Source organism: Pseudomonas sp. FG29 (assembly GCF_057809355.1).
On sequence record NZ_JBMDJU010000005.1, the window covers coordinates 169,900 to 226,346 of the forward strand.

A 56,447-nucleotide genomic window follows, 5' to 3' on the forward strand; every position below is an offset into this window, starting at 1 on the left:
GCCGAAGAAGATCGAGCCTTCGACGCGCAGCACCTCGTCGTCGCCGTCCTGCCACAGGCGCACGCGCGGCTGCGAGGTGCGCTTGAGGTAGAAGAACAGCGAGGCCAGCACGCCGGCATAGATCGCCGTCTGCAACTCCAGCACCAGGGTGGCGGTGAAGGTCAGCAGCATCACCACGAACTCGGCGTGGCTGACCCGGCGCAGCGCGCGGATCGCCGGCAGGTCCACCAGCCCCCAGCAGATCAGCAAGATGCCGGCGGCCATCACCGGCAGCGGGATATGCGCCAGCAACGCTGCACCGAACAGGGCGAACAGGGCCACCAGCAGTGCCGAGAACATCCCGGCCAGCGGCGTACGCGCGCCGGCCTGCAGGTTCAGCGCCGAGCGGGTGAAGGAGCCGGCCGACAGCGAGCCGGAAAACCACGGGCCGATGATGTTGGACAGGCCCTGGGCGCGCACTTCCTGATTGGCGTCGAGGAACTGGTGCGACTTCACCGCCAGGGCGCGGGCGATGGACAGGCTGGTGACCAGCCCGAGCATGCCGCAGGCCACCGCTGCGGGCAGCAGGCGCAGCACGTCGTCGAGGTCGAAATGCAGTGCGGTCAGTTGCGGCAGGTTGCCGGCAAAAGGCGCCACCAGGGCGATCTGCTCGGCATAACGCGCCGGCAGCAGCCAGGCCAGCAGGCTGCCGCCGACCAGGCCGATCAGCAGCGCCGGTGCCTTCGGCCAGAGCCGGCGCACGGCCAGGCTCAGCAGCAGAGTGAAGGCGGCAAGTGCCAGGCTCGGCCAGTGTGTCTCTGGCAGGTGACGACCGATCTGCAACAGGCTGCTCAGCGCCGTTGCCTGGCTCGGCACCTCGACGCCGAGCAGGTTGGGCACCTGGCCGATGGCGATGACCAGCGCCGCACCGAGGGTGAAACCGAGCACCACCGACTGCGAGACGAAGTTCACCAGGGCGCCGAAGCGCAGCAGGCCGAGCAGCCACTGGAACAGCCCGGCGAGGAAGGTCAGCAGCAGCACCAGGGCGATGAACTCCTCGCTGCCGACCTTGGCCATGGGGCTGACGCTGGTGAACAGAACGATGGAGATGGCTGCCGTCGGCCCACAGATCAGGTGCCAGGACGAACCCCACAGGCAGGCGATGATCACCGGCACGATGGCCGCGTACAGGCCGTATTCGGCCGGCAATCCGGCGATCAGCGCGTAAGCCAGCGACTGTGGCAGGGCCAGGATGGCGCCGGTCAGACCCACCAGCAGGTCGTTGCCGAGGGTGCCGCGACGTACGCCGGGTAGCCAGCGCAGGAAAGGCAACAGCGTCTGAAGGTCGGGTAGCGGCATCGTTGGCGGGTTGATTTTGTCCAGGAGCGTGAAGTGTAAACGACATGGCCAGGCCGCCGCTGGCGCAGTGCCTGCGGTCATCACTGGCCACACCTGGTAGGAGCGGCTTCAGCCGCGAAAGATTCAGCTCATAGGGCGTACCGGAACGCTGGTCACTCGTAGGGCGGACTCAGGAGCGAAGCGAACAGTCCGCCATTCGCAACACCCAGGCCCACGCCAGCGGCGTACTGCTGCGCGAGTACGCCCTACTCGCTGACCCTGAACTCCGGCCCGTGCGTGTTCTACCGGATGGGCACCGTCACAGCCGCGCCTTCACCGCCGCCAGGCCGTCGCCGCCATCACGGGTGGTCACGCCCTGCAACCAGCCATCGAGCACCTGTGGGTTGGCCTTGAGCCAGGCCTTGATCGCCGCGTCGTTGCTGGCCTGCTTGCTCAGCACCTGATCCATGATGCTGTTCTCCATGTCCTGGGTGAACCGCAGGTTGCTCAGCAGCTTGCCGACGTTCGGGCACTGCGCGGCATAGCCCTTGCGCGCCAGGGTGTTGACCTGGCCGCTGGCGCCGAAATACTTCTCGCCGCCCTTGAGGTACTTCATGTCGTACTGCACGTTCATCGGGTGCGGCGTCCAGCCGAGGAACACCACGAACTGATCGCGCTTCACCGCACGGCCGACCTGCACCAGCATCGCCTGCTCGCTGGACTCCACCAGTTTCCAGTCACCCAGGCCGAACTCGTCGGCGGCGATCATCTGCTTGATCGACTCGTTGGCCGGCGAGCCGGAGGCGATGCCGTAGAGCTTCTTGCCGAACTGGTCGGCGTGCTTGTCGAGGTCGGCGAAGGTCTTCACCCCGGCTTCATAGGCATAGGTCGGCACGGCCAGGGTGTACTCGGTGCCTTCGAGGTTCTGCGTGACCTTGTCCACTTCGCCGCTGGCGACGAACTTGTCGTAGTTGCTCTGCTGCGCCGGCATCCAGTTGCCGAGGAACACGTCGACCTGGCCCTTCTGCAGCCCGGCGAAGATGATCGGCACGGCCAGGGTCTGGCTCTGCGCCTCGTAGCCCAGGCCATCGAGCAGGAAGCTGGCGATGCCGTTGGTCACGGCGATATCGCTCCAGCCCGGATCACCCAGCTTGACCGTGCCACAGGCTGCGTCCTCGGCCCAGACATTGCCGGCGCTGACGAGCGCGGTGGTGAGTAACAGCACACTGAATCGGTTCATGGCGTCTCTCCTTTTTCTTCTGTTTTAGGGCGGCAGCTTCAAGGCTCAGGCTCGTGGCGCGGAGCAAAGTTTCACCCGACTGCCGGAAAGCGCGCGCGGCGTTCCAGGTCATCCAGGTCGATATGGTTACGCATGTATTGCTGGCTGGCGTCGACCCAGGGTTGGTGATCCCAGCTGGTCAGCTTGCCCTGGCTCAGTGCTTCGGCCACCAGGCGCCGGCGGCGCTGGCTGGCCAGGGTGGCGGCGTGGATCGCCGGGATGTCCCAGCGCTCGCGGGCCTCGGCGAGGAAGCCGGCGAGGATGCCCTTGTGCTCGCTGGATTCGGCCAGGTTGTGCAGCTCCTGCGGGTCGCTGTCGAGGTTGAACAGCAGCAGCGGATCCTGCTCGGAGTAGACGAACTTCCACGGGCCGCGACGAATCATCATCAGCGGGCCGACGGTGCCTTCGGCCATGTATTCGCCGAGCACTTCGTCATGCCCGCCCTCACCCTTGAGGTGCGGCAGCAGCGAGTGGCCTTCCAGCTCCAGGCCGGCATCAACCTGGCCACCGGCAAGCTCCACCAGCGTCGGCAAGAGGTCGAGGGTCGAAACCGACTGGCTGACCCGGTGCGCGGCGAAGCGCTTCGGCGCATGCACCAGCAGCGGTACGCGGGCGGCCATCTCGAACCAGTGCATCTTGTACCAGAGGCCACGCTCACCCAGCATGTCGCCGTGGTCGCCGGAGAAGACGATCAGGGTGTCCTCGGCCAGGCCGCACTCTTCCAGCGTCCTAAGCAGCTTGCCGATGTTGTCGTCGATGTAGCTGCAGGCGCCGAAGTAGGCGCGGCGGGCGTCGCGGACCTTGTCCTCGGGCAGCGGCTTGTCCCACAGGTCGATGACCTTGAGCAGGCGCTGCGCGTGCGGATCCTGTTCGGCCTGGTCGATGTGCTGGCGCGGCATGGGGATGTCCACGCCTTCGTAGCGATCCCAGTATTCGCGCGGGATGGTGTAGGGGTCGTGCGGGTGGGTCATCGACACGGTCAGGCAGAACGGCTGTTCGGGCGTCAGGCGCACGTGGTCGTAGAGATACTGGCGCGCCTTGAACACCACATCCTCGTCGAAATCCAGCTGGTTGCTGCGTACGCAGGGGCCGGCCTGCAGCACCGAGGACATGTTGTGGTACCAACTGGCGCGCACGTCCGGCTCGTCCCAGTTCACCGCCCAACCGTAGTCGGCCGGGTAGATGTCGCTGGTCAGACGCTCCTCGTAGCCGTGCAACTGATCCGGGCCGCAGAAGTGCATCTTGCCCGACAGCGCTGTGCGGTAGCCGAGGCGGCGCAGGTAATGGGCGTAGGTGGGCACGTCGGCGGGAAACTCTGCGGCGTTGTCATAGGCGCCGATCTTCGACGGCAGCCGGCCGCTGACCAGGGTGAAGCGCGACGGCGCGCACAGCGGGCTGTTGCAGTAGGCCGAGTCGAACACCACGGCCTGCTCGGCCAGCTTCATCAGGTGGGGCATCTGCACCGGCGAGGCGGCATCGTGCAGCGGCAGGATCGGCGCGGCCATCTGGTCGGCCATGATGAAGAGGATGTTCGGACGCTTCATGGTGGCGGCTATTCCATACTGTGGGTTTATGCGACAGTGCGGGCACCATGATTCCGGTAGAACGGCAGCAGGGTAAACCCGGCTGTGACACATGCCTCGGATAAGCAGAGCTTATGTTTAAAGCCATCGATGGGCTGTCGCTCGACGCGCTGCGGGTGTTCGAGTCGGCGGCGCGCCAGCTCAGTTTCACTGCAGCCGCCAGCGAGCTGGGCAGCAGCCAGCCTGCGATCAGCCAGCAGATCAAGCGTCTGGAGCAGCAACTGGCGACGCGCCTGTTCGACCGGGTCTATCGCGGCATCGTGCTGACCGAGGCCGGAGAGCTGTTGCTGACCCATGTGCAGGAGGGGCTGGCGGCGCTTGATGCCGGCCTGGTGGCGGTCACGGCGCGGCAGCAACATGAAGTGCTGCAGGTGGCTACCGACTTCGCCTTTGCCGCCTATTGGCTGATGCCGCGTCTGCAGCGCTTCAACCGCCTGTACCCGGAACTGGACGTCAGTCTGATCACCAGTGAGCGCGATACAGCCACGCTGCCCAGTGAGATCGATGTGGCGATCCATTTCGGTGATGGCCGTTTCAAGCACGGCGAAGCGCATCTGCTGTTTCGCGAGGAGGTGTTCCCGGTGTGCAGCCCGCGCCTGCTCGGCGAGCGTCAGTTGCCACTGCCGACCAGGGTGCTGACCGAGTTGCCGCTGTTGCACCTGCGCCCGGAACACCGTTCGCGCTGGTTCGACTGGGAGGGGCTGTTCCGCGCCCTCGGCATTGCCAGCCTGCCGACACCCGGCGCGCTGCGCTTCGACAACTACACCCTGCTGATCCAGGCCGCGATTGCCGGGCAAGGCGTGGCCATCGGCTGGCGCCATCTGGTGGATGAACTTCTCGCGCAGGGGCTGCTCTGTCGTCTGGGTGATGCCGAAGCGCACTCGGCGCTGGGCTATTACCTGGTGCTGCCCGAGCGCAAACGCCGGCAGCGCCTGAGCGCACGTTTCGTCGACTGGCTGCAGGCCGAGCTGGATTCGTCGGCAGCGAGCGTTTGATCGGGCCATACTGCAAGAGCGAGCGCTGAGTCCCTATACTGAGCGCCGCCGCACACCGCCATCGCGCGAAACGTGCTTGCGGCCCCTCCACTCCAACCGGTGAGCTGAACCGTGAAACTCCGTCATTCGATTTTGGGCCTGCTGCTCTGTGGCAGCCTTGTAGTTTCGAACCTCCAGGCCGCTCCGGCCCAACCCAAGCAGGAATTGGCCGCCGGTAGCGCGCTGCTGATCGACCTGAATACCGGCAAGGAGCTGTATTCCAGCAACCCCGACCTGCGTCTGCCGATTGCCTCGGTGACCAAGCTGATGACGGCCATGGTCACCCTCGACGCCAAGCTGCCGCTGGATGAAGTGCTGCCGGTCAACATCCGCGACACCAAGGAAATGCAGGGCGTGTTCTCCCGCGTGCGTGTCGGCAGTGAGCTGAGCCGCCGCGACATGCTGCACCTGGCGCTGATGTCCTCGGAAAACCGCGCCGCCGCCAGCCTCGCCCACCACTATCCGGGCGGCCAGGCGGCCTTCATCAAGGCGATGAACGCCAAGGCCAAGGCACTGGGCATGACCCACAGCCGCTTCGTCGAGCCTACCGGCCTGTCCGAGGAGAACGTGTCCACTGCTCGCGACCTGGCGCTGATGGTCAAGGCTGCCCGTCAGTACCCGCTGATCCACGAGTTCACCACCGACTCGGAAACCACCATGGCCTTCCGCAAGCCCAACTACACCCTGGGCTTTCGCAACACCAATGCTCTGGTGCGCAAGGCCGACTGGAACATCTACCTGAGCAAGACCGGCTTCACCAACGCTGCCGGCCGCTGCCTGGTGATGGCCACCACCATGGCCAATCGCCCGGTGGCGTTCGTCGTGCTCGGTGCGTTCGGCAAGTACACCCACATGGCCGACGCCAACCGCCTCAAGCGCTGGCTGGAAACCGGCAAGGTGTCGCCCGTGCCGGCTGCCGCGCTCAGCTACAAGCAGCAGAAACTGGCGGAGTGGAGCCTGCAGGCCAAGCAGTGATCTGGCATTGATGCGAAAAGGGGCTACTCGATGAGTCGCCCCTTTTTCGTTGTACCTCTGCCGCGTAGCCCGGATGCAATCCGGGAAAACAGATGCACCGTTCCCGGATTGCATTCGGTCACGTCAATTCGGATTGCCCAGGTGCTCGCTGAGAAAATCGAGAAAGCAGGTGATGCGCGAGGCCAGCGCAGTGTTGCGGTAGTACACCGCATGCACCGGCTGACGCACCTCGACGCGCTGCTCGGCCAGCACCTCTAGCAGCGCACCGCTGGTGCGGGCGGCATCGGTCATGAAATCCGACAGGCACACCAGCCCCTCGCCAGCCAGCGCCAGGGTCAGCAGCGTATCGCCACTGGAAGCGCGCAGACTCGGGGTGATGCGCCAGCGCTCGCCCAGGGCGTGGCGCAGCGGCCACTCGTTGAGACCGTCGGGCTCGGTGAAGCCGAGCAGACTATGCCCGGCCAGATCCTCGGTGCGCGCCGGGGTGCCGTGCCGACGCAGGTAATCGGGGCTGGCCAGCACGCGCCGGCGGCTATGGCACAGCGGTCGGGCATGCAGGCTGGAGTCCGGCAGGTGGCCGATGCGGATGGCCAGGTCGGTGCGCCGCTCCAGCAGATCGATGATGCGGTCGTCGCTGTTCAGCTCCAGTTCGATCTGTGGATAACGCGCGCGAAACTCGCCGATCAGCGGCACGATCACGTGCAACATGAAGGGCGAGGCGGTGTTGATGCGCAAACGCCCGGCCGGCGCCTGGCGGCGCAGGGCCATCTGCTCCTCGGCTTCCTCGACGCTAGCCAGAATGCGCCGTGCCTGGGCCAGGAACAGCTCGCCCTCCTCGGTCAGCTCCAGGCGCCGGGTGGTGCGGCGCAGCAGGGTGACGGCGAGCTTCTCTTCCAGGCGACTCAGCGCCCGGCTCACCCCCGAGGCCGTTTGTTCGAGCCGTTCGGCGGCGGCGCTGATCGAGCCGCTGTCGACCACGCTGACGAACGCGAGCATTTCTTCCAGGCTGGTCTTCATCGTTGCGTTTGAGTCACGGACGCTAGCGGATTTGTTGGCGTTTCGCGCAAGAGTCTGCCGATCAGGCCGCCTCCCGGCAACTCGCTCAGCGTCCTCCGGCGATGTCGAGCAGCGCGCCGGTGGTGTAGCTGGCCTTGTCATCGAGCAGCCAGACGATCGCCTCGGCGACCTCTTCGGCACGGCCAGCGCGGCCTAGTGGAGTCGCCTTGCCTAGACGCTCGGCGCGATCCGGCTGGCCGCCGCTGGCGTGGATTTCGGTATCGATCAGCCCCGGGCGCACGGCGTTGACCCGTACGCCCTCGCCGCCCAGCTCCTTGGCCAGGCCGCGCGTCAGCACGTCCATGGCGCCCTTGGCCCCGGCATAGTCGACGTACTCGAAAGGTGAACCGAGGCTGGCGGCCACCGACGACACCAGTACCATCGAGCCACCTTCGCCGCCCCGGCTGCGCGCCATGCGCCGGGCACCCTCGCGGGCGGTCAGATAGCTGCCCAGCACGTTGACCTCGAACATCCGCCGTAGGCGCTCGCCGCTCATGTTCAGCAATGGCATGGGCGGGGCGACGATGCCCGCATTGACCACCAGGCCGTGCAGCGGGCCGAACGTGTCCATGGCCTCGAACAGGCGCAGGACATCGGCCTCATCGGCCACGTCACCCTGCAGCGCGACGGCCTCGCCGCCTGCAGCAAGAATCTGCGCAACGACCTCATCGGCGGCGGCGCGGTCGCTGCGGTAGTTGATGCCCACCGTCCAGCCCTGAGCGGCGGCCAACAGGGCTGTAGCACGGCCGATGCCGCGACTGGCACCGGTTATCAGCAGGTTCTTGCTCATGAGGCGGTCTCCTGTTCGTTGTGGTCATCATGCGTAGGGTGGACGACGCGTCACCCGTCCACCACCTGGCGAGCCCGAAGGTGGACAAAAAGAGCGTTGTCCACCCTACGGCAGGGGCTCGTTATGAACCAGTGGGCAGTACGGGTGGCCGCCAGCGGACTCGGCGGTTACCATGCGCGCCCTTCTAGCGATCCGCACCTGCTCATGAAACCTGCAAGCTTGCGCGCCGACCTGCTGGCCGGCCTGACCTCGTCCTTCGCCCTGGTGCCCGAGTGCATCGCCTTCGCCCTGGTGGCCCAGGTCAACCCACTGATGGGCCTGTACGGCGCCTTCATCATCTGCACCCTTACGGCCCTGTTCGGTGGCAGGCCGGGGATGATCTCCGGTGCTGCCGGTTCGATGGCGGTGGTGATCGTCGCCCTGGTGGTGCAGCACGGTGTGCAGTACCTGCTGGCCACGGTGCTGCTCGGCGGCCTGATCATGCTCGCGTTCGGCCTGCTGCGCCTGGGCAAGCTGATCCGCATGGTGCCGCATTCGGTGATGCTGGGCTTCGTCAACGGCCTGGCCATCATCATCGCCCTGGCCCAGCTCGAGCACTTCCAGCATGACGGCCACTGGCTGCAGGGCCAGGCGTTGTACCTGATGCTCGGCCTGGTAGCGCTGACCATGGTCGTCGTCTACCTGCTGCCGCGCCTGACCCGCGCCGTACCGCCGGCACTGGTGGCGATCCTCGGCATCGGTGCGCTGGTCTATTTGCTCGATCTGCCGACCCACACTCTTGGCGACATGGCACAGATCGCTGGCGGTTTGCCGAGCCTGATGCTGCCGGACATTCCCTGGAACCTGGAAACCCTCGCCATCATCGCCCCCTACGCCATCCTGATGGCCCTGGTCGGCCTGCTGGAAACCCTGCTGACGCTGAATCTCACTGACGAGATCACCGCCACCCGTGGCCACCCGGATCGCGAGTGCGTGGCGCTGGGCGTGGCCAACATGACCTCCGGCCTGTTCGGCGGCATGGGCGGCTGCGCGATGATCGGCCAGACCGTGATCAACCTCAGCTCCGGCGGGCGCGGGCGGCTGTCCGGTGTGGTCGCCGGGGTGATGATCCTGCTCTTCGTACTGTTCCTCTCGCCGCTGATCGAGCGCATCCCACTGGCGGCGCTGGTGGGTGTGATGTTCGTGGTGGCGCAGCAGACCTTTGCCTGGGGCTCGCTGCGCGTGGCCGGCAAGGTGCCGGCCAATGACGTGCTGGTAATCGTTGCGGTGACCGCCATCACCGTGGCCACCGACCTGGCCACCGCTGTGCTCTGCGGTATCGTCATCGCCGCGCTCAACTTCGCCTGGCAGCATGCCCGCGAACTGTACGCCGACAGCGATATGCAGGCCGACGGCAGCAAGCTGTACCGCGCCCACGGCACGCTGTTCTTCGCCTCCTGCACCACCTTCCTGGCGCAGTTCGAGCCGGCGGACGACCCGCAGCAGGTGACCCTGGACTGCCGCCACCTGAGCTTCGTCGACTACTCGGCCATTGCCGCGCTGAAGACCTTGCGCGAGCGTTACGAGCGCGCCGGCAAGCACCTGCGCGTGGTGCATTTGTCCGAGCGTTGCAAGCAACTGCTCAAGCGGGCTGGGTCAGAACACTGATCGCGTAGGAACAATGCGAAACCCATCAAGCAATTCCCGGGTTTCGCTACGCTCAACCCAGGCTACAAAGCCATGAAAAAAGCCGCTGACGGATCGCTCCGCCAGCGGCTTTTTCGTATCCCAGATAGGGTGTCAGCGCCGCGCGCCGCGTACCCCTTCGGCCAGCTCGCGGCACAGGCCGAGCACGCCGTCGATGGCTTGCTGCGGGCTTTGTGCCTCGGCGATCTTGTCGATCAGTGCCGAGCCGACCACTGCGCCTTCGGCACGCTTGGCCACTTCGGCGGCGTGCTCCGGGGTGCGGATGCCGAAGCCGATGCACAGCGGCAGATCGGTGTGGCGACGCAGACGTGCTACGGCTTCCTCGACGTGATCCATGGTCGCCGCGCCGGCACCGGTGACGCCGGCTACAGACACGTAGTAGACGAAGCCGGAGCTGCCGGCCAACACGGTGGGCAGGCGGTCATCGTCGGTGGTCGGCGTGGTCAGGCGGATGAAGTCGATGCCTGCGCTCTGCGCCGGTTCGCACAGCTCGTCGTTGTGCTCCGGCGGCAGGTCGACCACGATCAGGCCGTCAACGCCGGCCTCCTTGGCGTCACTGATGAAGCGCTCGACGCCATAGACGAAGATCGGGTTGTAGTAGCCCATCAGCACCAGCGGCGTGCTCTGGTTGCCTTGGCGAAATTCGCGAACCATCTGCAGCGTCTGCTGCATGCCCTGCTTGCCAGCCAGCGCGCGGATGTTGGCGAGCTGGATGGCAGGGCCGTCGGCCATCGGGTCGGTGAAGGGCATGCCCAGCTCGATCACGTCGGCGCCAGCGTCCGGCAGGCCCTTGAGGATGCTCAGCGAGGTGGCGTAGTCGGGATCGCCGGCGGTGATGAAGGTCACCAGCGCGGCGCGGTTTTCCGCTTTCAGTTCGGCGAAACGGTTCTGCAGGCGGCTCATGCGTGTTTCTCCTGTTCGCCCATGTGGTGCATCACGGTTTGCATGTCCTTGTCGCCACGACCGGACAGGTTGATCACCATCAGGTGATCCTTGGGCAGCTTCGGCGCGCGTTTGAAGGCTTCGGCCAGCGCGTGGGCGCTTTCCAGTGCCGGGATGATGCCTTCCAGGCGGCAGCACTGGTGGAAGGCGGTGAGCGCTTCGTCATCGCTGATCGGCACGTATTCGACGCGCTTGATCTCGTGCAACCAGGCGTGTTCCGGGCCGACGCCGGGGTAGTCGAGGCCGGCGGAAATCGAGTGGGCATCGGTGATCTGGCCGTCTTCGTCCTGCAGCAGGAAGGTGCGGTTGCCGTGCAGCACGCCCGGCGCGCCACCGGCCATGCTCGCCGCATGCTTGCCGGTATCGACGCCGTGACCGGCGGCCTCGACGCCAACGATCTGCACGCCTTCATCATCGAGGAAGGGGTGGAACAGGCCGATGGCGTTGGAGCCACCGCCGATGCAGGCCACCAGCGAGTCGGGCAGGCGCCCTTCCTTCTCGAGGATCTGCTCGCGCACTTCGTTGCCGATCACCGACTGGAAGTCGCGCACCATGGCCGGGTACGGATGCGGGCCGGCGGCGGTGCCGATCAGGTAGAAGGTGTTGTGGACGTTGGTCACCCAGTCGCGCAGCGCTTCGTTCATGGCGTCCTTGAGGGTGCCGGTGCCGGCGGTGACCGGGATCACCTCGGCGCCGAGCAGCTTCATGCGGAAGACGTTGGCCTGCTGGCGCTCGATGTCGGTGGTGCCCATGTACACCACGCACTGCATACCGAAGCGCGCGGCCACGGTGGCGGTGGCCACGCCATGCATGCCGGCGCCGGTCTCGGCGATGATGCGTTGCTTGCCCATGCGCTTGGCCAGCAGGATCTGGCCGATGCAGTTGTTGATCTTGTGCGCGCCGGTGTGGTTCAGGTCTTCGCGCTTGAGGTAGATCTTCGCCCCGCCGAAGTGCTCGCTCAGGCGCTCGGCGTAGTACAGCGGGCTGGCGCGGCCGATGTAATCGCGCTGGAAGTAGGCCAGTTCTTCGAGGAAGGCCGGATCAGTCTTGGCTTTCTCGTATTCGGCAGCCAGCGAGTTGATCAGCGGCATCAGGGTTTCGGCGACGAACTGACCACCGAAGCGGCCAAACAGGCCGCGGGCGTCGGGGCCGGTGCGAAATGAGGTCATGGCGTGCTCCTTGTCGACAGCACTGGGCTGGCAGGGCGAGTGAGTGATGGGGCTCATTCTATCCCCATGAGGCGCGGCGAAAAGCGATTTGATTGAGCTGACCTGTCAGAAAATCTCACGGGTCATGTCTGTGCGCCACGCCTCATTTCCAGACTCGCCGCTGGGCGGTAGAGAACTCGGTCGCGCCTGATCAGTCCCAGCAGCTACGGCCAGGGAGAAAGCGAATGCACAAGGTATTGGTGGTGGGCGGCATGGTGGTGGCGTGTCTGGGTACGGCCCAGGCGCAAACACTGGATTTGCATGGCATCGGCGTATCGCGCGATGTGCCGTGCAAGGGGCTCGACGTGATCGTCACCGGCAATGGCAACCGGTTCCGCCTCACCGGTGACTGCGGCCAGGTCGAGGTCAATGGCTCCGAGCAGCAGGTAAGTTTCGGCAAGGCTGCCGGCCTGGTGGTGACTGGCGTGAAGAACCGCATCGAGGGCGAGCGTGTCACCGGCCTCGAAGTCAGTGGCAGCGAGCACCAGATTGAAACCGAGGTGTGCGGCGACGACCAGCAACCGGCGCAGATCGCCATTTACGGTGATAGCAACGTGCTCAAGCTCGCTCTCGATGGCCCGACGCAGATCGAGGTCAACGGCCTCAACCAGCAACTGACCTGGCGTGGCGACGAGCCTGAGATCGAGACCACCGGCGTCGAACACCACATCCAGCAGGACTGATCGGCACGGCAGGTTGGCGCTCGGCGGTGAACGTGGTTAGATGCCCCTGACTCGTCAGGAAAAATCACCTCTCCCATGAGCCGCGACCTGCCCCCACTCAATGCCCTGCGCGCCTTCGAGGCGGCCGCCCGCCTGCAAAGCGTCAGCCGCGCCGCCGAGGAGCTGCACGTCACGCATGGTGCGGTCAGCCGGCAGATTCGTGTACTCGAAGAGCAACTCGGCCTCGGCCTGTTCGACAAGGACGGCCGTGGCGTCAAGCTCACCGCCGCCGGCGTACGGCTGCGCGATGCCACTTCGGAAGCCTTCGAGCGCCTGCGCGATACCTGCGCCACGCTGCGCCGTGAAACCGAAGAGCGCCCCTTCGTGCTCGGCTGCTCGGGTAGCCTGCTGGCGCGCTGGTTTATCCCACGTCTGGATCGCCTGCAGCGCGAGCTGCCGGAGCTGCGCCTGCAACTCTCGGCCAGCCAGGGTGAGCTGGATCCGCGCAGCGCCGAGGTGGATGCCACCCTGCTGTTCGCCGAGCCGCCGTGGCCGGCCGATATGCAGGTATTCGAGCTGGCGCCCGAACGCATCGGCCCGGTGCTCAGCCCGCGCTATGTCAATCACGCGCAGCTGAGCGCCGTCAGTGCCGACGCGCTGTATGCCGAGCCGCTGCTGCACACCACCTCGCGCCCGCAGGCCTGGCCGCAGTGGGCGCAGGCCCAGGGGCTGGCAGCCGAGCGGCTGCAGCAAGGCCAGGGTTTCGAGCATCTCTACTATCTGCTGGAGGCCGCCGCGGCTGGGCTGGGTGTGGCCATCGCGCCGCAGACGCTGGTCGCCGACGACCTGCGCGCCGGGCGCCTGGTCGCGCCCTGGGGCTTCGTCGCAACCAGCGGCTGCCTGGCGCTGTGGACGCGTCGCACCGACCCGCGCAGCGAGCGCCTGGCGCACTGGTTACGCAAAGAGCTGGCAGAGCACGACGACGCCTGATCAGGTCGTCTACGCCGCAAAGCGCGACGTTACCAGCGAGGTGGCGCACGAAGCCGATTGCTAGCATCGCCGGACTTTCCTTTTGTTCAGCAGCCTGGCCGGTTCAGACGAGGCATCGATGTCCAACCCTTGCAGCAATTTCATCCCCTATACGCTGGAAGTGACCGGCAAGGGCATCCACGAAGTCGAGCAGGCGCGGGCGGCGATACCGGCCGGCACACCGATCAACATTGCCTTTCTGGGCAACGAAGATCACGCCCAGCGCATCCAGGCGGCGAAGGTCATCCGGGCCTGTGGCGCCGAGCCGGTGCCGATCATTTCCTCGCGCCGGCTGCGCTCCGAGGCTGATCGTGACGAGCTGATCGGCGCTCTGGTGGCCCAGGCGGCGCCGCAACGCTTCATGTTCGTCGGTGGTGATCCGGCCACGCCGGCCGGGCCTTATCAGGATTCCCTGGCGTTGCTGGCCAGTGGCGTGCTGGAGCGCCATGGCATCGAGCAGGTGGTGATCACCGGCTACCCGGAGGGGCACCCGAAGATCGACAGGAACGAACTGATGCGCGCGCTGAAGTGGAAGCTGGACTTTCTCCGTGAAGCCGGCTGCGCCGTGGAGATCACCACGCAGTTCGGCTTCGATGCCGAGGCGGTGGTGCGTTGGATCGAGCAACTGCGCCAGCAGGGCATCGACACGCCTGTGCGCATCGGCGTGCCCGGGCCAGCCGATGTCGGCAAGCTGCTGCGCTTTGCCCGCCAGTTCGGCGTGGCGACCTCGGCTTCCATCCTGCGGCGCTACGGGTTGTCGATGACCAACCTGATGCAGCGCGTGGGCGCCGAGCGTTACTGGGATCAGTTGCAGGCCGGGCTCGGTGACCGGCAACTGGGCCGCATTGGCTGGCACCTGTATCCCTTCGGTGGAATCGAGGATGGCGTTACCTGGATCAATGCGCGTCTGAGTGCTGACACCGCGTACCAGGCATCGCCGCGCTAGCGCGCCAGTGTGCAACGGGTGGGGATGGCGTCGGCGATATTGCCAAGTCGACCCGGCAAAGATGACAATGCAATTCATTGTCATTTGATACGAAATCGCGCCATGCCCGCCGACGCCCAGGTGCTGCATACCCTTTACCGTGACCATCACAGTTGGCTGCAAGGCTGGCTGCGGCGGCGCCTGGGCAACGGTTGCGATGCTGCCGATCTGGCGCAGGACACCTTCGTGCGCCTGCTACGTGCCGGCAATGTGGCGAGCATCCGTGAGCCGCGTGACTACCTGGCCACCGTGGCGCGCGGGCTGATGGTCGACTTCCTGCGCCGGCGCTCGCTGGAGCAGGCCTACCTCGAAGCGCTGGCCAATCAGCCGCAGGCCGAGCAGCCCAGCGCCGAACAGCAAGCGCTGCTGATGGAAGCGCTGATGGAGGTCGACCGCATGCTCGCCGGGCTCGGCCGCAAGGTGCGCGAGGTGTTCATCCTGTCCCAACTCGACGGCCTTACCTACGCGCAGATCGCCGCCCGCCTGGGCATTTCCCTGCGCAGCGTGAACAACTACATGGCCCACGCTGTGGAGCATTGCTGCCTGCTGCAGGCGGGCTGGCAGTCATGACCGAGGCGCAGCGCGCCGCGCTCAAGGCGGCCAGTGGTTGGTACGCGCGGCTGTGCTCCGGCAGCGTCGAGGCCGACGAGCAGCAGGCCTGGCAACGCTGGTACGACGCTGACGAGCTTCATCGCCAGGCCTGGCAACAGATCGAGACCCTGCGCGAGCAACTGGGGCTGTTGCCCGGCCCCGTCGCCTCGTCGACTCTGCGTGGTGTCGATCATGGTCGCCGGCGTCTGCTCGGCAGCCTGGCTCTGGTCGCCATGGCGTTGCCGCTGGGCTGGTTTGCCTGGCAAAGCGATACCCGCCGCTACTGGTTGGCCGACTTGCGCAGTGGTGTGGGTGAGCGCCGCGAATGGAAACTGAGCGACGGTAGCCGGCTGATGCTCGGCACGGCCAGCGCGGCGCAATGGCATGCCGACGGTCAACGCCGTGTGCTGCGCCTGCTTGCTGGCGAGGCAATGATCGACAGCGTCGACGAGGCGCGTCCGCTACTGGTGGAGACCCGATATGGCGTGATCCGTAGCCAGGGCGCGCGTTTCTGCGTACGCAGCGATGATCAGGATTGCCGGGTCGCGGTGTTGGCGCAGCGCGTGGAAGTCGCGCCATTGCACCATCTGCACGATATGCGCGCGCTGGTCGCCGGGCAGCAGGTGCGCTTCGATGCCGAGCGAATCGGGCCACAACGCGCCAATGATGCGGCGACTGCCGCCTGGACGCAGGGCAGCCTGATCGCCCTCGACCAGCCGTTGGGCGAGTTGATTGCCGAGCTGGCGCGCTATCGCCACGGTGTGCTGCGTCTCGACCCGGCGCTGGTCGGGTTGAAGGTATCCGGCAGCTTTCCGCTGACTGATACCGATCGTGCGCTGGCGGCGCTGGAGCACAGCTTGCCGGTGCGTGTGGTGCGGCGCAGTGACTATTGGGTGACGCTGGTACCGAAGGTCTAGGCTCTGTACGAAAAGTGCCTGCGCTCGGTGATGCTTCGTTAAAAACGGGCTGGAACGCCAGCCCGGTCGAATGCTCATTTACAGCTCGTAAACTCGAATGCGAGCCCAGTCCGTTCCTCACCCATTTTTGTGGGGCCGCCATCGGTATCGCCTGACCTTCGCTCGGCGACTTTTCGTACAGGCCCTGGCCAGTAAAAATATTCATTGCTGTTTGCACTTTTTTCTCGAATGGCTCGGCCCTCCTGAAATATCGCCTATCGGGCTTTCATTCTCAGGGGAAACTCATGCGTAAACCTCGCTGCAACCTGCATACGCTGACCGCCGCCATTCAGGCCACGTTGCTCTGTTCCGCCCTGGCGCTGGCCGCGCCGATGGCGGTTGCCGCACCCACGGAGACTGCCGCGCAGGTTCAATCCTTCGACATTCCGGCTGGCTCGTTGGCCGACGTGCTCAACCGTTATGCCAGTGCAGCCGGCGTCGCCCTGTCCTTCGACGCAGCGCTGTTGCAGGGGCTGCGTAGCGAGGGGCTGCAGGGTAGTTACGCCGTAGAGGACGGTTTCGCGCAACTGCTGCAGGACAGCGGCTTGCGCGCGGTACGCCTGGGTGACGGCATCTATGGTCTGGAAGCCCTGCCCAGGCCGGTTCCTCAGCCGGACAACATGGTGGAGCTGAGCCCGGCCGAGATCACCGTCAGCACCCTGCGCAGCGACACCGCCGTCGGCCAGACCAGCCAGCGCGTGACGGTTATCGACCGCCAGCAGATCGAGCAGCAGCTGGCGCTCAGCAGCGATCCGGGCCAGGTGCTGAGCAACCTGATTCCGTCCTACTCGCCGAGCCGGCAGAAGATGTCCAACGCCGGCGAAACGCTGCGTGGCCGTACCCCGCAGTTCCTCGTCGATGGCGTGCCGCAGGCCAGCTCGATCCGTAACGACGGGCGCAGCAGCTACACCATCGACCTGGCACAGATCGAGCGCATCGAGGTGATCCATGGCGCCTCGGCCGAGCACGGCGGTGGCGCCACTGGTGGCATCGTCAACTTCATCAGCCGCCGCCCCGACAGCGATGGGGTCAGCCAGCACGCCGGTGTCAGCCTGGAAAGCGACGACCGCTTCAGCAAGGATGGCCTGAGCTACAAGATGAACTACCGGGTCAGCGCCCAGCAGGGCGACTGGGAAACCCTGTTCGGCGCCACCTGGCAAGAGCGAGGGGCCTTCTACGATGCCAATGACGAGCTGATCGGCGTCGCCTACCCCGGCGAGATTCAGGACACCCGCGACCACGACCTGATGTTCAAGCTCGGCTACTGGCTCGACGACGTGCAGCACCTGCAGTTCAGTGCCAACCACTACGAGCTCAGGGGCAACAACGACTACGTCCCGGTACTCGGCGACCGCGCAGCGGGCATTCCTACCACCGCGCGCAAAGGGCATCCCGAGGGTGATCCGGCGTTCAACGAGAACCGCCAGTACACCTTCAGCTACAGCAACCAGGATCTGTACGGCAACGTGCTCGACGTGCAGCTCTATCACCAGCGTTATCGGGGCCAGTTCGGTGCGTTGCTCTCGGGCTCGTTCCAGGATCCCAACATCGCCCCGATCGGCACCCTGTGGGAGCAGAGCCGCAGCGACTCGGAGAAATGGGGCGGCAAGCTGACCCTGCGGCGCAGCGGCCTGTTCGATGGCCTGCTCGACCTGACCGGGGGTGTCGACCTGATGCGCGACAAGGGCGAGCAGGTGCTGGTGCAGACCGATCGCAGCTACGTGCCGCCCTCCACGTACGACAACCAGGCCGGCTTCCTCCAGGGCGACCTGCACCTGACCGACAAGCTGACCCTGATGGCCGGCGTGCGCCGCGAGCATTCCGAGCTGGATGTGGATGACTTTCACACCGTATGGGGCACCAACAACGCGGGCGGGGTGAGCGTGACCGGTGGCAAGGTGTCGTTCGGCAAGACCCTGAGCAACTACGGCTTCACCTACCAGGCCACCGACTGGGCGCAGCTCTACGGCGGCTACTCCGAAGGCTTCGGCATGCCCGACATCGGCCGCGTGCTGCGCGGGCTCGACGAGCCAGGGCTGGATGTGGAAAGCCTGCTGGAGCTGGAGCCGATCGTCACCCGTTCGCGTGAAGTGGGCCTGCGCTTGAACTTCGAGCGGGTGGACATGGAGCTGAGCTACTACGAGTCCTTCTCCAACCTCGGCGAGCGGCTGTCGGTCAACGACGACGGTAACTACATCGCCAACCGCGAGCGGGTGGAGATCCAGGGCTATGAGCTGACCGGCAATTGGCACCTGAACGATCACCACAGTCTGCGCGGCAGCTATGCCCACAGCCAGGGCAAGTCCGACACCGATGGCGATGGCAAGGTGGACACGCGCCTGACCGGCCTGAACATCTCGCCGGATCAGTACAGCCTGGGCTGGCAGGCCAACTGGAACGACGACTGGTCGAGCTACCTGCAATACAACTACTACGTCAGCCGCAGCTTCGACGACCCGCGCCTGGACTTCGACGGCTACGCCCTGCTCTCGGCCAGTGTCAGCCGCCGCCTGCCGGTGGGCAGCCTGTCGCTGGGCATCGACAACCTGCTCGACGAGGACTACTTCACCTACTACTCGCAATCGGCGCGCATCGCCAATGACTACAACTTCAAGGGCCGTGGCCGCACCTTCACGCTGGGCTATCAGGTGGAGTTCTAGGATCTGGGTGGCGGTAACTGACACTTATGCGCTGCGAGCTAGTCTGAATAAGACATCCCAAGACGCAGGAGTCCATCATGACCGACCACCATACCTACAAGATGATCGAGCTTGTCGGCTCGTCGCGCAGCAGTATCGAAGATGCCATCGACAACGCCCTGGCCGAATGTGCCAAGAGCGTGCGCAACATGGACTGGTTTGAGGTGGTGAGCACCCGTGGCCATATCGAGAATGGCAAGGTCGGTCACTATCAGGTGACGCTCAAGGTCGGCTTCCGCCTCGGCGACAGCTGACCGGCCTCGTGGCGGCCAGTGCCTGGCGTGGACGCTGGCCAGGGCGAGCAGGTTCCTGCCTGTGCGCCTGACGCCTTACACCATTCCCTCAGCCGAAGAACCAGTAGGTCACCGAAATCGCCGCGATCACCCCGGCCAGTTCGGCCAGCAGCGCGCACCCCACGGCATGCCGCGCACGCTGGATGCCCACTGCGCCGAAGTACACGGCCAGCACGTAGAAGGTGGTTTCCGTGCTGCCCTGGATGGTCGCGGCAGCCAGCGCAGCGAAGCTGTCGACGCCCTGCGCCTGCATGGTTTCGATCAGCATGGCGCGTGCCGCGCTGCCGGAGAACGGCTTGACCAATGCAGTGGGCAGCGCATCGACGAAGCGCGTGTCCCAGCCCAGCGCGTCCACCAGCCAGCGGATACCGTCGAGGCCGAACTCCAGCGCACCGGATGCCCGCAGCACACCGATGGCGCAGAGCATGGCCACCAGGTATGGCAGCAGGCTCTTGGCGATATCGAAGCCTTCGCGCGCACCTTCGATGAACTGCTCGTAAACCGCCACGCGGCGCAGTGCGCCGACCAGGACGAAGGCGAGGATCACGCAGAACAGGGTCAGGTTGCCCAGCAGCGACGACAGCGCGGCCAGCGCCGTGGCGCTGAGCCCGCCCAGCAGTGCCATGAAGCCGCCGAGCAGCAGCGCGCCCGGTACCAGATAGGCCAGCACCACCGGATCCCACAGGCGCAGGCGCTGCATGAACGCCACCGACAGCAGGCCGACCAGGCTCGAGGCGCTGGTGGCCAGGAGGATCGGCAGGAACACCAGGGTGGGATCCTGCGCGCCCTGCTGCACCCGGTACATGAAGATCGACACGGGGAGCAGGGTCAGCGACGAGGCATTGAGCACCAGAAAGAGAATCTGCGCGTTGCTCGCCACCAGCTTGTTCGGGTTCAGCTCCTGCAGGCTGCGCATGGCCTTGAGGCCGATGGGCGTGGCGGCGTTATCCAGGCCCAGACCGTTGGCGGCGAAGTTCATGGTGATCAGCCCCAGCGCCGGATGGCCGCGTGGCACTTCCGGCATCAGGCGGGCGAACAGCGGGCCAAGCAGGCGCGCCAGCGAGTCGACCAGACCGGCCTTCTCGGCGATGCGCAGCAGGCCGAGCCACAGCGTCATGGTGCCGAACAACAGCACCATCACTTCGACCGACAGTTTGGCCATGGCGAACAGCGCTTCGACCATGGCGGCGAACACGCTCGGATCGTCGCCAATCAGCCAGCGGGAAAAGCCCGCCACCGCTGCTATCAGAAAAAAGCTCAGCCACAGGCCGTTGAGCATGCCTCACCCCCTCATTGCACTGGCTGGGGATGATAGCGCGACGGCCGTGCTGATGGGGTGAGGCAGAGTCCCCGCATGCGTGAAGCATGCGGTTGGCTCAGAACCAGTTGGGGTCGCTGCGCAGTTGTTCTTCCAGCAGCTTGCGCATGTCTTCATCCGGCTCGCCCAGCCAGCGCAGGCTGGCGTGCTCGCTCGGCGCGCGATCTTCCGGCAGACCATCGGGTATCTGCACGTAGAGTGCGTAGGCATCGTCCTTGTCCCAGTCGAAGGCCACGTAGACCCGCTGGTTGAAGCAGTTGTGCGCCTCGCACACCTGGCCGACGAGGAAGCGACCGTCCTCGCCCTCCACGGTCTGCAGCGGAGTGGACGGGCCGCTGAGGTTCATCAGCCAGTCCGGCAGGCGCTTTTCATCTTCGATCATGTCCTGCCAGGCTTCGCGGTATTCGCTGTTGCTGCTGAGCAACTCGCCTGGCTGGAACATGGCGTCACGGTCGGCGGCCTGAGCCGCCAGGGCGCCGCCCAGAAGCAGGGCGGCGGCGATGGCGTGAAGCGATTGCATTATGGGCTCCTTCAAATACGCGGGCGGCGACCCACGAAGAACGAGATGACGAACAGCACCAGGAAGACTACGAACAGGATCTTGGCGATGCCTGCAGCGGTGCCGGCGATACCCCCGAAGCCCAGTACGGCGGCGACGATGGCGATGATCAGGAAAGTCAGTGCCCAGCTCAACATGGCGTTTCTCCTCGATTATTTCGGTTCTCGCGGCCCCAGCGGGGGCATGCGCTGCGTATTGCTCGGCGTTATCGGCATGCCCTGAGTGTCGAAACCCTCCTGCATCCGTACGCTTGATAGAGGTATTGCACCACCCGTGCCAGACCCTGGTTTTAAATAAAATCCTTATTAGTCAATAAGATAGAAAACTCGCGAAACGATCGTGCAGGGCATCCTGCCCGATGAGCGTTGAAAGGCTCGTGCGTTTTGCCCGAGCGCGCGTGGCCTGTGGGGCGCGTCACGCCAGGGTGGTCGCCCGTAGCCCGCTCAGTCGGTATACTCGCCAGGCCTTTGCCCGCCAGGGTTCGCGCCCAGAACAACAACCGCGCCGTGAGTTTCGAGCCATGAATGACTACGAACAGGAAGATCCGATCCCTCAGGGCGACCTGGCCCTGCAGATCACCGCGTTGCCGCGCGAAACCAACGGTTTCGGCGATATCTACGGCGGCTGGTTGGTGTCGCAGATGGATCTCGCCGGCACGGCCATGGCCAGCAAGGTCGCCGGTGGCCGCGTAGCGACCGTGGCCATCGACCGCATGGCCTTCCTGGTGCCGGTGGCGGTGGGCGCGCAGCTCTCCTTCTACACCCAGACGCTGGAAGTGGGGCGCAGCTCGATTCAGATGATGGTCGAGGTGTGGAGCGACGATCCGCTGTCCAACGAGTGGCGCAAGGTCACCGAGGCCGTGTTCGTCTTCGTCGCCATCGATGGCAGCGGGCGTACCCGCCCGGTACCGCCGCGCCGCGGCTGACAGAACAAGCGTCGCACACACGAAAACGCCGGCTGAGAAGCCGGCGTTTTGTTGTGCGGTGCGGTTTTAGCCGCGGATGTTGTAGATGTCCTTGTCGGCCACTTCCGCATAGGCATACAGACGCTTGAGGTAAGCCTTCTGGTGTTCCCAGACCTTGGTGGCGGCCGGGTCGGCAGCGGCGCTGGCCTCGACCACTTCGGCGGCCACTTCCTTGAGGCGTGCCAGCACGGCGTCCGGCAGGCGGCGAACTTCCACGCCGTCGGCCTTGAGTTGCTCCAGGGCCTCCATGTTCTTCGCGTTGTAGTCGTCGAGCATGTCGCCGTTAACGTCACGCGCGGCAGCGCGAACGATGGCTTTCAGATCCGCCGGCAGGGTTTCCCAGGCCTTGAGGTTGACGTCCAGCTCGAACAGCACGCTCGGCTCCTGCCAGCCCGGGGTGTAGTAGTACTTGGCGGCCTTGTGCAGGCCCAGCGCCAGGTCGTTGTACGGGCCGATCCATTCGGTGGCGTCGATGGCGCCGGTCTGCATCGCGGTGAAGATCTCGCCGGCCGGCATGTTGACCACAGTGCCGCCCATCTTGGTCAGCACTTCGCCGCCCAGACCCGGGGTGCGCATCTTCAGGCCCTTGAAGTCGTCGACCGAGTTCATTTCCTTGTTGAACCAGCCAGCGGTCTGTACGCCGGTGTTGCCGCAGGCCATCGGCAGCACGCCGAACGGCTTGTAGACCTCTTCCCAGAGGGCCTGGCCGCCACCGTAGCTAAGCCAGGCGTTCATTTCCTGGGCGTTAGGGCCGAACGGCAGGGCGCAGAAGAATTGCGCGGCCGGTACCTTGCCTTTCCAGTAGTAAGGGGCGCCATGGCCCATTTCGGCGGTGCCGCGCGATACCGCGTCGAACACTTCCAGTGCCGGCACCAGTTCGCCGGCGGCGTAGACCTTGACCTTCAGCCGGCCGTTGCTCATCTCATCGACCAGCTTGGCGAAGCGCTCGGCCCCCACGCCGACGCCGGGGAAGTTCTTCGGCCAGGAGGTGACCATTTTCCAGGTGAAGGTCTGGGAACTCGAACCCTCTTGGGGCGTTGCGGCGCTCTTCGCCTCTTCTTTGCAGCCTGCCAGCGCGGTTGCTGCAAGGCCTACGCCCGCTGCGGCGAGTATGTCGCGACGTTTCATGCAATGCTCCTTCTTGTTGTATTGGTCTGACCACGGGATCGCCGAAGGTAGACCGGGCTTGAGTAACATAGGGCGAAGTGACTCACAAGCCTAGTCGCTACGACTAAAGTTGCATGGGCATTGCTGCCTGGTAGGCAGCCTGCCTAGAATCGCCGGCCCGCGTCCCACAAGCTCGCGGGTGGCGTGGTTGCCAGTCAATCGGGCTGGCCCGCTCTCATCCTCATAACGATAAAGGACTCACTATGTCCGACAAGCCATCACTTCCCCTCGCTCTTGCGTCCCTGATCGACAGTCTCAACGCCAATTTCGGCAAAGCCTGCGCCTGGCTGACCCTGTTCCTGGTGGTTGGCACCGCGATCGTCGTGGTGCTGCGCTATGGCTTCGGCATCGGCGCCACCGCCCTGCAGGAGTCGGTGCTGTACGCCCACGCGCTGGTGTTCATGGGCGCTGCATCCTGGGTTCTGCAGCGTAACGGCCACGTGCGCGTGGACATCTTCTACCAGAAGTTCAGCGGTCGCCGTCAGGCTCTGGTCGATCTGTTCGGTACCCTGCTGTTCCTGCTGCCGGTGTGCCTGTTCCTCGGCTGGGCCAGTTGGGACTACGTGAGCAACTCCTGGGCAACCCGCGAGGCTTCCAGCGAGTCGGGCGGTCTGCACTTCGTCTACCTGCAGAAGAGCATCATCCTGGTGCTGGTGGTCAGCCTGGTGCTGCAGGGCCTGTCCAACGCCATCAAGGCTCTCTACGTTTTCAGCGGTCGCCTGCCGGCCCCGGAGGTGAAACATGGCTGAGTTGATGGCGATTCTGCTGTTCGTCAGCATCTGTGTGGCCCTGATGGCCGGTTTCCCGGTGGCCTTTACTCTGGCCGGTGTGTCCCTGCTGTTCGCCGGTATCGGCGCGCTGACCGGTACCTTCGATGCCGGCTACCTGAGCGCCCTGCCGAACCGCCTGTTCGGCATCATGAACAACCAGACCATGCTGGCCGTGCCGCTGTTCGTGTTCATGGGCGTGATGCTGGAGCGCTCGCGAGTGGCCGAGGATCTGCTCGAGTCCATGTCGCGCCTGTTCGGCACCTTGCGTGGCGGCCTGGCGATTTCCGTGTGCGTGGTGGGCGCCCTGCTCGCTGCCTCTACTGGCATCGTCGGTGCCACCGTGGTGACCATGGGCCTGCTGGCGCTGCCGACCATGCTCAAGCGTGGCTACGACCCGGCGATCTCCACCGGCACCCTGGCCGCCACCGGTACGCTGGGGCAGATCATTCCGCCGTCGATCGTGCTGGTGCTGCTGGGTGACGTGATGTCCAGCGCCTATCAGCAGGCGCAACTGAAGATGGGCATCTTCTCGCCGAAGACCGTCTCGGTCGGCGACCTGTTCGTCGGTGCGCTGCTGCCGGGCCTGCTGCTGGTTGGCCTGTACATCGCCTACATCATCTTCGTGGCGATCTTCCAGCCGAAGAAACTGCCGGCGCTGCCGCAGGAAGAGCTCGGCCCGATCGAATGGGGCAAGCTGGCCAAGGCCCTGATTCCGCCGCTGATCCTGATCGGCGCGGTGCTTGGCTCGATCCTCGCCGGTTATGCCACGCCCACCGAAGCCGCCGCACTGGGCGCCGTCGGCGCCATGTTGCTGGCGCTGAGCAAGAACAAGCTGAATTTCACTCAGCTCAAGGAAGTGGCCTACGGCACCACCGAAATCAGCGCCATGGTCTTCATGATCCTCATCGGCGCCTCGCTGTTCTCCCTGGTGTTCCGTGGCTTCGGTGGTGAAGTGCTGATCGAGGACGTGTTCGCCCAGTTGCCCGGCGGCGTACTCGGTGCGTTCTTCGTGGTGATGCTGGTGATCTTCCTGCTCGGCTTCATCCTCGACTTCATCGAGATCACCTTCGTGGTGGTGCCGATCGTCGGCCCGGTGCTGCTGGCCATGGGCCTGGATCCGATCTGGCTGGGCGTGATGATTGCGCTGAACCTGCAGACCTCCTTCCTCACACCACCCTTCGGCTTCGCGCTGTTCTACCTGCGTGGCGTGACCCCGGCGAGCATTCCCACCAGCACCATCTACAAGGGGGTGGTGCCGTTCATCCTGATCCAGATCCTGCTGCTGGTGATTGCCTACATCTTCCCGGGCCTGATCACCTGGCTGCCGGAACAGGTGTACGGTCAGTAGGTCATACAGGCTGCAAGCCGCTCGAAACGCCCGTCTTCGCGACGGGCGTTTTGTTTTATGCCGCTATTTTCTTCATCGAAGCGAGACTCGCCATGAGCACCCAAGTCGAACGCGTTGAACTCGATCAACTGACCTGCTGGCGCATTCGCGTCGCCGGCAGCGAACTGCTGTTGGCGCAGCAGGGCGCGCAGATCCTCAGCTATCGCCAGAACGACCAGCCGCCGTTGATCTGGCTCAGCCCCGAGGCGGCCTACCGACGCGGGCAGAGCGTGCGCGGCGGCGTGCCGATCTGCTGGCCCTGGTTTGGCGACCTGCGCCGCAACCCCGAGGCCGTGCAAACCCATTACCAGCAGGCCGAAGCGCCCGCGCACGGGCTGGTACGCGCCGAGGATTGGCAACTGCTGGGCATCGACGAAGAGGACGATGCGGTGTCTCTGCACCTGGCCTGCGACACCCGGCAGACGCCTCTGGCCGGCTGGCCGCACGATGCGCGGCTGACCTTCACCGTGCGTGTGGCGCAGGATCTGTCGATGCGCCTGGAAACCCTCAACCGTGCGGATGCACCACTCACCATCAGCCAGGCGTTGCACACTTACTTCGCGGTCAGCGACGTGCGCCAGGTGAGCGTCGAGGGGATGCACGACTGTCGTTATCTGGACACCCTGCAGGATTGGCGCGAGCTGCGCCAGGCGGGCGAGCCGACCTTCACGGGGGAGACCGATCGTATCTACCTCGACACCCCTGCGCGCATGAGCATCCTCGACCCAGGCTGGGAGCGCCGCATTCATCTGGATGCATGCGGTTCACGCTCGGCGGTGTTGTGGAATCCCTGGGTGGAGAAGGCCACGCGCCTGTCGCAATTCCCCGACGATGCCTGGCAGAACATGCTGTGCATCGAGACGGCCAACGTACTCGACGACGTCGTTGAGCTGAAAACTGACGAACGGCACCTGCTTGAGCTTCGCCTCTCCAGTACGCCTTTGGCCCGCTGAGGGCTCCTGCGCCTGCCGACCGTTCCTGGCACAAAGCCAGCCTGATAAACAGCGGTCGGCATCACAAAAAACAATATCAATAAGCCATCAATTGTGATGCGCCACTAATTTGCCAGTAAGTTATTTCCTACAACTATCCAATAACTTATCTGAAGGCCAAAACATCGATAACAACTTGCTGTCGATGCCTGGCAAATACTCTTTACAGGCGGCGCCGTAATAATTTGAGAGATGTCTGCGAATGTTAGGCATTTCACACTTCGAGAGGTTGCCCACCTCCGGTCATGGGGCTAGGATGCCCGACCTATAAGGATCTTGCGCAAGTTGTTGCACAAACAACTGCGCAAAAAGTTGCGCACTGCGGTGTTTTGGCGATGGTCTGATGGCCATTTGCAACGCCATGGAAGTTGCCCACTTTTAATAGTCGAGTCATGGAATGACATACTCCAGCAAGCTCACCGCGCATTATCTCAATTTGGCCAAGACGCCTATTAATGAGGGCAACTTTGCCGGTGAGGATGTGCGTTATTCCAGCGAATACGAAATGCTGGAAACCGAGCTGGGCAAGGCTGCTTCCCTGCATGAAACAGGCGGTATCGACTGGCAGAAAGTGCGTGAGGGCAGCGAGAGCCTGCTCACCACCCAATCCAAGGATTTGCGTGCCGCCACCTGGCTGACCTGGGGGCTGTTCCAGCGTGAATCATTCGCCGGCCTGCAGGCCGGTCTGAACCTGCTGCACTACCTTTGCGAGCACCACTGGCACGAACTGCATCCGCGCAAGCCGCGAACACGTGCGGCTGCCCTTAACTGGCTGCTACCGCGTCTGGAACAGGCACTGGCCGAGCACGTGCCGATCAGCGAGCAACTGCCGTTGTTCCGCCGCCTGGCCGAGCACCTGCATGGCCTCGAAGCCAGCCTGTCGATCCACCTCGGCGAAGAATCGCCGCTGCTGCTGCCGCTGTGCCGTCGCCTCGACGAGCAGATCAAGCGCGCCAGTCAGGGCCAGGCCGAGCCGGGCGCAGTCGGTGCGGCCATCGCTCAGGTCAAGCAGGTCGCCACCCAGATCATCACCGGCACCGGCCCCATCGAGAACGAGAAGGACGCGCACAAGGCCCTGCGTACCCAGCAGGATGCGGCTCGCCCGCTGTGCGCCTGGTGGCTGAAGAACAAGGCCACCGACCTCAAGCCGCTGCGCCTGGCGCGCACCCTGCTGTGGCTACCCATCGAGTCGCTACCCGAGCGCAACGCCGAACAGATCACCGCCCTGCGCGGCCTGCCGGCCGACAAGCTGGCCTCGTACAAGGAGCGCTTCGCTCAGGCTGCCTACGCCGACCTGCTCGCCGACCTCGAAGCCAGCATCGCCCGCGCGCCCTTCTGGCTCGACGGCCAGCGCCTGGTCTGGGAGTGCCTGCAGGAGCTCAAGGCCGACCAGGCCATGCGCGAGGTGGAAATCCAGCTCGCCCTGTTTCTGCAGCGCGTTCCCGGCCTGGACGAGCTGCGCTTTCACGACGGCGTGCCTTTCGCCGACGCTGAAACCCGTGCCTGGATCGGCGCCCATGTGCTGCCGCACCTGCAGGCGCCGGAAATCGAGAAGAAGCCCGCCGCTAGCGAGATGGGCGCCACGCCGCCCTGGGAAGAAGCCTTGCAGAAGGTGCTGCCAGGCCTGCGCAAGGACGGCCTGAAAGCCGCCGTGCAACAACTCAAGGAAGGCATGTCGCGCGCCCGTGGCGGCCGCGAGCGCTTCTTCTGGCAACTGACCCTGGCCCGCCTGTGCTTCGCCGCGAAGAAGTACGACCTGGCCAAGACCCAACTCGAATCGCTCGACCAGACGCTGCAGGCCTCCGGCCTCGGCGAGTGGGAACCCGATCTCGCCCTGGATGTGCTGCGCCTGCTGCACAACTGCTGCGAGCTCCTGCCGCAGAACCATGCGGTGCGCGACAGCAAGGACGAGATCTATCGCAGGTTGTGCCACCTCGACCTCGAGGTGGTGCTGGAGTAAGGCGCCAACACGCCCAACCAAGGCCTCCGGGCCATCAACGCAAAGGAGAACACCCATGGCCAAAGAAGGCTCGGTAGCCCCCAAGGAACGCATCAACGTCACCTTCAAACCCGCCACCGGCGGTGCCCAGGAAGAAATCGAACTGCCCCTGAAGCTCATGGTGCTCGGCGATTTCACCCAGCGTGCCGACGATCGCAAGATCGAAGACCGCAAGCCCATCAGCATCGACAAGAACAGCTTCGATGAAGTGCTGGCCAAGCAGGAACTGAACCTGACCTTCGCCGTGCCGAACCGTCTGCAGGACGAAGAGACCGACGACGAGCTGGCCGTGCAGCTGAAGATCAACTCCATGAAGGACTTCAACCCGGCCAACCTGGTCGAGCAGGTACCGGAGCTGAAGAAGCTGATGGAACTGCGCGACGCCCTGGTCGCCCTGAAAGGCCCGCTGGGCAACGCCCCGGCTTTCCGCAAGGCCATCGAGAGCGTGCTCTCCGACGACGACTCGCGTGACCGCGTGCTCGGCGAACTGGGCCTGGCCGCCAAAGACAAGCTCGATTCCTGATTCTCACTGACAAGGACGCATATTCATGAGCACGACTAGCGCAGCCGTAGAAAGCAGCCACAGCGCCGCTGATCTCGGCATCCTCGACCGCATCATCGCGGAAACCAAGCTGACTCCGGACGACGAAGCCTACGACATCGCCAAGCGTGGCGTGTCGGCCTTCATCGAAGAGCTGCTCAAGCCGCAGAACGAAAACGAGCCGGTGAAGAAGGCCATGGTCGACCGCATGATCGCGGAGATCGACGCCAAGCTCAGCCGGCAGATGGACGAAATCCTCCACCACCAGCAGTTCCAGGCCCTGGAGTCCTCCTGGCGCGGCCTCAAGCTGCTGGTGGATCGCACCAACTTCCGCGAGAACATCAAGCTGGAGATCCTCAACGCCTCCAAGCAGGATCTGCTCGATGACTTCGAAGACAGCCCGGAAATCGTTCAGTCCGGCCTGTACAAGCACATCTACACCGCCGAGTACGGCCAGTTCGGTGGCCAGCCGGTCGGCGCCCTGATCGCCAACTACTTCTTCGACCCGAGCGCACCGGACGTCAAGACCCTGCAGTACGTCGCCTCGGTGGCCTGCATGTCCCACGCGCCGTTCATCGCCGCCGCCGGCCCGAAATTCTTCGGCCTGGAGACCTTCACCGGCCTGCCGGATCTGAAGGATCTGAAAGACCACTTCGAAGGCCCGCAATTCACCAAGTGGCAGAGCTTCCGCGAGCAGGAAGATGCCCGCTACGTCGGCCTGACCGTACCGCGCTTCCTCCTGCGCAACCCGTACGACCCGGAAGACAACCCGGTCAAGACCTTCGTCTACAAGGAAAACGTGGCCAACAGCCACGAGCACTACCTGTGGGGCAACACCGCCTACGCCTTCGCCAGCCGTCTGACCGACAGCTTCGCCAAGTTCCGCTGGTGCCCGAACATCATCGGCCCGCAGAGCGGTGGCGCGGTGGAAGACCTGCCGCTGCACCACTTCGAGAGCATGGGCGAGATCGAGACCAAGATCCCGACCGAAGTACTGGTCTCCGACCGCCGCGAGTACGAGCTGGCCGAAGAAGGCTTCATCGCCCTGACCATGCGCAAGGGCAGCGACAACGCCGCGTTCTTCTCCGCCAACTCCGCGCAGAAGCCGAAATTCTTCGGCATCAGTGAAGAAGGCAAGACCGCCGAGCTGAACTACAAGCTGGGCACCCAGCTGCCGTACATGTTCATCATCAACCGCCTGGCTCACTACCTGAAAGTGCTGCAGCGCGAGCAGATCGGCGCCTGGAAAGAGCGCACCGACCTCGAGCTGGAACTCAACAAGTGGATCCGCCAGTACGTCGCCGACCAGGAGAACCCGAGCTCCGAAGTGCGTAGCCGTCGTCCGCTGCGCGCCGCCCAGGTCATCGTCAGCGATGTTGAAGGCGAGCCGGGCTGGTACCGCGTCAGCCTGAACGTGCGCCCGCACTTCAAGTACATGGGTGCCGACTTCACCCTATCGCTGGTCGGCAAGCTGGACAAGGAGTAAGCAGTCATGGCCTACGGCAGCCTGTTCGAGCGCCTCGGTGGTGAGGCTGGCCAACGTGCCGGCTGGAGCCGCGAGGTCGCCGCCATGGCCTCGGTGGCTGCCCATCTGGCCAAGATGCTCAGCACCCGTGCGGGCAGCGTGCAAACGCTGCCCGACTACGGGTTGCCCGATTTGAACGATATGCGCCTGTCGCTGCACGACTCGCTGCAGCAGGCGCGTATCGCCATCGAACGCTTTATCGAAGCGTACGAACCACGACTGACCCAGGTGCGGGTGATTTCCCTGCCGCGCACCCATGACCCATTGCGTCAGGCCTTCGCCATCGACGCCATGCTGGAAATGGACGGCATCAAGCGCCAGGTCAGTTTCTCCGCGAGCCTGGATGGCAGCGGTCAGGTCAACGTCAACCCAGGAGCCTCACATGTCCGGTAAACCCGCCGCCCGCCTGAGCGATCCCACCGCTTGCCCGATCCCCGGCCACGGCACCAACCCGATCGCCGCCGGCTCGCCCGACGTACTGTTCGACAGCTTGCCCGCTGCACGCATGGGCGATCCCTCCTCCTGCGGCGGCGCCATGGCCGGCGCGGTAATTCCTACCGTGCTGATCAACGGCAAGCCGGCGGCGGTGGTGGGCAGTGTGGGGAGCCATGGCAATGTGGTGGTGAGTGGGTCTGGCACTGTGTTGATTGGCGGTTGAGTCGCTCGTGATGAATCGCCACCTGCGCTATCCGACTCGATGGAGCTGTCTGCTCGCTGTACTTGCGTTGCAGGGTTGCGTGTTGGCCCCGCATGCGACGCCGATCAACCCGGCTATCGGTGGGCGTCTGGTGTCTGCAGAGAGCGGCCAGCCCGTGCAAGGTGCGGCGCTCGTTCTTGAGGTCGCCAGCGACCGCTCGCACAGCTATGAGCTGCGCAGCGACAGTCAGGGGCGATTCGCTTTTGCGGCCCGTGACGACTGGCGACTCTTTACGGTCCTCGCCGATGCGCCGATGTGCATCGTTGCCTTGACGGTTGAGGCGCAGGGTTTTCAGCCACGGCACTGCGTCTGGATGTCCCGCAATGGTTGCCCGACTCAGACTCCACCGATAGGTGATCTGAAACTGATTCCCGCGCAATGGAATGATCACCGCGCTGACGCCTTGCTGGCTAATGCCAGTGACTGTGTCGACCCTGCCACATGGACGAGCCGCTGACATGTCTTTCAACCATTACTACCAAAGCGAACTCACCGCCCTGCGCCAACTGGGCAAGCGCTTCGCCGAGCGCAGCCCGGCGCTGGCGCCGTTCCTTGGGCAGGCTGGGCGTGATCCGGACGTCGAGCGCCTGCTCGAAGGTTTCGCCTTCCTGTCCGGGCGTCTGCGGCAGAAGCTCGACGACGAGCTGCCGGAGCTGACCCATTCGCTGATGCACCTGCTGTGGCCGAACTACATGCGTCCGCTGCCGGCCTTCAGCATGCTGCAGTTCGACCCGCTGACCCGCCCCGGCCCGGCGCTGCCGGTCAATCGCGGCACGCCGGTGGAGGCCAAGGCCATCGAGGGTGTCACCTGCCGTTTTCGTACCTGCTTCCCTACCGAGGTGCTGCCGCTGGCATTGAGCGGTCTGGATTACTCGGTCAAGGGCGATGGTGCACTGCTCAGCCTGCGCCTAAGCATGACCGCCGACGGGCATATCGGTGAGATCGGCCTGAACAAGCTGCGCCTGCACCTGGCCGGCGAGCGTTATATCGGCCAGATGCTCTACCTGGCACTGCTGCGCAACCTCGGCAGCATCCAGGTGGTGCCGCTCGATGCCGCCGGCAAGCCGATGCAGGATGCCTTCGGCCAGACCCTCGGTACGTTGCAGCTCAAGCCCGAGCTGGTGCAGCCGGTCGGCTTCGCCGAAGACGAGGCGCTGATTCCGTACCCGCTGAATACCTTCCGCGGTTACCGCTACCTGCAGGAGTATTTTTCCTTCCAGGAGAAATTCCTCTTCGTCGATCTGCTCGGCCTGGATGCGGTCAACGGCTTGCCCGAGGATCTGCTCAAGCAGGCGCGTGGCCTGGAGCTGCGCTTCGATATCCACAAGGCCGGCGTACAGCGTATTCGCCCGACCCTGGAAAACGTGCGCCTGTACTGCACGCCGGTGGTCAACCTGTTCCAGCACGACGCCATCCCGATCCGCCTCGATGGCAAGCAGGATCAGTACCTGTTGCTGCCGGCCGAATTCGACGCCCAGCATTGCGGCGTGTTCTCGGTCGACCGGGTCACCGGTTGGAAGCCGGGCGGCATGGGCTACGAGGAGTACGTGCCGTTCGAGTCGTTCGAGCACGATCCCAGCTTCGACGTGCCGGTGGCGCGCCCGCACTACAGCGTGCGCCAGCAGCCATCGATGCTTGGCGACGGCCTGGAAACCTGGCTCAGCTTTGGCCTGCGCAACCTGGAGCAGCACGAGACGCTGTCCATCGAGCTGACCTGCACCAACCAGAATCTGCCGCGCCAGCTCAGCCTGGGCGACATCTGCCTGCCCAGCGAGGACACCCCTGACTTCCTCAGCTTCCGCAACATCAGCGCGGTCACGCCGAGCTACGCACCGCCGCTGCACCGCGACTTCCTGTGGAAGCTGATTTCCAACATGTCGCTGAACTACCTGTCGCTGGCCAACGTCGAGGCGCTCAAGGTGATCCTCGAGACCTACGACCTGCCGCGCTACTACGACCAGCACGCCGAGCGCGTCAGCAAGCGCCTGCTCGGCGGCCTGAAGAAGATCGGCCATCGCCATGTCGACCGTCTGCATCGCGGGCTGCCGGTACGCGGTGTACGCACCGAACTGACCATGAACCCGGAAGGCTACCTGGGCGAGGGCGACCTGTTCCTCTTCGCTTCGGTACTCAATGAATTTTTCGCCCTCTACGCCAGCCTCAACAGCTACCACGAGCTGCACGTACAGAGCACACAGGGAGAGTTGTACAAATGGACGCCACGCATGGGGCAACAGCCCCTGCTCTGAACCGGCTCAGCCGGGGCATCCGCGAGTACAGCCTGTTCCAGGCCGTACAGCTGGTGCTGGAGCGCCTCGGCGCGGCTCATCCGCATCTGGATGAGGAGCGCCTCTACGAATACCTGGAGTTCCAGGCCAACCCGAGCCTGGGTTTCCCTGGCAGCGATATCGATCGCGTGCAGTTCTTCGAGGAGCACGGCGAGCTGCGCGCGTGCATGCGCGTCAACCTGGTTGGCCTGTTCGGCGGTGGCTCGCCGTTGCCTGCGTTCTATAGCGAGCAGGCGCTGGGCGACAGCGAGGACGGCAACCCGACCCGCGATTTCCTCGACCTGTTCAACAACCGCCTGCAGCGCCTGCTGTTGCCGATCTGGAAGAAGTACCGCTACCGCGCCTGCTTCCAGAGCGGCGCAGTGGATGCCTTCTCGGCGCACCTGTTCGCCCTGATCGGCCTCGGTGGCGAACAGATTCGCCAGGCCCAGGAGCTGAACTGGAAGCGCCTGCTGCCCTATCTCGGCCTGCTCAGCCTGCGCGCCCACTCGGCGGCGCTGATCGAGTCGGTGCTGCGTTACTACTTCAAGCACGCCGAGCTGTTCATCGAGCAGTGCCTGGAACGCCAGGTGATCGTGCTCGACGAGCAGCGCAATCGCCTCGGCTTCGCCAACAGCCGCCTCGGCGAGGACACCGTGCTCGGCGAGCGCGTGCGCGACCGTGGCGGCAAGTTCCGTATCCATGTGCGCCAGCTGGGCTGGACGCGCTTTCACGAGTTCCTGCCGATCGGCACGGGTTACCAGCCGCTGTGCGCGCTGGTGCGCTTCACCCTGCGCGATCCGCTGGACTACGACATCCGCCTGGAACTGCGTCAGGACGAAATCCGCGACCTGCGCATCGGCGAAGGCAACCCCTGCCTGCTGGGCTGGACCACCTGGCTCGGACGTGAAAACGCCGATGGCCTGGTGACGCTCGGCAGCAAGATTCATTAAGGACAGATGAAATGATCAACGTCGACCTGCAACAACTGGTTCAAGCCCTGGACGCCGCGAGCAAGCGCGACCTGGAGATGGCCGCCGAACGCTGCGTGGTACGCGGCGGCAACAAGATCCTCGTCGAAGACCTGCTGCTGGGCTTGCTGGAACGCCCGGAAAGCCTGCTGGCGCGCGCCCTGCAGGACGCCGAGATCGATGCTGGCGAGCTGGCCCAGGCGCTGCAACCGCGTGGCGAACACAGCGAGTCGCGCAACCCGGTGTTCTCGGCCGAACTGGTGCAGTGGCTGCAGGACGCGCTGCTGGTGGCCAACCTGGAGCTGGGTGCCAGCCAGATCGACCAGGCCGCGCTTATCCTCGCCCTGCTGCGCAACCCCATGCGCTATGCCGGCAGCCGTTATCAGGCGCTGCTGGGCAAGCTCAACGCCGAGCGCCTGCGTGACTTCGCCCTCAGCCAGCAGCCGCAGACTGCGGGCGGCAAGCCGGCGGCCGGTGGCGAATCGAACCTGGCGCGCTTCACCCACAACTTCACCCAGCAGGCCCGCGACGGCAAGCTCGACCCGGTGCTGTGCCGCGATGGCGCGATCCGCCAGATGGTCGACATCCTCGCCCGCCGCCGCAAGAACAACCCCATCGTGGTCGGCGAGGCCGGCGTCGGCAAAACCGCCATCGTCGAAGGCCTGGCCCTGCGTATCGCCACCGGCGAGGTGCCGCAGGTGCTCAAGGGCGTCGAGCTGCTGTGCCTGGATCTCGGTCTGTTGCAGGCCGGCGCCAGCGTCAAGGGCGAGTTCGAGCGCCGTTTGCAGGGCGTGATCGACGAAGTGAAAGCCTCGCCCAAGCCGATCATCCTGTTCATCGACGAAGCCCACACCCTGATCGGCGCCGGTGGCCAGGCCGGCAGCGGCGACGCCGCCAACCTGCTCAAGCCGGCGCTGGCGCGTGGCGAGTTGCGCACCATCGCCGCCACCACCTGGAGCGAATACAAGAAGTACTTCGAGAAAGACCCGGCGCTGGCCCGCCGCTTTCAGCCGGTACAACTGCACGAGCCCACCGTCGACGAAGCCGTGACCATCCTGCGTGGCCTGGCGCCGGTGTACGAGAAGAGCCACGGCATCTACCTGCGTGACGACGCCGTGGTCGCCGCCGCCGAACTGTCGGCGCGCTACCTGGCCGGTCGGCAATTGCCGGACAAGGCCGTGGACGTGCTCGACACCGCCTGTGCCCGCGTCCGTATCAGCCTGGCCGCCGCGCCCGAAGCGCTGGAGCGCCTGCGCGGCGAGATCGCCGAGGGCGAGCGCCAGGGCGAAGCCATGCGCCGCGATCTGGACGCCGGCCTGACTATCGACCACGAAGCCCTGGATGCGCTGGAGAGCCGCCTGGTCGCCGCCCGCGCCGAACTGGAGCAGGTGGAAACCCGCTGGGCCGTACAACGTGAACTGGCCGAACGCCTGCTGGAGCAGCGCAAGCAATGCGCCGCGGCGCGTCTGGGTAACGATGAGGACGCCAACGACGAACCACGCCCGAGCCTGGAAGAGCTGGAAGCCGAACTGCGCGCCATTCAGGCCGAGCTGGCTGCGGCCCAGGCCAGCGAGCGCCTGGTCAGCTTCGAGGTCTGCCCGCGCCTGGTGGCCGAAGTGATCAGCCACTGGACGGGCGTGCCGCTGAGCCAGCTGGCCCGTGAGCACAACACCAAGGTCATCACCTTCGCTGATGACCTGCGCCAGCGCGTACGTGGCCAGGAGCAGGCGATCCAGGCGCTGGACAAGGCCATGCGTGCCACCGCTGCCGGCCTGAACAAGCCCGATGCACCGGTTGGCGTATTCCTCCTGGTCGGCCCCAGTGGCGTCGGCAAGACCGAAACCGCCCTGGCCCTGGCCGACCTGCTGTATGGCGGCGAGCGCTTCCTCACCGTGATCAACATGTCCGAGTTCCAGGAGAAGCACACCGTTTCCCGACTGATCGGTGCACCGCCCGGCTACGTCGGCTACGGCGAAGGCGGCATGCTCACCGAAGCGGTACGGCAGAAGCCCTACTCGGTGATCCTCCTCGACGAAGTGGAGAAGGCCGATCCGGACGTGATGAACGTCTTCTACCAGATCTTCGACAAGGGTGTGGCCAACGACGGCGAAGGCCGTGAGATCAACTTCCGCAACACCCTGATCCTGATGACCAGCAACCTGGCCAGCGAGCGTATCGCCAGCCTTTGTGCCGGTGGCGAACGCCCGGCCGCCGAGGATCTGGAGCTGGCCATCCGCCCGCAGCTGTCGCAGCACTTCAAGCCGGCCCTGCTCGGGCGTATGCGCGTGGTGCCTTACTACCCCATGGACGGCGACCTGCTGCGCCAACTGGTTGGCCTCAAACTGGCCCGTTTCGGCGAGCGCCTGGCCCGTCGCCAGCTTGCCTTCAGCCACTGCGATAGCCTGGTCGAGCACCTGGCCGAGCGTTGCACCCATGGTGAAAGCGGCGCGCGTCTGATCGATCACCTGATCGACCAGCACCTGCAGCCGCTGGTGGTCGATCGCCTGCTCGATGCCATGGCCGCCGGCGAGAGCCTGCAGCGCGTGCATGCCACCCTGGACGCCGATTCGGCGGTGACCTGCGAGTTCGCCTGAGGTGCTGCCGATGTTCGCCGAAGTCCCGCAACCGCTGCGCTACGCCGAAGCCCTGCTCGGCCGCTACGCCGAACTGGCGGGCGCGGCCAGCGCCGAGCGCCTGCTCGCCGATCTGGTGCGTGCGGCTGCCGAGCTGGCCGACTGTGCGCTGGGCCAGCTGTACCTGCTGGATCACACCAACACCCGCCTGACCCTGTCCGCCGAATGGCTCGACGGCCTGCTGCAACCGCGCGAGGCCGCTAGCCTGCCCAGCGACTACGATGGCGAGCAACTGCTGCAGTACTGCCTGTGCCAGAACCAGGTGCTGTGCATCGATGAGCTTGACCGTGGCCTGCACAGCATCGCCTGCCTGCCGGAAACCGGTCGCGGCTGGCGCAGCCTGCTGTGCCTGCCGTTGCATGATGGCGCCGGTCACACACGCGGCCTGCTGCTTGTGGCCAGCCACGAGCGGCGCATCCTGCAGGGCTTCGCCGCCTCCTTCGCCCAGCTCGGTAGTTTCGCCCTGGCTCAGCTGCAGCTGTTGCAGCGCCTGCGTGCTCCGGCTGGCGAGGGCGATGAGCGGGCCGAAATGGCAGCCTCTGCACCCGGCACGCCCTGCGCCAGCGGTTACGGCCTGCTTGGCCAGAGCCAGGCCATGCGCCGCGTCTACCAGTTGATCAGCAAGGTGCTGCACAGCCCGGTCAGCGTGCTGCTGACCGGCGAAACCGGCACCGGCAAGGAGCTGGTTGCTCGCGCCATTCATGATTGCGGCGCGCGGCGTAGCAAGGCGTTCATCGTGCAGAACTGTGCGGCGCTGCCGGAGAACCTGCTGGAGAGCGAGCTGTTCGGTTACCGCAAGGGCGCCTTCACCGGCGCCGACCGCGACAAGCCGGGCCTGTTCGATGCGGCTGATGGCGGCACGCTGTTCCTCGACGAGATCGGCGACATGCCGCTGGCCCTGCAGGCCAAGCTGCTGCGTGTGCTGCAGGAGGGCGAAGTGCGCCCGCTGGGCAGCAGCGAGACACACAAGGTCGACGTGCGCATCGTCGCCGCGACCCATCAGGAGCTGCGCAAGCGCGTCGAAGACGGGCGCTTCCGCGAGGATCTGTTCTATCGCCTGTCGCACTTCCCCATTGAGCTGCCGGCCCTGCGTGAACGCGACGAAGACATCCTGCTGCTCGCCCGCCATTTCGCCAGCACCGCCAGCGGCCTGCTGCAACGTGATGCCTGCCGCTGGAGCGACGCCGCCCTGGAGCGCCTGGCCGGTTACGCCTTCCCCGGCAACGTGCGCGAGCTCAAGGGGTTGGTCGAGCGCGCCGTGCTGCTCTGCGAGGGCGGTGAGCTGCTGCCCGAGCACTTCAACCTGGAGCAGACCCACAGCGAAGGCAGCGCCCCGCTGAGCCTGCGCGAGCGCATGGATCGCCTCGAGCGCAACCTGCTGCTCGACTGCCTGCGCAAGAACCGTGGCAACCAGACCAATGCCGCCAACGAGCTGGGACTGCCCCGGCGCACCCTGCTGTACCGCATGCAGCGGCTGAAGATCAGCCCGAGCGAGGTCTGAGCATGCCTGCCCATCTTTCATCCACTTCCACCCAAGGAGCGCATTCCATGCTGCAACGCTATCGGACCGCCGCCCTGCTGGCGCTGGCCATCGCCCTGGCCGGCTGCACGGGCAACTACAAGTTCAGTGACGACCAATACCGCCCGTTGGGCGATCCGCAAGCCGAGAAACGCGGCCACTGACCGCAAGGAGTAGGTTCACCATGGAACTGGTATTCGATGTGGTCAGCGCACAGCAGTTCGTGCCAGGTCTAACGACCACCAAGACCTTCAAGCAGGCCGGTGGTGTGATCGGGCGTGCCGAGGAGTGCGACTGGGTGATCCCGGATCGCAAGCGCGTGCTCTCCAGCCGGCATGCGGAAGTCAGCTATCGCGATGGCGCCTTCTACCTGACCGACACCAGCAGCAACGGCATTCAGCTCAAGGACAGCGGCGCTAGCCTGGCCAAGGGCAGCCCGCAGCGTATCGAGCATGGCAGCGTGTATTGCCTGGGCGACTTCGAGATCCGTGCGCGCCTGGTGCGCGACCCGGCCATGTTCGAGGGCGATATCGGCCTGCCGCAGGCGGCTGGCAGCATCATCCCCGACGATGCCTTCCTCGACCTCGACCCGCTCAATGCGCTGGAGCAACAGGAGCGCGTGTACGCCGAAGTCGACGACCTGACTGCCGTGCTGCGCCCCAGCACCGCCCAGGCGCAGCAGCGCGACTATGCGCAGATCGACGAGGAAAACCTGCTGGTGCCCGAGCTGGTAATGCCGAAACCGGCGCCGCAACCCAAGCCGGCGCCGGAGCCCGAGCGCCTGCCGCCGACCTTCTGGGAGAAGTTCTCCGATGCCCTCGGCGTACGCCTCGATGATCTCGATGAAGAGGCACGTCAGGCTCTGGCGCTGAACGCGGCCAAGCTGCTCAAGCAGAGCGTCGGCAGTCTGCAACAGGCGCTGCGCACCCGCAGCGAGCTGAAGAACGAGCTGCGCCTGGCCCTGACCACGGTGCAGAGCGCCGGCAACAACCCGATCAAGCACGGCCTGGACACCAGCGAAACCCTCAGCACCCTGCTGCGTGGCGGCAAGGCCGGGCAGTTGCCGGCCGAACAGGCCGTCAGTCGCAGCTTCCGCGACCTGCAGGCGCATCAGGTGGCGCTGCTGGCTGCCAGCCGCGCGGCGGTCAAGGGCATGTTCGAGCAATTCGCCCCCGAGCAACTGACCCTGCGCTTCGAGCGCAACGGTCGCAAGCCGCTGCTGGCCACCGATGGCAGCCGCTGGCGCGCCTATCGCCGCCTGCACGCGGCGCTGGAACAGAACGACGACTGGAGCGATCGCCTGTTTGCGCGTGATTTCGCCAGTGCCTACGAAGAGCAGGTTCGCCTGATCGCCACCCTCAACACCGACCTTCAAGGATGATGCCCATGCCTCTCCTGTTCTCTCTGGCGCTGTGCGCCCTGCTCCTGACCCTGAGCGGTTGCTCGGCGCTGTCGCCCTACTCGCACATGACCAAGCTGGATCTGAGCCTGGCCGGCAGCGACCAGCTCAACCCGGATCTCAACGGCCGCCCGTCGCCCATCGTTATCCGTCTGATGGAGCTGAAGCACCCGGTGGCTTTCGAGAACGCCGATTTCTTCTCGCTCTATCAGCGCCCCAAGGAAGCCCTGGCGCCGGATCTGGTGGCCTTCGAGGAACTGGAGCTGCGCCCGGGTGAAACCCGTGAGCTGAAGCTTTCGGTGCAGGACGGCAGCCGCTACGTCGGCGTGCTCGCCGCCTACCGCGACCTGCCGGAAGCCAGCTGGCGCTATGTCATCCCGGTCGAGGCGGTGCAGCGCAACCAGGCGCGTCTGAGCCTGAACGAGCGCGGCATCCGCAACCTCGATGACGCCCAGGAGCAGGATCAATGAGCCAGCACAAAGTCATCTGGCAGGAAGGCATGCTGCTGCGCCCGCAGCACTTCCAGCAGAACGATCGCTACTTCGATCAGCAGCTCAAGGTGCGTACGCAGAAGCTGGCCAGCTACGCCTGGGGTTTCTTCGAGCTGGAGATCGACCGGCAATTCCTCAACATGGGCAAGCTGGTGGTGAGCAAGGCCAGCGGCGTGCTGCCTGACGGCAGCCTCTTCGACCTCGGCGCCGAGCGCGAACCGCTGGGCCTGGACGTGCCGCCGAACACCGGCAACATGCCGGTGTACCTGGCGCTGCCGCTGGTCACCGGCAACCACATCGAGAGCCGTCGCCTGGAGCAGAAGGACGTGCTGGCGCGCTATGTCGCTTTCGACGAGGAAGTCGCCGACTCCAACGCCGGCGACAGCAGCGTCAGCCAGGTCAGCACCGGCCGTCCGGACTTCCGCCTGCTGCTCGGTGAGCAGCAGAACGACCAGGGCTACGTGAAGATCAAGCTGTGCGAGGTGCTCGACACCACGCCGGACGGGGTGATCAGCCTCGACCCGGAATTCAGCCCGACCTACGTCAACTTTCAGGCCTCCGGCTACCTGCTGAGCTGCCTCAAGGAAGTGATCAGCATGCTCGCCCACCGTGGCGACATCCTCGCCGAACGTATCCGCGCCACCGGCAAGGTCGGCGGCGCCGAGGTCGGCGACTTCATGATGCTGCAGCTGATCAACCGCTACGAACCCATCCTGCGTCACCACCTGGGCGTCGAGCAGGTGCACCCGGAGCAGATCTACCGCGAGCTGGTCGGCCTGCTCGGCGAGCTGGCCACCTTCTCCAGCGAGACCAAGCGCCCGCGTCTGGAAGGTCGCTACCTGCACAGCGACCAGGGCATGAGCTTCCGCAAGCTGATGGACGCCATCCGCCAGGTGCTGTCGATGGTGCTCGAACAGCACGCCATCGAGATGCTTCTGCAGCAGCGCCAGTACGGCATCCAGGTGTCGCCTTTGCACGACCACAAGCTGCTCGGCACCTCCAGCTTTGTGCTCGCCGCCAGCGCCCAGTGCGACTCCGAGGAGCTGCGTCAGCGCCTGCCGGCGCACCTCAAGGTCGGCCCGGTGGAGCGCATCCGCCAACTGGTCAACCTGCACCTGCCGGGGATCAAGGTCAAACCACTGCCGGTGGCACCACGGCAGATCCCCTTCCACTCGGGCAAGACCTACTTCGCCTTGGAGCTCAGCTCCGAGGAACTGGCGCAGCTGGAACGCTCCGGCGGCTTCGCCTTCCACGTGTCCGGCGAGTTCTCCGGGCTTGAGCTGAAATTCTGGGCGATCAGGAACTGACCATGACAACCAAGGAAATGGAATACGGCCAGGATGACAAGACCGTCATCCTCAACCGCAAGGGCGAATCCCGTGCCGAAAGCCCGCTGACCGATTTCAGCGCGCCACCGAAATTCGAACAGCTCGAAGAGCGCATGATCTTCGCCGCACGCCTGCGCCCGGCGGAGAGCTTCAACATCAGCCTCAACCCGCTGGTGGCCGCAGCCTCCTCGCTGCTTTCGGAAGTGGTGCGTCTCAAGCACAGCTTCGAGAGCGAGGATCTGGACGCCCTCAACCAGCGCCTGAGCCGCGAGATCAAGGTGTTCGAGCACCGTGCCCTGCACGAAGGTGCCGAGAGCAGCCAGGTGATGGCCGCGCGTTACGTGCTGTGCACCGTGGTCGACGAGGCCGTGGTGACCACGCCCTGGGGCAACGAGAGCCAGTGGTCGCAGATGAGCCTGCTGTCCTCGTTCCACAACGAGACCTTCGGCGGTGAGAAGTTCTTCCAGTTGCTCGAGCGCCTGTCGCGCAACCCGGTCAAGCACCTGCCGATGCTGGAGCTGATGTACCTGTGCCTGTCGCTCGGTTTCGAGGGCAAGTACCGCGTGCTGCAGCGCGGCATGCTCGAACTGGAAGCGGTGCGCGACAGCCTGTACCGGCAGATCCGCCAACTGCGTGGCGACGTGCCGCGGGAAATCTCGCCGCACTGGCAGGGTTTGAAGGACACCCGCCGGCGCCTGGTGCGCATCGTGCCGTGGTGGCTGGTGGCGCTGTTCACCCTGATGTGCCTGGTGATGATGTACGCCGGCTTCGCCTGGGTGCTCGGCGAGCAGCGCGACACCGTCCTCAAGCCGTATCAGCAACTCGACCCGGCCTCGGGTGTCAGCATGGATGACGTGAAATGAAGACCTTCTTCGCCAAACTTGGCGCCTTTTTTCGCAAGACCTGGGTCTGGAGCCTGTGCCTGGTTCTGATCCTCGCGCTGCTGGTGTGGTTCGTCGGCCCGCTGCTGGCGGTGGACGACTACAAGTTCTGGGAGTCGGCCACCAGCCGCCTGCTGACCATCAGCCTGATCTTCCTGCTCTGGGGCCTGGCCATGGTCTTCGCCAGCTGGCGCGCCACCGCACGCAAGAAGGCCGAAGAGAACGACGCCGATGCCCAGGAGCGTCTGCGCCGCGAGGATCAGATCAGCGAAGAGCAGAACGAACTGCGTCATCGCTTCAAGGACGCCCTGCGCACCCTCAAGCGCTCCAGCCTGTATCGCGGGCGCAGCGAGAAATGGCGCAACGACCTGCCCTGGTACCTGCTGCTTGGCCCGCAGGGCGGCGGCAAGACCAGTCTGCTGGATTTCTCCGGCCTGGACTTCCCGCTCAACCGCGGTGAGAACCAGCGTCTGACCAAGGATGTGTCCGGCACCCGTTACGCCGACTGGTACTTCGCCGATCACGCTGTGCTGATCGACACCGCCGGCCGCTACCTGACCCAGCCTGACGCACAGGTCGACGGTCGTGCCTGGAGCACCCTGCTCGGCCTGCTGCGCCAGCGCCGCGCGCGCCCGCTCAATGGCGTGCTGGTGAGCATCCCGGTCGAGCAACTGCAAGGCGGCAGCGAAGTGGAGCTGGAAACCCTGGCCCGCCAGACCCGCCAGCGCCTGCAGGAAATCCATCAACGCCTGGGCGCCGACGTGCCGGTCTATCTGGTGCTGAGCAAGGCCGACAAGGTGCTGGGCTTCGACGAGTTCTTCGACCAGTTGTCGCGCGAGGAAAGCGAGCAGGTGCTCGGCGCCAGCTTCCGCAAGGATCAGAACGCCACTGACGTGGCCGTGGTGCGCCAGGAGTTCGAAGAGCTGCTGCGTCGCCTCAACAGCCAGGTGATCCTGCGCATGCACCAGGAGCGCGACACCCAGCGCCGTGGCCGCATCCTCGACTTCCCGCACCAGCTCGGCCAGATCGGCGAGCGCCTGTGCCTGTTTGTCGAACTGGCCTTCGCCGGCAACCGCTACCAGCGCGCCAGCAAGCTGCGCGGCTTCTACCTGACCAGCGCGCCGCAACTGAACGAACAGCTCGACCCGCTGACCGCCGGTATCGGCCGCAATCTTGGTCTGGCGGGTAATGCGCTGCCGACCTTCCGCAGTGGCCGCGCGCGCTTCATCAACCACCTGCTCAGCCGGGTGATCTTCCCCGAGTCCGAACTGGCGGGCCTGGATCAGAAGGAAGTGCGCCGCATCGACTGGGGCCAGCGTGCCATGTACGCCACCTCCTTCGCTGTGCTGGCGCTGTTCGGCATGCTCTGGGCCACTGGCTTCTCGGCCAACCACGGGCGCCTGGAAGAGCTGCGCGACATCGCCCAGAAGCTCACCCGCGAGCATGGCGCGATCAACCCGCAGGACGATGCCCAGCAGGTGCTCAAGGCACTGGACAGCAGCTACGCCGCGACCCAGGTATTCCCGCCCAAGGGCGATGTCTCCTACCTGCAGCGCACCGGCCTGTTCCAGGGCGAGGCGGTCAACCCGGCCGTTTATTCGACCTACCGCGCCGAGCTGGAAAACCTGTTGTTGCCGCGCGTGGCGCGTCAGCTGGAGGCGCAGATCCGCGCCAACCTCAGCGACCGCGAGCGTCTGCTCGGCAGCCTGCGCGCCTACCTGATGCTCAATCTGGAGGAGCGCCGCGACCCTGAGTTCCTCAAGGAATGGGTCGGCACCGACTGGTCGGTACGCTACACCGGCAACAGCCCGGTGCAGCATGGTCTGAACACCCACTTCGCCCGTCTGCTCGATGAGCCGTTCGCGCCCTACGCGCTCAATGCCCAGTTGGTCGCCCAGGCGCGCCAGGTGCTGCGCAGCGAGTCGCTGGCCAACGTCGTCTACCGCATGCTGCGGGAACAGGCGCGCAGCCTGCCGGACTACCGCCTGAGCCAGAAACTTGGCCCGCAGGCCGGTCTGATCAATGGCAGCGACTACGTCATCCCCGGCTTCTACACCCAGAGCGGCTACAGCAAGACCTTCACCGCGCAGGGCGCCAGCCTGGTGCGTGAGCTGCTGCGCGACAACTGGGTGTTGGGCGAGGGCGAAACCCTCAGCGCCGGCGACCTCAGTCGCCTGATGGTGGAGCTGGAGCAACTGTATTTCCGCGACTACGGCAACTACTGGGGCGAAGCCATCGCCCAGCTCGGCCTGGAGCCGATCGGCAGTGCCGGCCGAGGTGCCGCCCTGCTCAACGGCCTGACCGCCGCCAACTCGCCGCTGCTGCAACTGCTGGTGGAGGTTCGCGACAACACCCGCTTCAAGGGGCTGGCTGACGCCGCCGATGATGCCGGTGCCGCCGCCGATGCACTGGGCGATGCCAAGGGCAAGCTGGGCAAGGCCGCCAAGCTGGCCAGCGCTGCCGCCGAACAGGCGCAGCAGGCCCTGGCCAAGAACACCCCGGACACCGCGCGCAAGACGCTGGAGCGTCGCTTCGAAAGCCTGCACAAGCTGCTCGACGACAACGGCGGTGCCGGTGTCGATCTGGCCGCCGCGATACAGGCCCTCGACGAGTTGCAGCGTCAGTTGGCCAGCCTGGCCAATGCCGGTGCCAGCGACCAGGCCGCGTTCGAGATGGCCAAGGCACGCATGGCCGGCAAGCGTGATGCGATCAACCAGGTGCGCAGCGCTGCGGCTCGTCTGCCGCAACCCGTGGGCAACTGGCTGGCGCTGCTGGCCGAGGACAGCTGGGGCCTGGTGCTCAACGACGCCTATCAGTTTCTCAACCAGCGTTATCAGAGCGAGCTGTACGCCGCCTACGACAATTCGCTGAAGCAGCGTTACCCGTTCAGCGCGCACAGCGAGAGCGACGTGGCGGTGGCCGACTTCCGCGAGTTCTTCAAGTCTCAAGGCATCGCCGAGCGCTTCTTCGACCAGTACCTGCGCCCCTTCGTCAGCGGCAGCGCCGACGAATACCGTCTGCGCCGTGTCGATGGCCGTGGCCTGCCGCTGTCGCGCGAGTTCCTCCTGCAGATGAGCCGCGCCCAGGTGATCCGCCGCAGCTTCTTCGCCGAGAACCCGGCCGAGCCGCAGGTGCTGTTCAAGCTCGAGCCCTACTCGCTGGATTCCAGCCTGAGCCGCGCCGACTTCCGCTTCGGCAATCAGGAGCTGGAATACCGCCACGGCCCGATCGTCGCCACCGCCTTCCGCTGGCCAGCCGCGAGCGACGAAGACCGCACCAGCCTGGTGGTCGAGGAACTGGGTGGGCGCCGCGTCGGCATCGAGAAGAACACCGGCCCCTGGTCGCTGTTCCGCCTGCTCGACCTGATGGACGTGGACTACCACAGCGGCCGTGACGTGCTGATCCTCAAGGCCAACCTCGGTGGTCTGCACGCCAACTACCTGCTGCACAGCCAGCGCTCGCCGAACCCGTTCGACATCGGCCTGCTGCGTAGCTTCAAGCTGCCGGCGACGCTCTGATGACGGCAGTCGCCAACGCCTGGCGCAGCGCCGCGCGCACCGACACCGGCAAGGTGCGCGCGCGTAACGAGGACGCCTTCCTGGCCCTGCCCGAGCAGGGTCTGTGGGTGGTGGCCGACGGCATGGGCGGGCACCAGAACGGTGCCCTCGCCAGCCGCCTGATCGTCGAGCAACTGGCCGAGCTGCCCGAAGGCAGCCTCGACCAGCGCCTGGTCGAACTGCGCCAGTGCCTGCACCGGCTCAACCATCGCCTCGGCCAGGAGCTGACCGTCACGGCCGATCGCACCGACACGGTGATCGGCAGCACCGTGGTTGCCCTGTTGCTCGAGGGTGATCGTGCCGCCTGTGTCTGGGCCGGCGATAGCCGCTGCTACCTGTGGCGTGGCGCGCGGCTGTACCAACTGAGCCGCGACCATTCACTGGTGCAACAACTGATCGATGAACAGGGCCTGGCGCCGCAGGAGGCCGCACGCCATCCGGCGGCACATGCCCTGACCCGCGCCATCGGCGCCAGCGAAAGCCTGCAACTGGACATCCTCGAACTCGACGTGCTGCCCGGCGATGTCTTCCTGCTGTGCAGCGACGGGCTCTACCAGGGTGTTTCTGCCGACGAGCTGGGCGCCTGCCTCAACCTGCCTTCACCGCACCTGGCTGTGGAGCGTCTGTTCCAGCGCGTGCTTGACGGCCCGGCCCGTGACAACCTCAGCGCTGTGGTGATCCGCCGATGACCGAATCTGCCGAAGCCAGCGACCTCACCTACTTCGCCCTGGCCGCCACCGCGGCCAAGGAGTCTGTGCGCGAAACCCCGCGCCAGGCGCCGGGCGAGCTGCCGGATGTGCTCGGCGGGCGCTACAAGATCGAGCGCCTACTCGGCGTCGGCGGCATGGGCGCGGTGTATCGCGCCCGTGACCTGCTGCGCGAACAGTTCGGCGACCCGGAGCCCTACGTCGCGCTGAAGACCCTCAGCGACGACTTCGCCGAATACCCGGACGCCAACGCCCTGCTCTACAGCGAATTCGCCCTCACCTCGCGGCTCAACCACCGGCATGTGGTGCGCCTGTTCGGTTTCGAGGTCGACACCGCCTGCCAGCGCGCCTTCATCACCCTGGAGCTGATGCGCGGCCTGACCCTCGATCAGCTGCTGTGCGAGCGCCCGGAAGGGCTGAGCTGGAACGAGCTGCGCGATATCGCCATCCCCCTGCTCGATGCCCTCGCCTATTCCCATGAACTGGGTGTGCTGCACGGTGATCTGAAGCCCAGCAATGTGATGTTGGCCGACGACGGCCTGCGTCTGTTCGATTATGGTCTGGGCCAACCCGTGGAAGGTCTGCTGCCCGGCCTACCACGCCTGTGCCGCAACCGCATCGCCGCCTGGACGCCACGTTACGCCGCGCTGGAGTTGCTCGAAGGTGCCGCGCTGTCGGCCGCCGCCGATGTCTATGCGGTGGCTTGTGTGCTGGTCGAGCTGGCCAGCGGACAACACCCGTTCCGTCGGCTCAGCGCCAAGCAGGCCAAGAGCATGGAGCTGGACAAGCAGTTGCAACGCCCGCCGCACGTGCCGCTGCATTGCTGGCAGGCCCTCTACACCGCGCTGGCCTTCGATGAAAGCCAGCGGCAGATCGGCTGCAGCGAGCTGCTCGAAGCGTTTCGCCGGCCCCCGGCTTCGCGTCTGCAGCGCTGGCTGGGCAAGGCATAAACAGGTTGTTGAAAAGGACTCTTTCGAAAGGATACGCACATGTTCAACCCGGCCAATGAAACCCATTTCAGCCTGACCCTCGAAGGTGTCGAGCATGACCTGCAGGTGCTCGAATTCAATGGCCGTGAGGCCATCAGCCAGCCTTACCGCTTCGATGTGGAACTGATCAGCGAACGCGCCGATCTCGACCTGGCCAGCCTGCTGCACCAGCGCGCGTTTCTCGCCTTCAGCCCCAACGGCGACGGCATCCACGGCATCGTCCACCGCGCCGAACAGGGCGAGTCCGGCAAGCGCATGACCCGCTACCGCCTGGCCATCGTGCCGCAGCTTGCCTACCTCACGCACCGCACCAACCAGCGCATCTTCCAGAACCTGACCGTGCCGCAGATCGTCGCCCAGGTGCTGGAAGAACACGGCATCGTCCAGGGTGGCTATCAATTCCAGCTCGGCCCCACCGTCTACCCCGAGCGCATCTACTGCGTACAGTACGACGAGACGGATCTGCACTTCGTCCAGCGCCTGTGCGAAGAGGAAGGCATCCATTACCACTTCCAGCACAGCGAAAGCGGCCATGTACTGATCTTCGGCGACGACCAGACCGCCTTCGCCAAGCTCGGCCAGCCCACGCCCTACATCCAGGACAGCGGCATGACGGCCGATGACCCGGTGATCAAGCGCCTGGCCCTGCGCCTGGAAACCCGCACGCGTAACACCACCCGCCGCGACTACGACTTCGAACAACCGCGCCTGCTGCTGGAGGCCACCTACCAGGGCGAAAAGGCCGGTGAAAACGACAGCCTGCCGGCCCTGGAAGACTACGACTACCCTGGCCGCTACACCGACCGCACGCGCGGCAAACACCTGGCCAAACGCGCCCTGGAACGCCACCGCGCCGACTACCAGCAACTCGAAGGCAAGAGCGACCAACCGCGTCTGGTCAGCGGCCACCTGCTGGAAATCTCCGAACACCCGCAAAGCGAATGGAACGACCTCTGGCTGCTCACCGAAGTGCTGCACGAAGGCAAACAGCCGCAGGTGCTGGAAGAGTCGATCACCAGTGATTCAGTCCTGCGCAGAATAGCCCCCTCGCCCCTTCGGGGAGAGGGGGATAAGAGCGACACCGACTTCACCCAAGGCTACCGCAACCGCTTCCTCGCCACGCCATGGGCCGTGCCCTATCGCCCACCACTGGAACACCCCAAACCCAAGGTACTGGGCAGCCAGACCGCCGTGGTTACCGGCCCGGTCGGCGAAGAAATCCACTGCGACCAATATGGCCGAGTGAAGGTGCAATTCTTCTGGGATCGCGAAGGCCAGGCCGACGAGAAAACCAGTTGCTGGCTGCGCGTCAGCTCCAGCTGGGCCGGTGATCGCTATGGCGCCATCACCATCCCGCGCATCGGCATGGAAGTGCTGGTCACCTTCCTCGAAGGCGACCCCGACCAACCGCTGGTCACTGGCTGCCTGTACCACGCCGAACACGTCGTGCCCTACGACCTGCCTGCGAACAAGACCCGCAGCGTGTTCAAAACCCTCAGCAGCCCCGGCGGTGGCGGCTACAACGAACTGCGCATCGAAGACCGCAAGGGTGCCGAACAGATCTACCTCCACGCCCAGCGCGACTGGGACGAAAACATCGAGCACGACCAGAAGATCCGCGTCGGTAACGAACGGCACGACACCGTGGAGAAGAACAGCTACACCGAACTGCTGGCCGAAGAACACCTCACCGTCACCGCCGAGCGCAAGGTCGAAGTCAAACCGCAAGATCACCTGACGGTGGGCACCGACCAACACATCAAACTCGGCACCGCACAACTGACCAAGGCTGGCCGCGAGATCCATCTGAAGGCCGGGCAGAAAATGGTCATCGAAGCCGGCATCGAACTGACCATCAAGGCCGGCGGCAGCTTCATCAAACTCGACCCCGGCGGCATCACCATCAGCGGCCCGTTGGCCAGACTCAACGCCGGCGGCTCACCGGGCAAGGGCTCGGGCATCGGCATCAAACCACCCGTGCTGCCGGGAGCGGCAGATAGTGACAAGGCGGGGAGTTTGTTGGAGCAGTCCATCAGCAACTGCGTGGACAAGCCGCAGAAGGCGGTCTGTGAAGAGTGCTTGCGTATGGCGCGTAACAAGGCACAAGCCCTGGTGCCTCGTTGAAGGATGACAGGTTTAAGGAATGAACATGACAGCGAATGCCATTAATTGGCTCGAAATGCTCAGCGAAAAAGCCGCAGAGCAGCGCCTCTCTCACCTGGATCTACTGGTCGATGCAACGGGGGCTGGCTATTCCTTGCACAGCCTCCGAGAACTGCCAGCGCCTCCCGCTCAGGCATTGCTGCTCACAGAGCTGCCGGAAGCCGAACTCGCTGAGCAAGGGCCGGTGTTGCTGCGTTTCGACTGGCATGACCCCACACAGCAGGCCGCGCTCGCGGAGCTGGTCACAGCGTTGCAGCCGGAGCAAAGACTACTGGCATTGTTGAGCCCCTGGCCTTTCGAGCGGTTGACCGCTCACCTTACCTACCACCTTGAGGCCGAATGGAACCAGGGGCGTAGCAGCGGTCTGCTGCGTTTCTATGATCCACGGTTGTTCCTGGCATTCTGCGAGATGCTCGACCCGAAGCAGGCGCGGCTCTTCCATGCTCCTGCCTATGGCTGGTATTGGCTGGATCGTGACCAAGCCTGGGCACAACTGGCGGGCATGCCCGTACCCATCGCGGAAGTCGAGCGTCCTGAGCAGATGCTGCAATTGAACAACCCGCAGGTAGCCATGCTGGTGGCCTGGACAAGTGCAGAGCTGATGCGCCGCGACTATGGCCTGCAACCTCAGGATTACGCCCTGGCCAAACGAGAAAGCCTGATTCGCCATCTGGTACATGGCCAACTCGCTGCAGATCGAGCCGGTTGTGCAGCCGCGCAGCGAGATGAATACATATTCGATTGGCTGGCCAAGAACTCCGCCGTTTCACCGCCGCGCGAGCAGGTGATGGCATGAGCACTGTCCGGGTAGTGCCTGTAATGGCCATATTGATATTGGCGGGCTGCAACTCAAGACCTGAGCGCTTGGGTGCACCTATTGAGGGCTATAACCATACTTCGGCAGGAATTAATTCGTTTCGAGTGAATGGTAATGGAGGCCCTAATATCAGTCTCTATAGCGGTGGTGGCAAACAAAATTGTTGCGTGAGCTTGCCAGTCAAGTGGTATTCAGGACTTACAGTGGTTGTGGAGTGGGAGAAAGATTCTGAGCCTATGGCATACGGAAAGTGGCCTGAGACACCTTTTACTGACGCATGGCGGAAGCGGATGAATGCCCATGAGGCTAGTTACACTCGTCACCGCAAAGTGGTTGAAGTTGCACCATATGATGTGCTTGGGGTAGTTAGTGTGCATTTTCTTCCGTGTAATAAAGTTAAAGTCGCAGCAGGTGCGACAAGGCCTGATCTCCCAGCGCACCCATACAAATATCCGCTAAGAATGGAGGAGCCAAGCAAGTGCTAAAGAGACGAAATCTTCAGCGAGGAATATTGAGCGCTACGTTGTTGCTGGCCAGCCTGCTGCTTGGCGCCTGTGCTGCGGAACAGTCTAAACGGTTGGGAGCGCCTATCGAGGGCTATAACCACACCTCAGCGGCAATTAATAGCTACAGTGTTAATGGAAGTGGAGGCCCAAATCTTAGTCCTTATCATGGAGGTGGTAGCCAAACGTGTTGTGCCAGTTTGCCAGTAAAATGGCAGCCAGGCCTAACAGTGATTGTAGAATGGGAAAAAGATCCTAATGTTGGTGCATCTAGGAACTGGCCTGAACCAATGTTTTCTGACGCATGGCGTAAGAGAATGGCCTTACATAAGGCTGGCTATACTCGTCATCGTGCAGTAGTTGAGGTTGCACCATACGAAGCACTTGGAGTCGTGACTGTACATTTCCTGCCTTGTGATGAAGTGAAAGTAGCAGCAGGAGCGACGCGGCCTAATCTCCCAAATCATCCCTACAAATACCCGCTCAGAATGGAGGAGCCAAGCAAGTGCTAAAGAGACGAAACTTTCAGCGAGGAATATTGAGCGCTACGTTGTTGCTGGCCAGCCTGCTGCTTGGCGCCTGTGCTGCGGAACAGCCTAAACGATTGGGGGCACCTATCGAGGGCTATAACCATACTTCAGCGGCAATTAACCGATTTAGCGTCAATGGTGATGGCGGTTCTAACATTGGGCCGAATAGTGGCGGAGGGCAGACCTGTTGTGCCAGCTTGCCGGTGCAATGGCAACCAGGATTAAAAGTTATCGTGGAGTGGGAGAAAGATCCTACTCCACAAACGTCTCTACCCCCATTGGGGACGGAGGCATATCGTGAAGCATATAAGAGACATGCTGCTAACTATACTCAACATCGAGCGGTAGTTGAGGTTGCGCCATACGAAGAACTAGGTGTGGTAAGTGTGCATTTTCTACCTTGCAACAAAGTTAAAGTTGCGGCAGGTACTACTCGCCCACGATTAGCTAATCATCCCTACAAATACCCGCTCAGAATGGAAGAGCCCAGCCAATGTACGAACCATTAGTATTGACGCCAGGACGGCCTGCTCCACAGAGCTTGCATACTACACCCAAGTTTCCCTCAGAGGGATTGCTGCCTAAAAACTCCGGGGATACCTTCGCCAATTTGCGCAAGCAGAAGGAGGTAGAGAAAGCTGCATGGTGTGATGCCCGCGACGTAGCGACCAAAACTGGCGAGGCCCCACCTAATCCTCCTTGCGTCAAGGCGCTGACCATTAGTCTTTTCTTCGATGGCACTAATAACCACGAGCCATCGGACAGTAGAGCGACACCCCCAACCACAACCAATGTTGCTCGCCTGTATCGTGCAACACTTGATCCTGAAGTCGATTTGCCAGAAGAAAATGCTTGCTATCGTTACTACATGCAAGGTGTAGGTACGGAATTCAAGGAAATAGGTGAGTTCACTCCTCAAGGTTCTGGTTTGACCATGGCCGTTGGTGGAGAGAATCGTATCAACTGGGGCATTACCCGTTTGCTTGATGCAATAGGCCGAGCGTGTCACCAGCCCGCCTTAAAAGATACATATGCATATTCAATGGTAGAGGCCATGGGCATTAGCCTGCTCCAGGAGAGCTTGACGCTGGGCCTGCGAGACGGTAATGCCCGGCGTAAAGCAGCGCTGCAGCCAGAACTGACAAAGCTCGAAGCGGAGTTGGCCAAGCAACGAGAGCAGGGCTCCACGGCTGAGATCAAGGCGATCCGCCTGTTCGTCTATGGGTTCTCTCGTGGTGCGGCACAGGCGCGAACCTTTGCCAACTGGCTGGAGCAACTGACCCGTGTCGAAGACGGTGGTCAGGTTAGCCATCTGTTCGCAGGCCTCCCCATCAGCATCGAGTTCCTTGGTCTGTTCGATACAGTGGCTTCGGTTGGTTTCGCCTATCTGGCGCCTTTTGCTGCCGGGCATATGGGCTGGGCCGATGACACCATGCGTCTGCCGGATTCCACCAGTTTTCTGCGTCGTTGCGTTCACCTGGTTGCAGCCCATGAGCAGCGTGGCTGCTTCCCACTGGACTCTATTCGCCGTAAAGACGACCCGAGCGATGATTTGTCTCCCTCTCGTTATCGAGAGGGCACCTATGAATACATCTACCCCGGCGTGCATTCCGATGTAGGAGGAGGCTACCCACCGGGCGATCAAGGTAAGGCGCGCGAGGGAGGTCATATGGTGCTCTCGCAGATCGCTCTGCATCATATGTACAGCGAAGCGTTCAAGGCGGGAGCGCCTCTTCAAGTACCAGAAGAGGCTATTGATGACGAACAAAGGAAAACCTGTCCATGGATGGTAATGACTCCTGTTGTAAAGAATGGGTTTGATTTTTCAGTCGAGCTTGTTCAGCGCTTCAACGCCTGGCAATCCCAACTCTCGAACGGCCCTCTAGAAGCAGTGATGGCTCGTGAGGCTGAGCTGATAACGGCCTGGCGTATCGACCGTTTCCGTCATGACATCATGTACGACAAACCTTTCTATCAGCATGCGTCGGGTGGCGGTAAGCCGGAGCAAAGCCGCGATATGACCAAAGAGGAGCGTGAGGCCTTTGCCCACCTGCATGAGCTGCAGATGGAAGAGGACGCGGTCGCGCGTGGTGCCCCGCCCAAGCAGCGGCGCTATGCCAGCGATGAGGAGCGCCAGGAAGCCGAGGCCAGGGCTGCCAAGCGCAAAGCCGAGGCGGAGGAAGTGAAAGCAGCCTACGAGAAGCGTACTGGCGGCCCAGTGACGTTCAATACCCACAAGGAGTTCGATCCGCCTCTGGAAAAGCGTCAGCTGCATAATGCCGCGTTGGACTTCAAGCGTGATTACATCCCCGAATGGAACATGCGTGAGGGCGATGGCGAGGGCGAGTGGGAGTTCCAGACGGCTACGGTGGTAAATGCGCTATTCGGTGGTTTGATCTACCTGACCAACGAGCAGGACGAAGCCGGTGAATACGAGCGGATGCGCAAGCTGGGTACCGAAAATTACGCCAAGCTATTCCGCGCTATCGATACTCCCACCAACGAGCAAGCCTCTCAGATCATGGCTCTGTTCGATGATCAAGTGCATGACTCACGCGCTTGGTTCATGAACTCCGCCATCAATGGCCGTGAGGTGTTCAGCGACTATTTCCGCTATCGGGCCGTATTCTTCGACGATGAGTCGAACAAGCGACTGTCACTGCTAGCTCGTGCAGGACAGGTCATCGGCGTGGCCATCGCTTTGGCCAGTATTGGCCTGAGCGTGAAGCGTCGTGATCCACGCTACCTGATTGGTTTAGCGCTGCCGTCATTGGGTATTCCGGTATTGCGTGGCAAGGTCGGTATGCCGGAAATCCAGGCCTTCGACAGCATCACGGGTATCGCACTGCCCATGCTGGAGGGGGTGGACACCATACGCGCCTTTACCAAGGACACTGGCAGTGTCGTGCAATTGGCCAAAGCCTTGCCGCTCCCTGTACCGCTGACCGAGCAAACCGCCGATACACCTGAGCTGAAGACCATCTTCAAAGCTGCCGAAGCGGCGAAAGCTATCAAGGCGGCCAATGATTCGGGAGATATGGGCGGCTTGCTGGGGCAAGCGATGGACATGGTGGGCAAGAGCGATCCCAAGCCAGGGCTGCAATCTCCCGGTTGGCTGGATCAGGCCAAAGGCATGGCCAAGGATCTCACTGGTTAGGAGTAAGGGGCAGCAGCGCATTTCTGCGCTGCTGCCCCTTCCGGTTTACGGCTCTACCGCCTCCAGCGCACTCTTCAGTGCCCCCGCCTCCTTGAACACCTTCTGTTCCACCAACTTCCCATCCTCCAACTGCAGCCACAGCACTTCACCTTCGCCAGCCTGATAACGCGGGGCGATGCGGGCGTCGCGGTCGAGGAGGATGCGGTAGTTGTAGCCACGCATCTTCGGCAGGGCGAAGAGGGTGGCGATGACGCTGGGCATGCGGCTGACGTCGGCGAGGAACACCGCCTGGCGCTCGTCCAGGTAGCCCTTGGGTTTGCCTTCCAGGGCGGCGTTGACCAGCTTGGCGCCGTCCATGTCGCGGGCGACCAGCAGGATTTGGGTCTGATCGTTCAGGGTGTAGGGCGCGTCGAACTGATCCAGCAGCGTCCAGGGCGCCAGGCGGTCGCCGGGCTCCAGGGCCAGTGCAGCGGTGGACAGCAGGCACAGCAACATCAAGAAAACAGCTTTCATGCTGGAACTCCTAGGCTTTGTACGAAAAGTGCCTGCGCTCGGTGATGCTTCGTTAAAAACGGATTCGGAATGCTCATTTACAGCTCGTAAACTTCGCTTCCTCATCCGTTTTTGCCTCGCCTGACCTTCGCTCGACGACTTTTCGTTCAGAGCCGCGCAGGGATGGCAGGGATCAAAGGTCTTCGTCGGTTACCAGGCGTACTTCGCTGGCATCCAGGGCATAGGCGGCGTCGGCCAGGTCATTGCTGATCTTTTCCACCTTGAGTTTGCCGCTGACCCAGATGGGCGCGTAGATGTCGTCGAGGACGATGCCCTTGGGGTAGCGCACCAGCACCAGTTGGTTGGGTGGTGGTGGCGGCACGTGGATGCAGGCGCCGGGGTAGGGCACGAGGAAGAACAGGGTGCTGTTGCCTTTGGCATCGTTTTCCAGCGGCACCGGGTAGCCGCCCAGGCGGATGGCTTTGCCATTCAGTGCGGCGACGGTCTTGGCCGAGTACATCACCGCTGGCAGGTTCTTGTCCTGCTGGCGCAGGCCGCCCTTGCCGTAGAAGGTGCTGTCGCCTTCGGGGCTGTCGTGGCTGATGTCGGGCATTTCCTCGAGAGCCTTGCGGTCGTCGGGGGGCATGAGGTCGAGCCAATCGGTTTCCGGCAGTTCGGCGTGGGCCAGGCCGGAGAGCAGCAGCAGAGCGAACAGCAGGTGGCGCATGGTGTGGGGATCTCGTGGCGGCGGTAAGCGAGAGCCGGCGTACCGGCTCTCGCGCAGAAGGGCGCTTAGCCCTTCTTGATCGCGCCATAGATTACCAGCAGAACGATGGCGCCGATCACCGCGCCGATAAAACCGGCTGCCTGCCCGGCTTGGTAGATGCCCAGTGCCTGGCCACCATAGGTGGCGGCGATGGAGCCGCCGATGCCGAGCAGGATGGTCATGATCCAGCCCATGCTGTCGTCGCCAGGTTTGAGCAGGCGTGCGAGCAGTCCGACGATCAGACCGATAAAGAGGGTGCCGATGATGCCCATG

Annotated in this window: 52 protein-coding genes (1 of these 52 running past the window's edge); 38 read left to right on the plus strand and 14 right to left on the minus strand. The window is 64.2% G+C overall.

The genetic code is table 11. The annotated features are described in order from the left end of the window. The 3 genes from ACODS1_RS08575 to betC all read right to left on the minus strand — a co-directional run. Positions 1-1,338, minus strand: the 5' portion of a protein-coding gene (locus tag ACODS1_RS08575) for a SulP family inorganic anion transporter (protein ID WP_489085299.1). 234 nt of this gene lie to the left of the window's left edge; only the first 1,338 of its 1,572 coding nucleotides appear in the window; the start codon lies at positions 1,336-1,338; the stop codon falls past the left edge of the window. A 298-nt stretch (positions 1,339-1,636) separates the two neighbouring features. Then, positions 1,637-2,557, minus strand: coding sequence for a choline ABC transporter substrate-binding protein (gene choX / locus ACODS1_RS08580; RefSeq protein ID WP_489085300.1), 921 nt, complete (start codon positions 2,555-2,557; stop codon positions 1,637-1,639). Between the two features lie 71 nt (positions 2,558-2,628). Beyond that, complete coding sequence (betC, locus tag ACODS1_RS08585) at positions 2,629-4,140, minus strand: choline-sulfatase (RefSeq protein WP_489085301.1); 1,512 nt, start codon at positions 4,138-4,140, stop codon at positions 2,629-2,631. Between the two features lie 113 nt (positions 4,141-4,253). On the opposite strand from betC, the gene ACODS1_RS08590 reads away from it, so the two are divergent. Then, on the plus strand, positions 4,254-5,174 hold the full coding sequence (locus tag ACODS1_RS08590) for a choline sulfate utilization transcriptional regulator (RefSeq protein ID WP_489085302.1): 921 nt from the start codon (positions 4,254-4,256) through the stop codon (positions 5,172-5,174). A 111-nt stretch (positions 5,175-5,285) separates the two neighbouring features. After that, a complete protein-coding gene (pbpG, locus tag ACODS1_RS08595; RefSeq protein ID WP_322979931.1) occupies positions 5,286-6,188 on the plus strand; it encodes a D-alanyl-D-alanine endopeptidase in 903 nt (300 codons plus the stop codon). Between the two features lie 123 nt (positions 6,189-6,311). On the opposite strand, the gene ACODS1_RS08600 is transcribed toward pbpG, so the two are convergent. Continuing rightward, positions 6,312-7,205 carry a LysR substrate-binding domain-containing protein gene (locus ACODS1_RS08600; protein WP_489085303.1) on the minus strand — a complete coding sequence of 298 codons (894 nt, stop codon included), beginning with the start codon at positions 7,203-7,205 and terminating at the stop codon, positions 6,312-6,314. A gap of 85 nt (positions 7,206-7,290) precedes the next feature. Further along, complete coding sequence (locus ACODS1_RS08605; RefSeq protein WP_489085304.1) at positions 7,291-8,034, minus strand: SDR family oxidoreductase; 744 nt, start codon at positions 8,032-8,034, stop codon at positions 7,291-7,293. Between the two features lie 204 nt (positions 8,035-8,238). Here ACODS1_RS08605 and ACODS1_RS08610 point away from each other — a divergent pair, with 204 nt between their 5' ends. After that, the gene (locus ACODS1_RS08610) at positions 8,239-9,681 is read left to right on the plus strand and encodes a SulP family inorganic anion transporter (RefSeq protein ID WP_489085305.1); all 1,443 of its coding nucleotides are present in this window, start codon (positions 8,239-8,241) and stop codon (positions 9,679-9,681) included. A 132-nt stretch (positions 9,682-9,813) separates the two neighbouring features. On the opposite strand, the gene trpA is transcribed toward ACODS1_RS08610, so the two are convergent. Both trpA and trpB read right to left on the minus strand, forming a co-directional pair. Next, positions 9,814-10,623 carry a tryptophan synthase subunit alpha gene (gene trpA / locus ACODS1_RS08615; protein WP_489085306.1) on the minus strand — a complete coding sequence of 270 codons (810 nt, stop codon included), beginning with the start codon at positions 10,621-10,623 and terminating at the stop codon, positions 9,814-9,816. Further along, positions 10,620-11,831, minus strand: coding sequence for a tryptophan synthase subunit beta (gene trpB, locus ACODS1_RS08620; protein WP_489085307.1), 1,212 nt, complete (start codon positions 11,829-11,831; stop codon positions 10,620-10,622). Before trpB ends, trpA begins: the two co-directional genes overlap by 4 nt. 224 nt (positions 11,832-12,055) lie before the next feature. Here trpB and ACODS1_RS08625 point away from each other — a divergent pair, with 224 nt between their 5' ends. The 7 genes from ACODS1_RS08625 (at position 12,056) to ACODS1_RS08655 (ending at position 19,046) form a co-directional block, all read left to right on the plus strand. After that, the gene (locus ACODS1_RS08625; protein ID WP_489085308.1) at positions 12,056-12,553 is read left to right on the plus strand and encodes a DUF3060 domain-containing protein; all 498 of its coding nucleotides are present in this window, start codon (positions 12,056-12,058) and stop codon (positions 12,551-12,553) included. Positions 12,554-12,628: 75 nt separating this feature from the next. Then, positions 12,629-13,522, plus strand: a complete 894-nt coding sequence (locus ACODS1_RS08630) for a LysR family transcriptional regulator (protein WP_489085309.1) — start codon at positions 12,629-12,631, stop codon at positions 13,520-13,522. A gap of 118 nt (positions 13,523-13,640) precedes the next feature. Beyond that, complete coding sequence (locus ACODS1_RS08635; protein WP_489085310.1) at positions 13,641-14,507, plus strand: methylenetetrahydrofolate reductase; 867 nt, start codon at positions 13,641-13,643, stop codon at positions 14,505-14,507. Between the two features lie 102 nt (positions 14,508-14,609). Then, on the plus strand, positions 14,610-15,116 hold the full coding sequence (locus tag ACODS1_RS08640; RefSeq protein ID WP_489085311.1) for a sigma-70 family RNA polymerase sigma factor: 507 nt from the start codon (positions 14,610-14,612) through the stop codon (positions 15,114-15,116). After that, on the plus strand, positions 15,113-16,054 hold the full coding sequence (locus ACODS1_RS08645) for a FecR domain-containing protein (RefSeq protein ID WP_489085312.1): 942 nt from the start codon (positions 15,113-15,115) through the stop codon (positions 16,052-16,054). The genes ACODS1_RS08640 and ACODS1_RS08645 overlap by 4 nt, the downstream gene beginning before the upstream one ends. A 284-nt stretch (positions 16,055-16,338) precedes the next feature. Further along, the gene (locus ACODS1_RS08650) at positions 16,339-18,753 is read left to right on the plus strand and encodes a TonB-dependent receptor (protein ID WP_489085313.1); all 2,415 of its coding nucleotides are present in this window, start codon (positions 16,339-16,341) and stop codon (positions 18,751-18,753) included. Positions 18,754-18,830: 77 nt separating this feature from the next. After that, positions 18,831-19,046, plus strand: a complete 216-nt coding sequence (locus ACODS1_RS08655) for a dodecin (RefSeq protein ID WP_322979917.1) — start codon at positions 18,831-18,833, stop codon at positions 19,044-19,046. Between the two features lie 88 nt (positions 19,047-19,134). Here ACODS1_RS08655 and ACODS1_RS08660 read toward each other — a convergent pair whose 3' ends face one another. The 3 genes from ACODS1_RS08660 to ACODS1_RS08670 all read right to left on the minus strand — a co-directional run bounded on the left by ACODS1_RS08660 (position 19,135) and on the right by ACODS1_RS08670 (position 21,099). Beyond that, positions 19,135-20,364, minus strand: coding sequence for a nucleoside recognition domain-containing protein (locus ACODS1_RS08660; RefSeq protein ID WP_322979916.1), 1,230 nt, complete (start codon positions 20,362-20,364; stop codon positions 19,135-19,137). Between the two features lie 97 nt (positions 20,365-20,461). After that, positions 20,462-20,923, minus strand: a complete 462-nt coding sequence (locus ACODS1_RS08665; RefSeq protein ID WP_489085314.1) for an inhibitor of vertebrate lysozyme family protein — start codon at positions 20,921-20,923, stop codon at positions 20,462-20,464. Positions 20,924-20,934: 11 nt separating this feature from the next. After that, positions 20,935-21,099 carry a DUF1328 domain-containing protein gene (locus tag ACODS1_RS08670; RefSeq protein ID WP_322979914.1) on the minus strand — a complete coding sequence of 55 codons (165 nt, stop codon included), beginning with the start codon at positions 21,097-21,099 and terminating at the stop codon, positions 20,935-20,937. Between the two features lie 383 nt (positions 21,100-21,482). Here ACODS1_RS08670 and ACODS1_RS08675 point away from each other — a divergent pair, with 383 nt between their 5' ends. After that, a complete protein-coding gene (locus ACODS1_RS08675; protein WP_268180327.1) occupies positions 21,483-21,887 on the plus strand; it encodes an acyl-CoA thioesterase in 405 nt (134 codons plus the stop codon). 66 nt (positions 21,888-21,953) lie between these two features. On the opposite strand, the gene ACODS1_RS08680 is transcribed toward ACODS1_RS08675, so the two are convergent. Beyond that, positions 21,954-23,054: a TRAP transporter substrate-binding protein gene (locus ACODS1_RS08680; RefSeq protein WP_322979913.1), complete on the minus strand. Its 1,101-nt coding sequence runs from the start codon at positions 23,052-23,054 to the stop codon at positions 21,954-21,956. Between the two features lie 242 nt (positions 23,055-23,296). On the opposite strand from ACODS1_RS08680, the gene ACODS1_RS08685 reads away from it, so the two are divergent. The 27 genes from ACODS1_RS08685 to ACODS1_RS08815 all read left to right on the plus strand — a co-directional run bounded on the left by ACODS1_RS08685 (position 23,297) and on the right by ACODS1_RS08815 (position 54,916). After that, positions 23,297-23,842 (plus strand): TRAP transporter small permease subunit, encoded by a 546-nt coding sequence (locus ACODS1_RS08685; protein WP_489085315.1) that lies wholly within the window; start codon positions 23,297-23,299, stop codon positions 23,840-23,842. Next, complete coding sequence (locus ACODS1_RS08690) at positions 23,835-25,211, plus strand: TRAP transporter large permease (protein WP_489085316.1); 1,377 nt, start codon at positions 23,835-23,837, stop codon at positions 25,209-25,211. The genes ACODS1_RS08685 and ACODS1_RS08690 overlap by 8 nt, the downstream gene beginning before the upstream one ends. A gap of 92 nt (positions 25,212-25,303) precedes the next feature. Next, positions 25,304-26,203: a D-hexose-6-phosphate mutarotase gene (locus ACODS1_RS08695; RefSeq protein ID WP_489085317.1), complete on the plus strand. Its 900-nt coding sequence runs from the start codon at positions 25,304-25,306 to the stop codon at positions 26,201-26,203. Between the two features lie 436 nt (positions 26,204-26,639). After that, positions 26,640-28,202, plus strand: a complete 1,563-nt coding sequence (tssA, locus tag ACODS1_RS08700) for a type VI secretion system protein TssA (RefSeq protein ID WP_489085318.1) — start codon at positions 26,640-26,642, stop codon at positions 28,200-28,202. Between the two features lie 55 nt (positions 28,203-28,257). After that, on the plus strand, positions 28,258-28,764 hold the full coding sequence (gene tssB, locus ACODS1_RS08705; RefSeq protein ID WP_322979908.1) for a type VI secretion system contractile sheath small subunit: 507 nt from the start codon (positions 28,258-28,260) through the stop codon (positions 28,762-28,764). 25 nt (positions 28,765-28,789) lie between these two features. After that, entirely contained in the window at positions 28,790-30,268 is a 1,479-nt protein-coding gene (gene tssC, locus ACODS1_RS08710; RefSeq protein WP_159971586.1) for a type VI secretion system contractile sheath large subunit, read from the plus strand. Between the two features lie 6 nt (positions 30,269-30,274). After that, positions 30,275-30,700 (plus strand): type VI secretion system baseplate subunit TssE, encoded by a 426-nt coding sequence (tssE, locus tag ACODS1_RS08715; RefSeq protein ID WP_099524980.1) that lies wholly within the window; start codon positions 30,275-30,277, stop codon positions 30,698-30,700. Next, on the plus strand, positions 30,690-30,965 hold the full coding sequence (locus ACODS1_RS08720) for a PAAR domain-containing protein (protein ID WP_489085319.1): 276 nt from the start codon (positions 30,690-30,692) through the stop codon (positions 30,963-30,965). Before tssE ends, ACODS1_RS08720 begins: the two co-directional genes overlap by 11 nt. Before the next feature lie 10 nt (positions 30,966-30,975). Further along, positions 30,976-31,461 (plus strand): carboxypeptidase-like regulatory domain-containing protein, encoded by a 486-nt coding sequence (locus ACODS1_RS08725; RefSeq protein WP_489085320.1) that lies wholly within the window; start codon positions 30,976-30,978, stop codon positions 31,459-31,461. Position 31,462: 1 nt separating this feature from the next. Further along, on the plus strand, positions 31,463-33,253 hold the full coding sequence (gene tssF, locus ACODS1_RS08730) for a type VI secretion system baseplate subunit TssF (RefSeq protein WP_322979903.1): 1,791 nt from the start codon (positions 31,463-31,465) through the stop codon (positions 33,251-33,253). Beyond that, positions 33,217-34,224, plus strand: a complete 1,008-nt coding sequence (gene tssG / locus ACODS1_RS08735) for a type VI secretion system baseplate subunit TssG (RefSeq protein ID WP_489085321.1) — start codon at positions 33,217-33,219, stop codon at positions 34,222-34,224. The genes tssF and tssG overlap by 37 nt, the downstream gene beginning before the upstream one ends. Before the next feature lie 11 nt (positions 34,225-34,235). After that, positions 34,236-36,836, plus strand: a complete 2,601-nt coding sequence (tssH, locus tag ACODS1_RS08740) for a type VI secretion system ATPase TssH (RefSeq protein WP_489085322.1) — start codon at positions 34,236-34,238, stop codon at positions 36,834-36,836. Positions 36,837-36,846: 10 nt separating this feature from the next. Further along, complete coding sequence (locus ACODS1_RS08745; RefSeq protein ID WP_322979900.1) at positions 36,847-38,376, plus strand: sigma-54-dependent Fis family transcriptional regulator; 1,530 nt, start codon at positions 36,847-36,849, stop codon at positions 38,374-38,376. Positions 38,377-38,423: 47 nt separating this feature from the next. Next, positions 38,424-38,558, plus strand: coding sequence for a type VI secretion protein (locus ACODS1_RS08750; protein ID WP_264146962.1), 135 nt, complete (start codon positions 38,424-38,426; stop codon positions 38,556-38,558). 20 nt (positions 38,559-38,578) lie between these two features. Beyond that, a complete protein-coding gene (gene tagH, locus ACODS1_RS08755; protein ID WP_322979898.1) occupies positions 38,579-39,775 on the plus strand; it encodes a type VI secretion system-associated FHA domain protein TagH in 1,197 nt (398 codons plus the stop codon). Positions 39,776-39,780: 5 nt separating this feature from the next. Beyond that, the gene (gene tssJ / locus ACODS1_RS08760; RefSeq protein WP_489085323.1) at positions 39,781-40,263 is read left to right on the plus strand and encodes a type VI secretion system lipoprotein TssJ; all 483 of its coding nucleotides are present in this window, start codon (positions 39,781-39,783) and stop codon (positions 40,261-40,263) included. Continuing rightward, entirely contained in the window at positions 40,260-41,591 is a 1,332-nt protein-coding gene (gene tssK, locus ACODS1_RS08765; RefSeq protein WP_322979896.1) for a type VI secretion system baseplate subunit TssK, read from the plus strand. Before tssJ ends, tssK begins: the two co-directional genes overlap by 4 nt. Positions 41,592-41,593: 2 nt before the next feature. After that, positions 41,594-42,475: a type IVB secretion system protein IcmH/DotU gene (icmH, locus tag ACODS1_RS08770; RefSeq protein WP_489085324.1), complete on the plus strand. Its 882-nt coding sequence runs from the start codon at positions 41,594-41,596 to the stop codon at positions 42,473-42,475. Further along, the gene (tssM, locus tag ACODS1_RS08775) at positions 42,472-46,011 is read left to right on the plus strand and encodes a type VI secretion system membrane subunit TssM (RefSeq protein WP_489085325.1); all 3,540 of its coding nucleotides are present in this window, start codon (positions 42,472-42,474) and stop codon (positions 46,009-46,011) included. The genes icmH and tssM overlap by 4 nt, the downstream gene beginning before the upstream one ends. After that, the gene (locus ACODS1_RS08780; protein WP_489085326.1) at positions 46,011-46,739 is read left to right on the plus strand and encodes a PP2C family protein-serine/threonine phosphatase; all 729 of its coding nucleotides are present in this window, start codon (positions 46,011-46,013) and stop codon (positions 46,737-46,739) included. Before tssM ends, ACODS1_RS08780 begins: the two co-directional genes overlap by 1 nt. Then, positions 46,736-47,707 carry a serine/threonine-protein kinase gene (locus ACODS1_RS08785; protein ID WP_489085327.1) on the plus strand — a complete coding sequence of 324 codons (972 nt, stop codon included), beginning with the start codon at positions 46,736-46,738 and terminating at the stop codon, positions 47,705-47,707. Before ACODS1_RS08780 ends, ACODS1_RS08785 begins: the two co-directional genes overlap by 4 nt. 39 nt (positions 47,708-47,746) lie before the next feature. After that, positions 47,747-49,870, plus strand: coding sequence for a type VI secretion system Vgr family protein (locus tag ACODS1_RS08790; RefSeq protein ID WP_489085328.1), 2,124 nt, complete (start codon positions 47,747-47,749; stop codon positions 49,868-49,870). Positions 49,871-49,895: 25 nt separating this feature from the next. Then, positions 49,896-50,705, plus strand: a complete 810-nt coding sequence (gene tla1 / locus ACODS1_RS08795) for a toxin Tle1 chaperone Tla1 (protein WP_489085329.1) — start codon at positions 49,896-49,898, stop codon at positions 50,703-50,705. Between the two features lie 23 nt (positions 50,706-50,728). Continuing rightward, positions 50,729-51,211 (plus strand): Tli1a family immunity protein, encoded by a 483-nt coding sequence (tli1a, locus tag ACODS1_RS08800; protein WP_489085346.1) that lies wholly within the window; start codon positions 50,729-50,731, stop codon positions 51,209-51,211. Then, positions 51,205-51,741, plus strand: a complete 537-nt coding sequence (tli1a, locus tag ACODS1_RS08805; protein ID WP_489085330.1) for a Tli1a family immunity protein — start codon at positions 51,205-51,207, stop codon at positions 51,739-51,741. The genes tli1a (ACODS1_RS08800) and tli1a (ACODS1_RS08805) overlap by 7 nt, the downstream gene beginning before the upstream one ends. Then, a complete protein-coding gene (gene tli1a / locus ACODS1_RS08810; RefSeq protein ID WP_489085331.1) occupies positions 51,735-52,268 on the plus strand; it encodes a Tli1a family immunity protein in 534 nt (177 codons plus the stop codon). Before tli1a (ACODS1_RS08805) ends, tli1a (ACODS1_RS08810) begins: the two co-directional genes overlap by 7 nt. Continuing rightward, entirely contained in the window at positions 52,253-54,916 is a 2,664-nt protein-coding gene (locus ACODS1_RS08815) for a T6SS phospholipase effector Tle1-like catalytic domain-containing protein (RefSeq protein ID WP_489085332.1), read from the plus strand. The genes tli1a (ACODS1_RS08810) and ACODS1_RS08815 overlap by 16 nt, the downstream gene beginning before the upstream one ends. Positions 54,917-54,961: 45 nt before the next feature. Here the strand turns inward: ACODS1_RS08815 and ACODS1_RS08820 are convergent, their stop codons facing one another. The 3 genes from ACODS1_RS08820 to ACODS1_RS08830 all read right to left on the minus strand — a co-directional run bounded on the left by ACODS1_RS08820 (position 54,962) and on the right by ACODS1_RS08830 (position 56,446). Further along, positions 54,962-55,429, minus strand: a complete 468-nt coding sequence (locus ACODS1_RS08820; protein ID WP_489085333.1) for an FAD/FMN-containing dehydrogenase — start codon at positions 55,427-55,429, stop codon at positions 54,962-54,964. A gap of 172 nt (positions 55,430-55,601) precedes the next feature. Continuing rightward, on the minus strand, positions 55,602-56,135 hold the full coding sequence (locus ACODS1_RS08825; protein ID WP_489085334.1) for a DUF3299 domain-containing protein: 534 nt from the start codon (positions 56,133-56,135) through the stop codon (positions 55,602-55,604). A gap of 65 nt (positions 56,136-56,200) precedes the next feature. After that, a complete protein-coding gene (locus ACODS1_RS08830; RefSeq protein WP_322979885.1) occupies positions 56,201-56,446 on the minus strand; it encodes a GlsB/YeaQ/YmgE family stress response membrane protein in 246 nt (81 codons plus the stop codon). Position 56,447 lies beyond the last annotated feature (1 nt).

Coding starts and splice junctions, on each gene's coding strand:
- ACODS1_RS08630 (WP_489085309.1), top strand. CDS start 12,629: ATGAGCCGCGACCTGCCCCCACTCAATGCCCTGCGCGCCTTCGAGGCG.
- ACODS1_RS08670 (WP_322979914.1), bottom strand. CDS start 21,099: ATGTTGAGCTGGGCACTGACTTTCCTGATCATCGCCATCGTCGCCGCC.
- ACODS1_RS08600 (WP_489085303.1), bottom strand. CDS start 7,205: ATGAAGACCAGCCTGGAAGAAATGCTCGCGTTCGTCAGCGTGGTCGAC.
- ACODS1_RS08655 (WP_322979917.1), top strand. CDS start 18,831: ATGACCGACCACCATACCTACAAGATGATCGAGCTTGTCGGCTCGTCG.
- tagH (WP_322979898.1), top strand. CDS start 38,579: ATGGAACTGGTATTCGATGTGGTCAGCGCACAGCAGTTCGTGCCAGGT.
- tssG (WP_489085321.1), top strand. CDS start 33,217: ATGGACGCCACGCATGGGGCAACAGCCCCTGCTCTGAACCGGCTCAGC.
- ACODS1_RS08605 (WP_489085304.1), bottom strand. CDS start 8,034: ATGAGCAAGAACCTGCTGATAACCGGTGCCAGTCGCGGCATCGGCCGT.
- ACODS1_RS08690 (WP_489085316.1), top strand. CDS start 23,835: ATGGCTGAGTTGATGGCGATTCTGCTGTTCGTCAGCATCTGTGTGGCC.
- ACODS1_RS08820 (WP_489085333.1), bottom strand. CDS start 55,429: ATGAAAGCTGTTTTCTTGATGTTGCTGTGCCTGCTGTCCACCGCTGCA.
- ACODS1_RS08815 (WP_489085332.1), top strand. CDS start 52,253: ATGTACGAACCATTAGTATTGACGCCAGGACGGCCTGCTCCACAGAGC.
- ACODS1_RS08785 (WP_489085327.1), top strand. CDS start 46,736: ATGACCGAATCTGCCGAAGCCAGCGACCTCACCTACTTCGCCCTGGCC.
- ACODS1_RS08695 (WP_489085317.1), top strand. CDS start 25,304: ATGAGCACCCAAGTCGAACGCGTTGAACTCGATCAACTGACCTGCTGG.
- ACODS1_RS08590 (WP_489085302.1), top strand. CDS start 4,254: ATGTTTAAAGCCATCGATGGGCTGTCGCTCGACGCGCTGCGGGTGTTC.
- tssM (WP_489085325.1), top strand. CDS start 42,472: ATGAAGACCTTCTTCGCCAAACTTGGCGCCTTTTTTCGCAAGACCTGG.
- ACODS1_RS08745 (WP_322979900.1), top strand. CDS start 36,847: ATGTTCGCCGAAGTCCCGCAACCGCTGCGCTACGCCGAAGCCCTGCTC.
- tssJ (WP_489085323.1), top strand. CDS start 39,781: ATGCCTCTCCTGTTCTCTCTGGCGCTGTGCGCCCTGCTCCTGACCCTG.
- tssH (WP_489085322.1), top strand. CDS start 34,236: ATGATCAACGTCGACCTGCAACAACTGGTTCAAGCCCTGGACGCCGCG.
- icmH (WP_489085324.1), top strand. CDS start 41,594: ATGACAACCAAGGAAATGGAATACGGCCAGGATGACAAGACCGTCATC.
- ACODS1_RS08750 (WP_264146962.1), top strand. CDS start 38,424: ATGCTGCAACGCTATCGGACCGCCGCCCTGCTGGCGCTGGCCATCGCC.
- ACODS1_RS08675 (WP_268180327.1), top strand. CDS start 21,483: ATGAATGACTACGAACAGGAAGATCCGATCCCTCAGGGCGACCTGGCC.
- betC (WP_489085301.1), bottom strand. CDS start 4,140: ATGAAGCGTCCGAACATCCTCTTCATCATGGCCGACCAGATGGCCGCG.
- tssA (WP_489085318.1), top strand. CDS start 26,640: ATGACATACTCCAGCAAGCTCACCGCGCATTATCTCAATTTGGCCAAG.
- tssE (WP_099524980.1), top strand. CDS start 30,275: ATGGCCTACGGCAGCCTGTTCGAGCGCCTCGGTGGTGAGGCTGGCCAA.
- tssF (WP_322979903.1), top strand. CDS start 31,463: ATGTCTTTCAACCATTACTACCAAAGCGAACTCACCGCCCTGCGCCAA.
- ACODS1_RS08790 (WP_489085328.1), top strand. CDS start 47,747: ATGTTCAACCCGGCCAATGAAACCCATTTCAGCCTGACCCTCGAAGGT.
- ACODS1_RS08685 (WP_489085315.1), top strand. CDS start 23,297: ATGTCCGACAAGCCATCACTTCCCCTCGCTCTTGCGTCCCTGATCGAC.
- tssC (WP_159971586.1), top strand. CDS start 28,790: ATGAGCACGACTAGCGCAGCCGTAGAAAGCAGCCACAGCGCCGCTGAT.
- ACODS1_RS08665 (WP_489085314.1), bottom strand. CDS start 20,923: ATGCAATCGCTTCACGCCATCGCCGCCGCCCTGCTTCTGGGCGGCGCC.
- ACODS1_RS08780 (WP_489085326.1), top strand. CDS start 46,011: ATGACGGCAGTCGCCAACGCCTGGCGCAGCGCCGCGCGCACCGACACC.
- ACODS1_RS08625 (WP_489085308.1), top strand. CDS start 12,056: ATGCACAAGGTATTGGTGGTGGGCGGCATGGTGGTGGCGTGTCTGGGT.
- ACODS1_RS08720 (WP_489085319.1), top strand. CDS start 30,690: ATGTCCGGTAAACCCGCCGCCCGCCTGAGCGATCCCACCGCTTGCCCG.
- tli1a (WP_489085346.1), top strand. CDS start 50,729: ATGGCCATATTGATATTGGCGGGCTGCAACTCAAGACCTGAGCGCTTG.
- ACODS1_RS08640 (WP_489085311.1), top strand. CDS start 14,610: ATGCCCGCCGACGCCCAGGTGCTGCATACCCTTTACCGTGACCATCAC.
- ACODS1_RS08635 (WP_489085310.1), top strand. CDS start 13,641: ATGTCCAACCCTTGCAGCAATTTCATCCCCTATACGCTGGAAGTGACC.
- ACODS1_RS08725 (WP_489085320.1), top strand. CDS start 30,976: ATGAATCGCCACCTGCGCTATCCGACTCGATGGAGCTGTCTGCTCGCT.
- ACODS1_RS08830 (WP_322979885.1), bottom strand. CDS start 56,446: ATGGGCATCATCGGCACCCTCTTTATCGGTCTGATCGTCGGACTGCTC.
- trpB (WP_489085307.1), bottom strand. CDS start 11,831: ATGACCTCATTTCGCACCGGCCCCGACGCCCGCGGCCTGTTTGGCCGC.
- ACODS1_RS08645 (WP_489085312.1), top strand. CDS start 15,113: ATGACCGAGGCGCAGCGCGCCGCGCTCAAGGCGGCCAGTGGTTGGTAC.
- ACODS1_RS08650 (WP_489085313.1), top strand. CDS start 16,339: ATGCGTAAACCTCGCTGCAACCTGCATACGCTGACCGCCGCCATTCAG.
- ACODS1_RS08660 (WP_322979916.1), bottom strand. CDS start 20,364: ATGCTCAACGGCCTGTGGCTGAGCTTTTTTCTGATAGCAGCGGTGGCG.
- tla1 (WP_489085329.1), top strand. CDS start 49,896: ATGACAGCGAATGCCATTAATTGGCTCGAAATGCTCAGCGAAAAAGCC.
- tssB (WP_322979908.1), top strand. CDS start 28,258: ATGGCCAAAGAAGGCTCGGTAGCCCCCAAGGAACGCATCAACGTCACC.
- tssK (WP_322979896.1), top strand. CDS start 40,260: ATGAGCCAGCACAAAGTCATCTGGCAGGAAGGCATGCTGCTGCGCCCG.
- ACODS1_RS08680 (WP_322979913.1), bottom strand. CDS start 23,054: ATGAAACGTCGCGACATACTCGCCGCAGCGGGCGTAGGCCTTGCAGCA.
- ACODS1_RS08610 (WP_489085305.1), top strand. CDS start 8,239: ATGAAACCTGCAAGCTTGCGCGCCGACCTGCTGGCCGGCCTGACCTCG.
- choX (WP_489085300.1), bottom strand. CDS start 2,557: ATGAACCGATTCAGTGTGCTGTTACTCACCACCGCGCTCGTCAGCGCC.
- trpA (WP_489085306.1), bottom strand. CDS start 10,623: ATGAGCCGCCTGCAGAACCGTTTCGCCGAACTGAAAGCGGAAAACCGC.
- ACODS1_RS08825 (WP_489085334.1), bottom strand. CDS start 56,135: ATGCGCCACCTGCTGTTCGCTCTGCTGCTGCTCTCCGGCCTGGCCCAC.